Genomic DNA, 54,177 nt, shown 5'->3' on the forward strand with positions numbered 1-54,177 from the left:
GGGGCCGTCCGGGCGGGGGGCTGTGCGCCCCGGCCGCCCCGGCGACATCACCAGTTAGCCAGGCCCCCGCCGCCCTGGCAACGCCCCCCTCCTACCAGCCGGCTTCGGAACGGAGCGACAGGTCCCCGCCGGGCGGAGGGGCGGATCCCGCTGGTGGGAGACGGTGGGCGGGGGTGCGGGCGGGTCTACTAGGCGGGGCCGGATGTGACGTGGGTCCTGTGGGCCGCCTCACCGCCGAGCGGCCCCTATGTCACCGTGCGTGCCGGTTCATACCCGGTCCGGTGCGTGTCCCGGGCCACTTCCGGCCACCGAATCGAAGGAAACGGGCGCGTCGAACGCCGCTTTCCGAGTCGCCCGCCGCAGCGCCCTGAGCAGCGTGCCCCCGAGGGCGAAGGTCAGCACGACCGTCAGCACCGCCCGCCCCAGGTCCCAGCCCAGCGAGGTGGCCAGGCAGTACGCCGCGAACCGCGCGAGGTTCTCCGGCACCGGGTCCCCCGGGTGGAAGGAGACCCCCTGGCCCATGCCCTGGAGCAGGACCCAGCCCTGGAGGTTCATCACCGTGCCGTACGCGAACGAGCCCACGAACCCGTACGCCGCGAGCATCGCCAGCTCGGCCCGCCCCCGGACCCCCACCGCCCCGGGCAGCAGCCCGGCGCCCAGCGAGAACCAGCCCAGGGCCAGCATCTGGAACGGCATCCACGGCCCCACCCCACCCGTGAGCAGGGCGGACGCGAACATCGTGACGGCGCCCAGGACGAACCCGAAACCGGGGCCGAGGACGCGGCCGCTGAGCACCATCAGGAAGAACATGGGCTCCAGGCCCGCCGTGCCCGCGCCCAGCGGCCGCAGGGCCGCCCCGACGGCGGCCAGCACGCCGAGCATCGCCACCGCCTTGGCGTCCATCCCGTTGTCGGCGATCGTCGCGACGACCACCGCCACCAGGAGCGGCAGCAGCGCGGCGAAGAGCCAGGGGGCGTCCTGGGAGTGGGCCAGGCCGGACTGGGCGTCCGCGAGCAGGGGCCACCCGAAGGCGGCGATCCCGATGAGGGTGACGAGGACCAGGGCCGCGGCGGCGCGGGGGCCGATGCGGACGGGGCGGGGGCTCACGGTGCGGCCTCCGTGTCCTTCAGCGCGTCCGCTGCCTTCAGGGCCTCCGTGGTCTTCGGCGCCTCCGCCGCCTCCAGGGCGGCGGCCACCTGGGAGACCGTGAGCCAGCGGCCCGGGGCCAGGACCTTGGCCACCTGCGGGGCGAAGGCGGGGGAGGACACCACGACCTCGGCGGTCGGCCCGTCGGCGACGATCTCACCGCCCGCCAGGATGACCACGCGGTGGGCCAGCTCCGCGGCGAGCTCCACGTCGTGCGTCGCGAGGACGATGGCGTGGCCGTCGGCCGCGAGGGCGCGCAGCGTCTCGACGAGGCGGGCCTTCGCGGCGTAGTCCAGGCCGCGGGTGGGCTCGTCCAGGAGGAGCAGGGCCGGCCGGCCGGTGAGGACCAGGGCGAGGGCGAGGGTGAGGCGCTGGCCCTCGGACAGGTCCCGCGGATGGGTGCCGTCCGGTACGTCCGGCAGCAGGGCGCTGACCAGGGCCCGGCAGGTCCCGGGCGCGGCCCCGGCGTCGGCGTCGGCCGCGGCGCACTCGGCGGCGACGGTGTCGGCGTAGAGGAGGTCGCGGGGCTCCTGCGGGACGAGGCCGACCCGGCGGACCATCTCGGCGGGCGGGGTGCGGTGCGGGGCGCGGCCGCCGACCGTCACCTGGCCGGTGGTGGGGGCGAGGGTGCCGGTGAGGGCGGCGAGCAGGGTGGATTTTCCGGCGCCGTTGCGGCCCATCAGGGCGATGGTCTCGCCGGGGGCGACGGTGAGGGTGATGTCGTGGAGGACCTCTGCGCGGGCGCGGCGGATACCGAGGGCGGTGGCGGTGGCTGCGGTGGCCGCGGGGGCGGGAGATGCGGGTGTGGCGTCGCCCGGCCCGCGCCGGGAGCGGCCGGCCAGCCGGGCCAGGAGGCCGGGGCGGCGGGCAGGGGCCGGTGCCGGTGTAGGCGCGGTGGGGGTGGGGGCGGGGGTCGCTGCGCGGAGCTGCTCCCCGCCCCGCCCTTCCGCCGTTCCCCGGGGCTCCGCCCCTGACCCCGTTTCGGGGGCTCCGCCCCCGGACCCCCGCGCCTCGAACGCCGGCGGGGCTGGGACGGCGTGCCCCGACAGCCGGTCCCGCAGCGGAGCGGACGCGCGGCGGGCGTCGCGGATCGAGAGGGGGAGCGGGGTCCAGCCCGCCAGGCGGCCCAGGGAGACCACCGGGGGGTGGACCGGGGAGACGGCCATGACCTCCGACGGGGTGCCCAGGACCGGGGCCGCGCCCGGGGAAGGGAGGAGGAGGACGCGGTCGGCGTACTGGACGACCCGTTCCAGCCGGTGCTCCGCCATCAGCACCGTCGTGCCGAGGTCGTGGACCAGCCGTTGCAGCACGGCCAGCACCTCCTCCGCCGCCGCCGGGTCCAGCGCGGAGGTCGGCTCGTCCAGGACCAGCACCCGCGGGTGCGTCGTCAGGACCGAGCCGATCGCCACCCGCTGCTGCTGGCCCCCGGACAGGGTCGCGATCGGGCGGTCGCGGAGTTCGTTCAGGCCCAGCAGGTCCAGGGTCTCCTCCACCCGGCGCCGCATCACCGCGGGCGGCAGGCCCAGCGACTCCATGCCGTACGCCAGCTCGTCCTCCACCACGTCCGTCACGAAGTGGGCCCGCGGATCCTGCCCGACCGTGCCCACCACGTCCGCGAGCTCGCGCGGCCGGTGCGTACGGGTGTCGCGTCCGGCCACCGTCACCCGTCCCCGCAGCGTGCCGCCCGTGAAGTGCGGGACCAGCCCGGAGACGGCGCCCAGCAGGGTCGACTTGCCGACCCCGGACGGGCCGACGAGCAGGGTCAGCTCGCCCTCCGGGAGGGTGAAGTCCGCATCGCGGAGGGAGGGCCGCGCGGCGCCGTCGTACGTCACCGAGACCTGGTCGAAGCGGATCAACGGGACGGCTCCTCGGAGGAAGGGGAAGGGACGGGGGCCACGAGGGCCGGGAGCAGGCCGATCAGGACCGCCGCCGCGGGCCACAGCGGCAGCCCCGGCGCGACCAGCGGCACCACGCCCGGCCGCAGCCCCTCGGGGTCCACCGACCCCGCACGGACGAGGAGGGCCGCCACCGCCGCTCCCGACCCGGCGACCAGCCAGGCGCGCACCCCCCACCGGTCGGGCCGGTAGCGGGTGCGGACGCTGCGCCGCCCGCCCAGCCGCAGCCCCGCCAGGGCCAGGGCCAGGCCGATGCCGAGCAGGGGCAGCCCGTAGCCGGCGCCCTCCGCCGCGAGGAGGGCGTACGTGCCCGCGCACATGCCGAGCAGGCCGCCCAGCGTGAGGGCGTTGGTGGTGTGCCGCACCGCGGGCGGGACCTGGGCCGTACGCCCGTACCCGCGCGCGTCCATCGACGCGGCGACGGCCACCGAGCGCTCCAGCGCGCCCTCCAGCACCGGCAGCCCGATCTGGAGGACGGCCCGCACCCCGCCCGTGGGACGGCCGCGCAGCCGGCGGGCGGTGCGCAGCCGGGCCACGTCCGCGACCATGTTCGGCGCGAACGTCATGGCCACGACGACGGCCACCCCCGCCTCGTACAGCGCGGCCGGCAGCGACTTCAGCAACCGCGCCGGACTGGCCAGGGCGTTGGCCGCGCCGACGCAGATCAGCAGGGTCGCCAGCTTCGCCCCGTCGTAGAAGGCGAAGACCAGCTGCTCGGCGGTGACCCGCCCGCCGAACCGGATGCCCTGCGCCCACGCCGGGAGCGGCACCTCCGGCAGGGTGAACAGGACGTGCGCTCCCGGGATGGGGGAGCCCAGCAGCACGGAGAACAGCAGCCGCAGCCCGATGACGAACAGGCCGAGCCGCACGAAGGCACCGTAGGAGCGCGCCCACGGCGCCTCGGTGCGGCGGGCGGCGACCACGTACCCGGCGACGCCGACGATCAGCCCGAGCAGCAGCGGGTTGGTGGTCCGGGAGGCGGCGGTCGCGAGGCCGAGGGCCCACAGCCACCAGGCCCCCGCGTGCAGGGCGTTGCCACGCCGTGCCGCGGGAGCCCGCCAGGGCCGTTCCTTCTTGTACGTCGGCCCGTGCGGCCCCCGACCGGCCCCTGCGGAGCCGGGCCCGGGCGGGGTCGTGCCGTCGGCCGCGGGGCGGTGGGTGGTGCGCCCGGCCTGCGGCCGAGCGGTGTTCCCACCCGCACCACCCGTGCGGACCGTAGGACCGGTGCGGGTGGCCCCGGTGGGCGGCTGAGCGCCGTCGGCGGCGGCCGCGCCGTCGCGGCCGTGCCGGGCGCCCTCCGATGGGCTGGTCATCGCCTGCGGCGGCGGGACTGCCAGACGGCCGCCGCGCCCAGGGCGGCGACCGCAGCCACGCCCGCGAGCAGGCCGGCCGAGGGGCCGGAGCCCCCGCCCGAGGAGGGCGCCGCGGCGGGGGCGGAAGCGGAGGTCTTCGGTTCGGCGGCGTCCGCGATCGGCTCGCCGCAGCCCGACCTCGGGTAGCCGGAGATCGCGCACAGCAGCGCCGCGCCGTTGTAGCGCAGCGGCTTCGCCACCGACGCCAGCGCCTCGGCGGCCGTGGCCTCCGGGGCCACCAGGGCGCAGGCCGTGCGCGGGGCCTCCTGCGGCGGGGCTTCGCCTGCGGGGGCGTCCCCGGGCACCCCGAAGTCGATGACCAGCGCCACCCGCTTCTTCCCCTCCGCCGCCGCGGTGCCACCGCAGACGGCCTCGAAGCCGGCGGCGGTGCGCGGCTGGGCCGCCTCGGCGCCGGCGTCCTTGCTCACCGAGAAGCGGAAGCCGAGCGTGGCGCCGTCCGCGGGTACGGCCGTCGACGGGCCCTGGGCGGCGTAGCCCCACTTCCCGCCCGTGCCCTCCCAGAACGACCAGTAGCGGTAGCTCGCCGCCAGCGCCGGGGAGGCCGCGAACAGGGTGAGGACCAGGCCCAGGACGGCCAGCAGGCCGACGGGGCCCCGCGCCCGGCGCGCGCTCACAGCTGGTTCTTCTTGCGACGGCCGCTCAGCAGGATGCCGATGCCCATGCCGGCGGCGGCGCCCGCGCCGATGATCCACCACAGGTTCTGGTTGCCGGAGGAGGGCTTGTCGCCCTTGTTCTCCACCGTCTGCGCCTCGGCGTCCGGCTGCTGCGGGGCCGGGCCCGTGGCGTTCAGCGCAGCGACCAGGTCGACGCCGCCGAAGGCCTTCGGGTCGGTACCGGTCGCGTGGGCGGTCAGGACCAGGGTGGCCAGGGCGGCCGGGTTCCGGTTGGACCAGGAGGCGGAGTTGTTCTTCAGCCACTCCAGCGCGCCCGAAGCCGCCTGCCGGTGCCCGGTCGCGGCCAGGGCGATCACGGCGTCGGCGGTGTTGCCGGTGTCCGGGGTCGGCTGGTCGGCGCCCGGGGTGACGGCCGTCAGGTGGCCGTCCTTCTTCAGCGCCTCGGCCAGGTAGCCGGCGGCGGCCTGGGCGGCGGCGGCCGGGTCGGCGGCGCCCGCCGGGCAGGCCAGCGGGGCGGTGGCGGTGTCCGTGGTGGCGGGCTCGACGAGCGTGCCCTTGCCCAGGCCGGCCAGGACGGCGGCGGCCGTGGCGTCGGCGTTGGCGGCGAGCTTGCCGTCGGCCGGCTGGTAGCCGAAGGCGCCGCGGTCGGCGGCCGGCTCGGCGGAGCAGCCCAGCTGGAAGGAGAGCAGGCCGTCGTAGGCGGACTTGCCGGCCTTCGACTTCACCTCGGCCGGCTTCTCGCCCGCCACCGCGAGGGCGCTGATCACGATCGAGGTCGAGCTGCCCTCGCTGGGGGAACCGGGGACGTAGGCCCAGCCGCCGTCCTCGTTCTGGACGGACTTCAGCCAGTCCACGGCCTTCTTGACCTGGGCGTCCTTGCCGCCGAGGGCCTTCAGCGCCTGTACGGCCGCCGCGGTGGCGTTCGTGTCGAACACGGTCGTCGCGTCACAGGCCTTGGCCGCGTCCGCGCGGAACGAGGCGAAGCCGCCGTTCGCGCACTGCTGCCCGGCCAGCCATTCCACGGCCTGCGCGGCAGGCTTGAGGCCGACCGTCTGCTGGGCGAGCAGCGCGAAGGACTGGCGCCACACCCCGTCGTAGGACGGGTCGGCCTTGCCGAAGAGGCCCGAGGGGATCACCGGCGGCGCGGAGGGGGAGGACGGCGGCGTGTCGGCGAGGGCTGCGGGGGCGGCGCCCAGGCAGAGCACGGCGGAGGCGGCGAGCGCGGCGGCGCTGCGGCGGACGTTCATGGCGGGGCGGGTGCCTCTCGTGCGGGGAGCGGGAGACGGGCACGCGCGGGCACCGGGCTCCGGCTCCGTTTACCTCGACGGTGCCGGCCGCCGGGGGCTCCGGCGGCACGAGCCGCGCACCTCCGCTACGGGGCATTCCGGCTCGCCGCCCCGCGTGCTGCGGGCCGGGTCACGGTTGCGGGTCAGCGCCGGATTCGCACCGGCTTCCCCCCGTACGGAAGTGTGGACGACGGCCTCACTCTACCGGCCCGTACCCGCCGGGCCCCGGGGTGCCGGGCCCCCGCGCCCCGGGCCGGCGCCGCTCACACCGCCCGGTACGCCACCGGCTCCGTGCCCGGGACCGCCTCCGCCCGGCCCTGTTTCACCAGCCGCCGGAGGTGCGCTTCCGCTTCCGAGACGGCGATGGTGCGGGAGCCGTACGGGATCTGCTCCCAGGGCCGGTTCCACTCCATCCGCTCCGCCAGCGCCCACGGGGTCAGCGGCTCCGCCAGCAGCAGCCGCCGCAGCCCGCTCAGCCGCTCCTCGTGGTGCGCGAGGAGTTCCCGTACGCGGGCGGGGGCGTCGGTGAAGGCGTGCTGGTGGGCCGGGAGCACCTCGGCGGGCTCCAGGCGGCCGACGCGTTCGAGGGAGTCGAGGTAGTCGCCGAGGGGGTCGGTGGCCCGGGTGTCCTCCGGGGCTTCGTACAGGCCGATGTGCGGGGAGATCCCGGGCAGCAGGTGGTCGCCGGAGAACAGCCGGCCGTTGCCGGGCAGGTGCGCGGGGTGGGCCTCCTCCAGGTGCAGGCAGACGTGGCCGGGGGTGTGCCCGGGCGTCCAGATCCCCCGCAGCCGGCGGCCGGGCAGCGGCAGCAGCTCGCCGGGGACGATCTCCCGGTCGGGGACGGCGGCCCGCAGCCCGGGCAGGGTCCGCAGCCGGCCGCTCTCCCGGGCCGCCCGCAGCGGCGCGAGGTGCTCCTCGGGGGCTCCGGCGGCCGCCAGCTTCTCGCCCATGTAGTCGAACCACACGCCCGGCTCGGCGGAGCGGGTGCGCAGGACGACCTCCGTGTCGGCGGCGTGCATGGCGATCCACGCCCCGGACGCCTCCCTCACCTTCCCGGACAGGCCGTGGTGGTCGGGGTGGTGGTGGGTGATGACCACGCCGTGGACGTCGGCGACGGTGAGGCCGAGCGCGCCGAGCCCGGAGGCGAGGGCGTCCCAGGCGTCGGGGTCGTCCCAGCCGGTGTCCACGAGGACGGGCCCGGCGTCCGTGTCGAGGACGTGGACGAGGGTGTGGCCGAGCGGGTTGTCGGGGATGGGGACCTTGAGGCCCCAGACGCCCCCGCCGTGGTCGGTGACCTGTGACATGACCTCTGACATGGGTGCTCCCCTGGCCGGCTCGATCCGCTCTGACGAGAACGCGTTCCAGTAGTAGCCCAAGTCGACCTTCCACCAACAGTCCTGACCCTGCATCGGATCTTCCGGAGCCCTCGTCCGGACCGTGGACTCCTGGAACTAGAACTGGTATCAGTTCTGCGACACCGGTGAGAGCGTGCGCAGCCCCTGGAGGCATCGGACATGACCGAGCTCGTGGAACACGGACACCTGTTCATCGGCGGGGAATGGACCGATCCGCTGGGCACCGACACCATCCGCGTCGTCTCCCCCCACACCGAGCAGGTCATCGGCAGCGTCCCGCACGCCTGCGAGGCCGACGTGGACCGGGCCGTCGCCGCCGCCCGCCGGGCCTTCGACGAGGGCCCCTGGCCCCGGCTCTCCCTGGACGAGCGCATCGCCGTCGTCTCCCGCATCAAGGACGCCATCACCGTCCGGCACGAGGAGATAGCCCGCTCCATCAGCTCGCAGAACGGCTCCCCGTACTCCTGGAGCGTTCTCGCCCAGGCCCTCGGCGCGATGATGGTCTACGACGCCGCCATCACCGTCGCCCGCGACTACCCGTACGAGGAGCGCCGCCAGGGGGCCCTCGGGCCGATCCTCGTGCGCCGCGAACCGGTCGGGGTCGTCGCCGCCGTCATCCCGTGGAACGTCCCGCAGTTCGTGGCCGCCGCGAAACTCGCCCCGGCGCTGCTCACCGGCTCCTCGGTCATCCTCAAGCCCTCGCCCGAGGCGCCGCTGGACTCCTTCATCCTGGCCGACATCGCCCGGGAGGCCGGGCTGCCGGAGGGCGTGCTGTCGGTCCTGCCCGCCGACCGCGAGGTCAGCGAGTACCTGGTCGGACACCCCGGCATCGACAAGGTCGCCTTCACCGGGTCCGTCGCGGCCGGCCGGCGGGTCATGGAGGTCGCCGCCCGCAACCTGACCCGGGTCACCCTCGAACTCGGCGGCAAGTCCGCCGCCGTGATCCTCCCGGACGCCGACGTGGCGGCCGCCGTCGCCGGGATCGTCCCCGCCGCCTGGATGAACAACGGCCAGGCCTGCGTCGCCCAGACGCGGATCCTCGCCCCGCGCAGCCGCTACGGGGAGATCGCCGAGGCCCTCGCGGCCGCCGCCGGCGCCCTGGTCGTCGGCGACCCCCTCGACCCGGCGACCCAGGTCGGCCCGCTCGTCGCCCGGCGCCAGCAGCAGCGCTCCCTCGACTACATCCGCATCGGCCAGGAGGAGGGCGCCAAGGTCCTCGCCGGCGGCGGCCGCCCGGCCGGCCTGGACCGCGGCTGGTACGTCGAACCCACCCTCTTCGGCGACGTCGACAACGCGATGCGCATCGCCCGCGAGGAGATCTTCGGCCCGGTCGTCTGCCTGATCCCGTACGGGAACGAGGCGGAGGCCTCCCGTATCGCGAACGACTCGGAGTTCGGCCTCAGCGGCAGCGTCTGGACCGCCGACGTGGACCACGGCGTCGACTTCGCCCGCGGCGTGCGCACCGGCACCTTCAACGTCAACACCTTCAGCCTGGACATGCTCGGCCCCTTCGGCGGCTACAAGAACAGCGGCGTGGGACGGGAGTTCGGGCCCGAGGGGCTGAGCGAGTACCTGGAGCACAAGATGATCCACCTGCCGGCGGGCTCGTGATGGGCGACCGCTGGCAGGTGGAGGTGGACCGGGGCGTCTGCATCGGCTCGGGCATGTGCGTGAACCACGCCCCGGACGCCTTCGCCCTCGACTCGGCCCGCCAGTCCCACCCCCGCACCCCGCAGACGGACGCCAACGAACCCACCCTCACGGCGGCCGAGGGCTGCCCGGTGGAGGCCATCCTGATCACCCTCGCGGCGACGGGGGAGGCGGTGTTCCCGCCCGAGGACTGACGCCGACAGCCGGGCCGGAGCCGACGGCTGCGGCCCGACACGCACTCCACCCGACATGCCCGGACGAAATATCCCATGTCGCTAACTTGTCGCATCATCCCCTTCCACTCCTCCGGAAGAAGACCGATGCGCCAGCCCGCCCCCGCCCCCTCCACCGCGCGCGGACGCGCCGCGTGGTGGCCCCTGGTCCTGACCGTGCTCCTGCTGGCCTGGGCGCTCCCGCCCGCCCCCGTCCAGGCCGCCCCCCGGCCGGAGCCCCGGCCCCGGGCGGCCCACGACCGCCGGGACCCGGCACACCACAAGCGCCGCCACCACCACCCCCGGCTGTCCCAGCAGGCCAAGGCGGGCCGCTACGGGGGCGGCGAAGCCAAGGTCGGCACGCTCCGCACCTGGCCGACCATCGACTTCTCGGGCCAGACCGTGCTGCGGGAGTTCCGGCTGCGCGCCCTCACCCCGCACGTCGAGCTCTGGGTCCCCACCGGTGACCTGAGGGTGGACACCGGCGACTGCTCCACCTCCAACGCCGACGACCTCGTGATCACCGACCCGCAGCTCCGCTACCTGGGCGAACAGTTCGAGCACGTGATCCGCCCCCGCGAGGCCGAGGTGTTCGGCGTCCCCAGGCCCCGCGACGGCAGCAACGCCAAGCCGGAACTGCTCGACCCGAGCATCCCGGCGGACGCCTGGCGCGGCAAGGGCGACCGCGTCGTCGTCCTCGTCGACAACATCGCGGCCGGAGGCGAATTCATCGGCAGCGACGTCGACGCGGTCGACCGCAACATCCTGGTCATCGAGGCCGCGGGCTGGAAGACCATGCTGGGCGCCACACCGGCCCACCTGGGCCCGGACCCGTGCCGCGTCTGGGAGGGCTTCCCGATGCCGCACTACATCGAGGGCCTGCTCGCCCACGAGTACAACCACGTGCTCTGGTACAGCGGGGCGAAGGACGCCGACGGCGCCGCCTGGACCATCGAAGGCACCGCCGAATGGGCCAGATGGCTGGTCGGCTACGACGACCGCTCCCAGGACGCCCTCAAGAACCTCAAGATCGGCTGCTTCCAGGGCCGCCAGCGGGCCATGTTCCCGCCCGGCTACACCGACGCCTACGGAGACCGCAACGGAGGCCCCGAGAACTCGCTCACGATCTGGGGCGACCCCGGCCAGAGCGTGCTGTGCGACTACGGCGCCTCCGAAGTCATGATCCACACCCTCGCCGAACGCCACGGGCACGGCTTCGTCAGGGACCTCCTCTACGAAGGCGGCGGCTCGGGATTCGACCGCCTCTCCAAGACCCTCGCCCGGCACGGGAGCCACACCAGCCCCTTCGCCCTCCTGCGCGACTGGTCCACCACCGCGGCCCTCGACGGCATCCTCGACGACGGAGCCGAACTCACCGGCGCCGACCCCCGCCGCTTCCGGGCACGGCCCCTCCACTCCACCGTCAACCTCGACACCCCCTTCGCCTACGCCCGGCCCGGCGCCCCCTCCAACGGCGCGGACTTCGTCCGCCTGCGCGACGCCTCCGGCAGCCCCCTGACCACCGCCGCGCTCCGCTCGCTGACCTTCGACTCGCCCGTCGACTACCCGGCGAGCCCGGTCGAATGGACCGTCGACCCGAACGGCCACGCCCCCGGAGACCCCGCCCTCTCCTCGGGCCCCGTGAACGACGCGGCCAACCTGGACCGCAGCATCGTCCACCAGATCACGGTCGACCCGACCGACCCCACCCTCTCCTTCGACGCCCGCTGGCAGATCGAACAGGGCTATGACCTCGGCGTGGTCCAGGTCTCCACGGACGGCGGCGCCACCTTCACCTCACGCCGCAGCGCCGGCATGGTCACCACCCTGAACAGCGACGCCGAAGCCGGGATCGCAGCCCTCCTGCCCGGCTTCAACGGAGACTCGGGCGGCTGGACCCACCAGAGCATCGACCTCTCCGACCTCGCCGGCCGGACCGTACTCGTCGCCTTCCGCTACAGGACGGACGGCTCCTTCACCGAGCCCGGCCTGTGGATCGACAACGTCCGATCCGGCTCCACCCTGGTCTCCGACGGCACGGCCCTCACCGGCTGGCAGACGATCAGCAGCCACCAGATCCACAAGATCCCCGGCATCAGCCTGCGCCTCGTCGCCTACACCGACGACCACCGGCACGCCTGGACCGCCGAGGTCCCCCTCGACGCCACCCACCACGCGGCCCTCGACGAACGCCGTCTGCGCCACCTCCTCGGCAGCCGCGCCGCGACGGTCTTCGCCATCGTCGACCACTACGAACCCACCGAAACGCTCAAGATCGCCGCGCCGTACCGCCTCACCGTCAACGGCGTCCTCCAGCCGGGCGGCAGCTGACCCGCGCCCCGGCTTTCGCCCCGGCGGCGACCGGAGGATCGTAGGAGGTGTGACCGGTAGGCATCGCCACTGGGAGGTGCGTCATGCGCAAGGTCATGGACTGCAGGGAGTACCCGAGCGAGATCGGGTGCACCCTGACCATCATCGGTGAGGAAGACGAGGTCATGGGCGCGGCCGTCCAGCACGCGGTCGCCGTGCACGGCGAGGAGGACACGCAGGAGTTCCGCGACGCACTGCGCGGCATGCTCAAGACCGAGGCGACCTCAGGGGTGTGATCCCCGGAGCTCCTCCAACGCCTCCCGGGCGGAGAAGGACTCGAAGAGCCGCAGCGACGGCCCCCGCTCGGACGCGAGGACGCCGTAGTACTCCGGAATGAGCGAAAGGTCCCCCCAGGGCTCCTCCACATGGGCCCGGACCAGCAATCTCCCTGATCCCGTGGACCGGATCCACGGGATCAGGAGGAAGCCGTCCAGCCGGGGGTCGAGCCCGCCCGCGCCGCTCAGCGGGACGGTGCCGGGCCCCTCGACCAGCTCCAGACCGCCGGGCAGGCCGTCGCCGGGGCACTGCACCAGCCGGCGGCACACGCTCTCGCGGACCCCCCACCCCTCCGCCACCACGGCCATCTCCGCCCGCGTGTCCTCCCCCACGGGCACCCGGTGCCGCAGGAGCGCGTCCACCAGGTACTCGAGGCCGGCCTCCTGCTCCCCGACCGCCCAGCACACCCGCACCTCGTCGCCGTCGGCATCCGGCAGCAGAGCGGCGAGACGGTCCCACACCAGCGCTTCATCGATCACCGGCACAACCTAACGCCCCCACCGGCACCGGCACCCACCGGGAAAACAAGCTGCGAACGGGCCCCCTCCCTGCGAGGCTGCGCCGGTGAACCGCGAACAGATATCCAAGCTGGCCCACACCCACCACCCCATCAAGTCCCCCCTGAACGACGACTCGGTGACCCGCGTCCTGGCACAGGCCCTCCCGCGCGGCGACGAACGCGTCCTGGACTTCGGCTGCGGCAGCGCGGAATGGCTCCTGCGCGCCCTGACCGCACACCCGGACGTCCGTGCCGAGGGCGTGGACATCTCGGAGTCCGACCTCACGGAGGCCCGCGAAAAGGCCATCCGCCTGGGCGTGGGGGACCGCCTCGACCTCCATCTCCAGAAGGCCGAGGACTTCGCCTCCCCGCACTCCTTCGACCTGATCCTCTGCGTCGGCTCCACCCACGCCTTCGGCGGCTTCCTCCCGACCCTGGAGGCGGCCCGCGCCCACCTCGCCCCCGGCGGCCGCGTCCTGATCGGCGACGGCTTCTGGGACGGCACCCCGACCCCCGAAGCGGTCGACGTACTGGGCGACTTCACCGACCTCCCCACGATGGTGGACCAGGTGGTCGCCAACGGCTGGACCCCCGTCCAGGGCCACACCAGCACCCGCCAGGAACTGGACGACTACGAATGGTCCAACTGGGGCACCCTGGCCGACTGGGCCCTGGACCACCCGACCCACCCGGACAGCCCCCAGATCCTCGACTGGGCCACGACCCGCCGCACGGAATGGCTCCACACCTACCGCACCTCCTGGGGCTTCACCACCCTCACCCTCCGCCGCACCTCGGCCTGACCCGGCCTTGCCCTGGCGGCGTGGCCGCCAGGGCCGTCACCCGATCCACTCGACCGCTTCGACGTTCCCGACGGCGGTGGTGAAACTCCCGTCCCGACGCGTCGCGAATGTAGGCGAGTTCCACCCACCGCTCGTACCCGGCGAAGTCCGAGACGTCCTCGTTGACCACGGCCATCAGCACGCCCTCGACGCCCGACGGGATGTCCCGCACGCGATGCCGCAGCAGCCGGTGCGGTACGTACGCGTAGCCCTCACTCACCGGACACCCCCTCGAACCCGTCGAGAAACCGCTCCCACCCTTCGAGCGCCCGCTCAAGAAGCTCGGCGCTGGGCCCGGTGGGCATGGCCGCCCTGTCCAAGGGGGCGCCGGGCACTCCACCGGCCTGTGCCTCGACGGGAATCTGCCGCATGGGGATCACTCCTCAGCCGGGGGATTATGTCTCTAGAGATGTTCCACTGTCCTCGACGCCGAGGCAATGCATCTCTAGAGAAGTCCCTCGATCGGTGTGCGAACCGGCCGCTACACCCCTGAGTGCGACGCCCTACCCCTGGGCCTAGGGTGTCTAGAGAGGAGAGGGAGTGATCAGTTCGATGACCAGCCAGGGCAGCACACGCCAGCCGAAGTACCAGCGGATCGCCGACGCGTTGAAGGCGGCCATCCGGTCAGGCGAGTACGGCCCCGGTGACCGGCTGCCCGGTGAGAACGACCTCATGGCCGTCTACGACGTCGCCCGCATGACCGCCCGCCAGGCCCTCGGAGTCCTCCAGAACGAAGGCCTCGTCGAGGCGCGCAAGGGTGCGGGTGTCTTCGTCCGCGACTTCAAGCCGCTGCGGCGGCGCGGTATCGAGCGTCTGGCGCAGGATCACTGGGGTTCCGGCCGTTCCGTCTGGTCGGCCGACACCGACGACCGCGAACTCGTCGTCGACCGGATCGACGTGCGCGAGCAGCAGGCGGACGACCGCACCGCCGAAGCTCTCGGCATCGCCGCCGACGAACGGGTCTGGGCGCGCAGCCGCCGTTTCGTGCTCGACGGCAAGCCGGTGCTCATCGCGACGTCGTACCTCCCCTCGGCCCTCGTCGCCGACTCCGCCATCACCCAGGCCGACCCCGGCCCGGGAGGCATCTACGCGCGGCTGACGGACCTCGGGTACGCCCCCGTCCACTTCCGCGAGGAGATCCGCTGCCGCATGCCCTCGGCCGACGAGGCCGAGCGGCTGTCGCTCTCCCTGGGCACGCCGGTCATCCAGATCGTCCGCACCGCCTTCGCCGAGGGCGGCCGCCCCGTCGAGGTCAACGACATGACCCTGGACTCGGCGTCCTACGTCCTGGAGTACGACTTCGACGCCCGCTGACCACCCTGGTCGTCCATTCCCGCAGGCAGCGGGCCCAGACGGCCGTCGGACGCCGGAACTTGAGGAGCGCGTAGCGATCTCTGGCGCCCACCGACCCCGGGGACGATCTTGTCGTCCTTTGCTGCGGTCAGCGGCCCCAGGCGATCGTCGGACGCTGAAACGGGAGGAGCGCGTAGCGATCTGTCGCGGAGCGCGGCCCCGATGCACCGCCTCGTCGGCCCGGATGCCCGGCGAGGCGGCCCCCGGCCCACCCGGCTCATCGCTGACGCCGCCGGATGTCTCAGGTACGACCGTGCCGTCCTTCTGGGGGTTTCCCGGCAGTCCTTGTCTTTTCGGGGCGGGTCGGGCTGTCAAGGGTCGCCGGAGGCGATCGCGGAGCGACGCGACGGAGGAGCGCCCTTGACTGACCGGCCCGAGCCGGAAGGACAGTGGGACTGACGGGAAAGCCCCAGCCCTTCTCCGAGACCGGTCAGCGGGATACCGGTCCGGCCCCCGACAACCCGTTCAGGCCTTTTCCGGGGTCGTCAGGTCGATCAGGCGGCATACCGTTTCGATGTCTATCTTCACCTGTGCGATCGACGCCCGTCCCGACAGCCAGGTGATCAGGGCCGAGTGCCAGGTGTGTTCGATGACGCGGACCGCCGACAGCTGTTCCGCCGTCGGCGGGGCGGTCAGGCCCATCGCGTCGAGGATGATGGCCGTCGTCAGCCGGGAGACCGTGTCGACCTCCGGGCTGACGCTGCGGTCCGCGAACGTCAGGGCGCGGACCATGGCGTCCGCCAGGTGCGGCTCCCGCTGCAGGGCCCGGAACGCGCGCATCAGGGTCTCCGCGACCCGCTCCGCCGGCTCGTCGCCCGCCGGGGGCCGCTTCCGCAGGGTCGTGTGCAGGTGCTGGAGCTGGTCCTGCATGGTGGCGACGAGCAGGTGCACCTTGGACGGGAAGTACCGGTACAGCGTGCCGAGCGCGACCTGGGAGGACTCCGCGACCTCCCGCATCTGCACGGCGTCGAAGCCGCCCCGGCTGGCCAGCTGTGCGCTCGCGTGCAGGATCCGGCGCCGCCGCGCCTCCTGGCGCTCCGTCAGCGGAGGTGACGCCGAGCCGGCCGTGGTCGCCGGGGCAGGGGCCGATGCCGGTGCCCTGACGGCCTTCGCTTCCGCTCTCATGTGTCCCGTTCCTGGCGTTCCGTGTCGTTGCGGGGGCTGATTCCGGGAGGGGTCCGGAAGCAAGCATGTCAGGCGTCCGAGCCGTGGCGCGAATCACCTGCTCCGCCTCTTACGGTGTGGTTTCCGGCCGGTAGATTCAATGCTCTTCGACGGATCAAGTCTGAAACTTGTTCTACATTATCCGAGCGGTTACGCTCCGGCGACAATGCAGGGAGAAGGGGGCCGAGAGTGACCGCAGAGGCCATGGTGACGAGCCCTTTCGAGGCTCTCGCGGGTTCCGCCACCGACGGCGAACGGCCGTTGCGCATCGCACTGCTCACCTATAAGGGGAACCCGTTCTGCGGCGGCCAGGGCGTCTACGTCCGCCACCTCTCCCGCGAACTCGTCAAGCTCGGCCACTCCGTCGAGGTCATCGGCGCGCAGCCCTACCCGGTGCTCGACACCGGCGCCACGCTCACCGAACTCCCGAGCCTCGACCTCTACCGCAGCCCCGACCCCTTCCGCACCCCCAAGCGCGACGAGTACCGGGACTGGATCGACGCCCTCGAGGTCGCCACGATGTGGACCGGCGGCTTCCCCGAGCCGCTGACCTTCTCCCTCCGCGCACGCCGCCATCTCCAGGCCCGCGCGGGCGAGTTCGACGTCATCCACGACAACCAGACCCTCGGCTACGGCCTGCTCGGCGACCTCGGCGCCCCGCTGGTGACGACCATCCACCACCCCATCACCGTCGACCGCAAGCTCGACCTCGCCGCCGCGAAGGACCGCAAGAAGCGGGCGTCCGTGCGCCGCTGGTACGCGTTCACGCGCATGCAGGGCCGTGTCGCGCGCCGCCTGCCCTCCGTCCTCACCGTCTCCGGCTCCTCCCGCCAGGAGATCGCCGAGCACCTCGGCGTCCGCGACGACCGCATCCACGTCGTCCACATCGGCGCCGACACCGACCTCTGGTCGCCCGACCCCTCCGTGGCCGAGGTCCCCGGGCGGATCGTGACCACCTCCAGCGCCGACGTCCCGCTCAAGGGACTCGTCCACCTCGTCGAGGCCCTCGCCAAGCTGCGCACCGAGCAGCCGGACGCGCACCTCGTCGTCGTCGGCAAGCGCGCCGAGAGCGGCCCCGTCGCCCGCGCGATCGAGAAGTACGACCTCCAGGGCGCGGTCCGCTTCGTCAAGGGCATCACCGACGCCGAGCTCGTCGACCTCGTGCGCAGCGCCCAGGTCGCCTGCGTGCCCTCCCTCTACGAGGGCTTCTCGCTCCCAGCGGCCGAGGCCATGGCCACCGGCACCCCGCTCGTCGCCACCACCGGCGGGGCCATCCCCGAGGTGGCCGGCCCGGACGGGGAGACCTGTCTGGCGGTGCCGCCCGGCGACGCGGGGGCGCTGGCCGCCGCCCTGGGCCGGATGCTGGGCGACGCCGGTCTGCGCGCCCGTCTCGGCGCGGCCGGGCGGGAACGGGTGCTGGCCCGGTTCACCTGGGCCAGGGCCGCCGAGGGCACAGCGGCGCACTACAGAGCCGCCGTCGAGCGCGCGGCCACCGCCCGCACCAGCGGTACCCGGTAGCGCCGCCCCCCGCCCTGCCCGCCCCGCATTCCGCGCCCCGGAGCCCGTGCCCCGACCCGGCGCCCCCCAAGACCGCCCAACGAAGCCCGCACCCGAGCAGTGACCACACCCATGCGCAGCAACACCCTTCACCCCCGTGACCGCGAAGGCAGGACCCCGTGCTGACCGTCGATTTCTCCCGGTTCCCGCTCGCCGCCGGCGACCGTGTGCTCGATCTGGGCTGCGGCGCAGGCCGGCACGCCTTCGAGTGCTACCGGCGCGGCGCCCAGGTCGTCGCCGTCGACCGCAACGGCGAGGAGATCCGCGAGGTCGCCAAGTGGTTCGCCGCCATGAAGGAGGCCGGTGAGGCCCCCGCCGGCGCCACCGCCACCGCCATGGAGGGCGACGCCCTGGCGCTGCCCTTCCCCGACGAGTCCTTCGACGTCGTCATCATCTCCGAGGTGATGGAGCACATCCCCGACGACAAGGGCGTCCTCGCCGAGATGGTGCGCGTGCTCAAGCCGGGCGGCCGCATCGCGGTCACCGTCCCGCGCTACGGCCCGGAGAAGATCTGCTGGGCTCTGTCCGACGCCTACCACGAGGTCGAGGGCGGGCACATCCGCATCTACAAGGCGGACGAGCTGCTCGGCAAGATGGAGGCCGCCGGCCTCAAGCCGTACGGCACCCACCACGCGCACGGCCTGCACTCCCCGTACTGGTGGCTCAAGTGCGCCTTCGGCGTGGACAACGACAAGGCGCTGCCGGTCAAGGCGTACCACAAGCTGCTGGTCTGGGACATCATGAAGAAGCCCCTGGCCACCCGCCTCGCCGAGCAGGCCCTCAACCCGCTCATCGGCAAGAGCTTCGTGGCCTACGCGACCAAGCCGCACCTCCCCGTCGAAGCCGCCGGCGCAGCCGGCTCCGCCCAGTGAGCTCGCCGGGCCGCACGGTACCCGAACACCTCGTCCTGGACGGCGTGCTGACCGCCGAACAGGCGGCCCGCACGGTGGAGGGCATACTCGCCGTGCAGCGGACGGACGGGGCCATACCGTGGTTCCGGGGCCACCACCTCGACCCGTGGGACCACACCGAGGCCGCGATGGCCCTGGACACGGCGGGCGAGCACGAGGCGGCGGAGCGGGCCTACCTCTGGCTGGCCCGCCACCAGAACCCGGACGGATCCTGGTACGCGGCCTACGCGGACCGGCCCGACGGGGTGGACACCGCCGAACCGCAGGACACGGGCCGGGAGTCCAACTTCGTCGCGTACATCGCCGTCGGCGTCTGGCACCACTACCTGGCCACCGGCGACGACACCTTCCTCGACCGGATGTGGCCGTCCGTCGTGGCGGCCGTCGAGTTCGTCCTCGGACTCCAGCAGCCCGGCGGCGAGATCGGCTGGAAGCGGGAGGCGGACGGCACGGCCGTCACCGACGCCCTGCTGACCGGCTCCTCCTCCATCCACCAGGCGCTGCGCTGCGCCCTGGCCATCGCCGACCACCGCGGTGACCCGCAGCCGGACTGGGAGCTCGCCACGGGCGCGCTGGGGCACGCGATACGCCGGCACCCCGAGCGGTTCCTGGACAAGTCCCGGTACTCGATGGACTGGTACTACCCGGTGCTGGGCGGCGCCCTGACGGGGGCGGAGGCCAAGGCGCGCGTCGAGGAGCGCTGGGAGGAGTTCGTCGTCCCGGACCTCGGGGTGCGGTGCGTGCTGCCGAACCCGTGGGTGACGGGCGGGGAGTCCTGCGAGCTGGCGCTCACCCTGTGGGCGATGGGGGAGTCGGACCGGGCGCTGGACGTCCTGCGCTCGATCGGCCACCTGCGCGCCGAGAACGGCATGTACTGGACGGGATACGTCTTCGAGGACCGGACGGTGTGGCCGGTGGAGCAGACGACCTGGACGGCGGGCTCGCTGCTGCTGGCGGTGGCCGCGCTCGGCGGCGAAGAGGCCACCACGGCCGTCTTCGGCGGCGAACGGCTCCCGGCGGGGCTGGACCCCGGCTGCTGCGCGTAACCGGCTGCTGCGTAACCGGCGGCGGGTCGGGCGGCGGGGCGACGGGCCCGCCGCCGGCCCGCCCGGTTCAGACGCGGTGCAGGAGCCGGGCCAGGGCGTGGCCCGCCACCAGGTAGACCACGGCGGCCACGCCGTAGTCGACGATCACCTGGGCCCAGTGGCGGCCGAGGTGGAAGAGGCCGAGCGACCAGCCGGCCAGCCAGGTCGCCGCGTCGTGGAACCACTGGACCACGTCGTTGGAGCGGTTCGCGTCCAGCAGGTCCAGCACGATCCACACGATGATGATCAGCGCCACGACGTCGGCGGCCAGCGCCACGAGCCGCCCGGCCGACCAGCCGGCCCGGCGCCGTCCTGCGATGCGGTCTCCGTACATGCCGGGCGTCTTGCCGCTCCCGCACGGTTGAAACCCGTACGGCCCGAAGCCCTGCGCCCCCCTGTCCGAACGGGTGCCCCGAGTGGCGGGGCGGCTGCGGCCGGGTGAGGCTGCGGGGGACACCTCAGTCCCCGGAGGCAACCGTGCGCGTACCCACCACCGTCCGATTCCGTCGCGCCGTGACGGCCGTGGTCCTGTCGACCGCGCTGCTGGCCGGCGCCACCGCGTGCGGTTCCGGCGGCGACCGGGGCCGGCGGGAGGAGGTCTCGTCGGCCGCGACGGCGGCGGAGCTGGCCGCCCTCGCCGTGGCGGAGCCGGAGGCGGCCGAGGCCGACGAACAGGCCGCGGCGACGCCCGAGCCGAGCACGTCGGCGGAACGGGAGAAGTTCGCCAAGACGCGCTTCGTCGCCAACGCCGGGCTCGCGGCGGGGGCCACCTACCAGTGGATCATCAAGCCGTACCGCGCGGGCAAGTTCAAGAAGGGTGCCAAGGGCCGGACGTTCGCGCTGATCAAGGCGGGCCTCGCGGGCGCGTTCGCGTACAACCGGCTGAAGGCGGCGGCCGACAACGCCAAGGGCGACCCGCTGCTGTCGAAGGCGATGGGCCCGCTGACGGCGGGCATCGACTCCCTCAAGAACCTGGGCTCCAAGCTGCGCAAGGGCGACGCGGGTGACGCCGACATCAGCTCCTTCGAGAACGTGATCAGCGGGGTCAAGGAGGCCGGCAAGAGCGCGGGCGCCCCGGTGACCGACAAGGTGCCGAGCGTCTCCCAGCTCGGAGGCTGACCGCCGGATCACCGGATCACCGGATCACCGGATCACCGGTTGACCGGATCGAAGAATCGCCGGATTGCTGCCGGAAGCCGCCCACTGGCACCCGCGTGGGCGGCTTCAGCCGTTTCGGGCTGTTTGAATGAGACGTGTGATCGAGTTCTTCCTCTTCGCCCTCGCCGCCGCCGGAACCGGCTGGCTGCTGCGCCGCAAGCACCGTCAGAGGGTGGCGGCCGGGCCGCCGGCGGGCATCCCGGGCATGGCCCGGCGTCCGGCCGGCGAGGGCCGCTGGCGCCCGGGCCGGGTCCACGCCGACGGGGGCGCGGCACGCTGGCGGCCCGGCCGGGGCGCCGCCGTACCGCTGGCCGGTGTCCGGCATGGATCGGTCCGGGGGCCTTCCGTACGGGAGGGGCTCTCCATCAACCCCGGCTCCCGGATCGTCACCTGCGCGGCGGCGGACGGCGGCCCGGACCTGGAGGTCGCGGTGATGGCCCCGGACCTGGAGGAACTGCTGGCCGCGCTGCCGCCCGCGCCGGCACCCGCACCCGACGACCCGGCCCGCCCCGGCACCGACTAGCCGTTCAGCTCCGCCAGGACCCGGAGGGTGTGCGGGTCCGGGGCAGTGACGAGGAGGTCGGTGACGGGGCCCTCGCGCCACAGTTCCAGCCGTTCCGCGATCCGTTCGCGCGGGCCGACCAGCGAGATCTCGTCGGCGAAGGCGTCGGGGACGGCGAGCACCGCCTCCTGCCTGCGCCCGGCCAGGAACAGCTCCTGGATCCGCCGGGCCTCGTCCCCGTACCCCATGCGGGCCATCAGGTCGGCGTGGAAGTTGCGGGCCGCGTGGCCCATGCCGCCGATGTAGAAGCCCAGCATCGCCTTGACCGGCAGGAGTCCCTCGGCGACGTCGTCGCAGACGTGGGCCCGGGCCATCGGCGCGATCATGAACCCCTCGGGGAGGTCGGCGAGGGAGGCCCGGTAGGCGTCCGTGCGCGTCGGCGACCAGTACAGGGGCAGCCAGCCGTCGGCGATCCGGGTGGTCTGGGCGATGTTCTTCGGCCCCTCCGCGCCCAGCAGCAGCGGCAGGTCCGCGCGCAGCGGGTGGGTGATGGGCTTGAGGGGCTTGCCGAGCCCGGTGCCGTCCGCCCCGCGGTACGGGTGGGAGTGGAAGCGGCCGTCCAGGGCGACGGGGGCCTCGCGGCGCAGCACCTGGCGGACGACGTCGACGTACTCGCGGGTGGCGGTGAGCGGGCTCGCGGGGAAGGGGCGCCCGTACCAGCCCTCCACCACCTGCGGTCCGGACAGGCCCAGCCCCAGCATCATCCGGCCGCCGGAGAGGTGGTCCAGGGTGAGGGCGTGCATGGCGGTGGCGGTGGGCGTGCGGGCCGCCATCTGGGCGATGGCGGTGCCCAGGCGGATGCGGGAGGTGTGCGCGGCGATCCAGGTGAGCGGGGTGAAGGCGTCGGAACCCCAGGCCTCGGCGGTCCACACCGAGTCGTAGCCCAGCCGTTCGGCCTCGGTGGCGAGGTCGAGGTGGGACGGGCCGGGGCCGCGGCCCCAGTAGCCGAGTGCGAGTCCCAGGCGCATGGGCGGTCCCCTCCGCGATACCCGATCTGACGATGCGTCAGACGATCCGTCCGGGCGACTGTAGGGCACGCGGGCCCCGCCGGGAAGTGCGACGGCCCCCCGCCGGTGGGGCGGGGGGCCGTACGTGCGCGCACGTGCGCGGGGTCAGCCGCGCTGGATGCCCGAGGTGTCGTTGAGGACGCCGCGGCGGCCGTCCTGGGTCTGGGCGATCAGCGTGGACGGGCCGCGCTGGTCGACGGCCAGGTACCAGGTGCCCGGGGCGAGTTCGGCGATCGGGGTGGGGGAGCCGTCCTCGGCGAAGAGGGGCCGGGCGACGGGCACCGCGAACCAGAACGGGGTGAACTCCGCGGCCGGGAACCCCGCGCCGGCGGAGTCCTGCGGGGTGCCCCCGTACGGCGGGGCCGGCTGCGGGGTGGCCCCGTAGCCCTGCGGCTGCTGGCCGCCCGGGTAGCCGTAGCCGGTGCCGGGCTGGCCCCCGTACGGCTGGGCGGTGACGGGCTTGGGCTCCGGCAGGAGCGGTCCGGCGAGCGCGGGGACCTTCGGGCCGGCGATGGCCGTCCCGGCGAGGGCGAGCACCGCGAGGAAGGCGAGGATGCAGCCGGCGCCCAGATCGGCCTGGGCGGGGGTGGTGATCAGCGACCACAGGCCGTTCCAGGCGGCGGCCACGGCCAGCACCGTGCCCCAGGCCGTCAGGGTCAGCCCGCCGACCTTGCGGCCCTCGGGCTGGAACCGGGCCGCGATCAGCAGGCCCGCCGCGATGAACCCGGTCAGGAAGACGGCCGGGAGGACCAGCCGGTAGGTGTCGGTGTCCCACGCACTCGGGAGGTTGGCGCCGGTGACGGAGTAGAAGTCGAGGAACGAGGCGATGAACAGCAGCGCCGCTGCTCCGATCACCACGCCGTCGCCTCGTGTGAGGGAGCGGATGTTCACGTCTCAGGTGTCCTTCTCGGTCTGGCAGGGCGGATCGGGCGCCCCCATGGTACGGAGGTTTCCCAGACCGCGAGGACCGGGGCGGCGGGCCGCCCCGGGAGGACTACCCGCCGAGGAAGCCGGTGATGCCGTCCGCGATGCCCTGGGCCGCCTTCTGCCGCCACTCCGGACTCATCAGCTGCGCCGCGTCCTTGTCGTCACGCATGTTGCCGCATTCGAGGAACACCTTGGGCCGGGTCGAGAGATTGAGCCCGCCCAGATCGTCGCGGACGACCAGACCGGTACCGCTGCCGAGGTAGTTGGCGGGGGAGGAGCCGGTGGCGCGGGCGAAGTTGGAGGCGATGCGCTCGCCGAGGTCGCGGGAGGGGCCGACGATCTTCGCGGTGTCGGCCGCACCGCCCTTGACCCGGGCGGGGAGGATGACGTGGAAGCCCCGGTTGCCCGCGGAGGCGCCGTCGGCGTGGACGGAGACGACGGCGTCGGCCGCCGCCTGGTTGCCGATCCGGGCCCGCTCGTCGATGCAGGGGCCCCAGGGGCGCTCCCCGTCGTGCGTGAGCACCACCTTGGCGCCCTTGGCCTCCAGCAGGGCGCGCGCCCGGTGGGAGACGTCGAGGGAGAACTCGGCTTCCATGTAACCGGAGTTGGTGGTGGTGCCGGTGGTGTCGCACTCCTTGCGGTTGGTGCCGATGTCCACCTGCTGGTCGATCTCCCGGCCGTGCTTGAAGTTGCCGGTGTTGTGCCCCGGGTCGATGACGACGGTCCGGCCGGCCAGCGGGCCCTTGGCGGGGGCCGCCGCCGGAGAGGCGGGCGGGGTGCTCGGGGAGGCGCTGGCCTTGGCGTCCGCGGCGGCCGCCGGGGCGGAGGCGGCGAGCTTCGCCCCCGCCGGCTGCGGGGCGCCGGAGCCGAGGCCGCCGCCCAGCACCTGGGTCAGCACCCAGCCCGCCAGGCAGGCCGGGGCGAGCGCGGCGAGCGCCACCACGAGGGCGGGCCGGCGCGCGAACCAGGGCCGGTCCGGGCTGATGGAGGAGGCGGACTCGGGCGGCGGGGGGCTGTCGTCGTAGCGCACGTCGCGATGCTAGAACGCCCGGCCGGTGCGCGTACGCATCCTGCGCCATCCGAGGGCGTGGTCCGATTGTCGGTCCGGCCGGCCCCGCCCTGGGGGAGGGGGAGGCGGGGTCCTAGGGGGTGTCCGCAAAGTAGCGTCGTCCGCCCGCGGGGCAGGCGGGACTTTGCGGACACCCCCTAGATCCCCTCGCCGGTGCGGCGCAGGACGCGGAGGGAGGACGTCGCCGAGAGCTCCTCGAAGGCGCCGGAGGCCAGGGCGCGCCGGTAGATGCGGTACGGGGCCTGGCCTCCGTCGGCCGGGTCCGGGAACACGTCGTGGATGACCAGGGTGCCGCCGACCGCCAGGTGCGGGGCCCAGCCCTCGTAGTCGTTCGTGGCGTGCTCGTCGGTGTGGCCGCCGTCGATGAACACGAAGCCGAGCTTGCCGCCCCAGGCCGCCGCGACCTGGGGGGAGCGGCCGACGACGGCGATGACGTGCTCCTCCAGGCCGGCCCGGTGGAGGGTGCGGCGGAAGGTGGGGAGGGTGTCCATCAGCCCGACCTCCGGGTCCACCACCGTCGGGTCGTGGTACTCCCAGCCGGGCTGCTGCTCCTCGCTGCCGCGGTGGTGGTCGACGGTGATCGCGGCGACCCCCGCCTCGCGGGCGGCGTCGGCCAGCAGGATCGTGGAGCGGCCGCAGTACGTGCCGACCTCCAGCAGCGGCAGCCCGAGCGCGGCCGCGGCGGAGGCCGCCTCGTGGAGCGCGAGGCCCTCGCCGACGGGCATGAACCCCTTGGCGGCCTCGAAGGCGGCGAGGGTCTCCGGCTTGGGGGTGGCGGCCATGGTTCCTCCGGCGGTGGTGGTGTACGGCGGCCCATGCTGCCCTACCGCCGGGTAGCCGACCAGGCCGGGGGGCCTTACGCAGGGAGCTCCGTTCGGCCGGGGGTGTGCGTCGTCAGGCCAGCTCGTAGTCGAAGGTGTAGGCGACGGACGGCTCGCCGTGACGGGCGACGAAGCCGCCGGTGCCCCGCAGCCCGGTCAGCTCGCCGGTCCCCGAACCCGTCACGACCTCGAACGCGCAGCGTACGGAGCCGTCCTCGGCGAACGAGCCGCGCTCCTCGACCGCGAAGCCGCCCTCGCGCCCGTCGAGGCGGCCGGCCAGCAGCTCCATGCCGGTGAAGGTGCCCGTCTTCTCCGTGACGTAGGCGATGGTGTACTCGCAGGTGGTGCCGGCGGCCTCGATGCCGCCGGAGAAGGAGTTGACGACCGAGGCGTGGGCGAGCCTCGGGAGGACCCCGTCCGGGCCGAGGGTGCGCTCCTGCCAGTCGGCGAAGGTGAACAGGCCGGTCGTCCGCTGCGTGGGCATGGGGGTCCTCTCGTACGGGCCGCCGTACGGGCTCCTCCCGTCCGGCGTGTGACCAGCCTCGGCGGGGTACCTGACACCTCCTGTCAGGTACGCCGCCGAGAATGGCCGCATGCGCGCCGACCGGCTCCTCTCCCTGCTCCTGCTGCTCCAGAACCGCGGCGGGATGACCGCCCCCGAACTCGCCGCCGAGCTGGAGGTGTCCGTCCGGACGGTGTACCGGGACGTCGAGGCGCTCGGCGCCGCCGGTGTGCCCGTCCGGGCCGACCGGGGGCCCGCCGGCGGCTACCGCCTCGTGGACGGCTACCGCACCCGGCTGACCGGCCTCACCGACGCCGAGGCCGGCTCCCTCTTCCTGGCCGGGGCGCCCGGGGCCGCCCGGGACCTGGGCCTGGGCGCGGTGGTGGCCACCGCCCGGCTGAAGCTGGAGGCCGCCCTGCCCGCCGCGCTGGCGGACCGGGCCCGGCTGGTGCAGGACCGCTTCCACCTGGACGCCCCCGCCTGGTTCCGGGAAGCCGACCCCGTCCCGCACCTGGCGGCGGTGGCGCGGGCGGTGTGGGAGCGGCGCACGCTGCGGGTGGAGTACCAGCGCTGGTCGGGCGAGCTGCGGCGGCGGGAGCTGGATCCGCTGGGGATCGTCCTCAAGGGCGGCATCTGGTACCTCGTCGCCGGGGCGGGCGGGAGCCCGCGCACCTACCGGGTGTCCCGGCTGCTGGCGGTGGCGGAGACGGGCGGGACCTTCGAGCGTCCGGCCGGCTTCGACCTGGCCGCCCACTGGGAGGAGTCCTCCCGCCGTCTGGAGGCCGCCCTGCACCGGGAGACGGCCCGGCTGCGGATCTCCCCGCGCGCCCGCCGGCTGCTGCCCATGCAGTTCGGGGCCGCGGGGGCGCGGGCCCTGGAGGGGGCCGGTGAGCCGGACCGGGCGGGCTGGGTGGAGGTGGAACTGGCGGTGGAGTCCCGGGCCGTGGCGGTCGGGGACCTGCTCCGGCTGGGCCCCGAGACGGAGGTGCTCGGGCCGCCGGAGCTGCGGGCGGCGGTGGCGGAGGCGGTGGCGGCACTCGCCGCCCGGTACGCGGAGCGGGCGGAGGGTGGGGCGGGCGGTCCGGCTCCGCCCCGGCGGTCGCGGGTGTCCGATGGCGCACCTGCCCCGCCGGAGAAGAACACCGACTTCTGACCTTCCGTCAGATTGGAACGTGTTCTAGTGTGCCGCGCATGGGCATCGGAATCACGCAGGAGCAACGGGAGTTGGCCGGCGCCGTGCGCGGCTGGGTGGCGCGGGCGGTGCCGCCCGAGGTGGTGCGCAAGCTGCTCGACGCGCCGCCCCAGGCCGGGGCGCGGCCCGGCTACTGGGACGGCATGCACGCGCAGGGGCTGGCCACCCCCCACCTGGAGGGCGGGACCCTGCTGGATCTGGCCGTCGTGGTGGAGGAGACCGCCCGGGCGGCGCTGCCCGGGGCGTTCCTGCCGAGTGCGCTGGCCTCCGTACTCCTGGACCGGGCGGGGGCGCCGCCGCTCGACGGGCGGGTCGGGGCGGTCGCCCTCGGGCCCGGCGGGGTCACCGCCGTCGCCGTCGAGGGGGGCGGGTGGCGGCTGGACGGGGTCGCACCGCCCGTGCTGGGCGCCGGTGAGGCCGAACTGGTGCTGCTCGCCGCCGAGGTCGCCGGGGGCGCCGAGGGTGCCGGTGCCGGGGGTGCCGAGGGTGGCGGTGCCGCCGAGGGGGCCGGAGGGGTGCGGTGGTTCGCCGTGGACGCCGCCGCGCTGGAGGTCCGGCCGCACGAGAGCGCCGACCCGACCCGGCCCACCGCCGAGGTCCGGGCGCGGGGCCTGACCGTCCCGGCCGCGCGGCTCCTGGACCTGGACGAGGCCCTGGTGCGGGACACGGCCTGCGTGCTGTTCGCCGCCGACGCCTGCGGCACCGCCGCCTGGGCGGTCCACACCGCCGCCGAGTACGCGAAGACCCGCGAACAGTTCGGCCGGCCCATCGGACGGTTCCAGGGCGTCAAGCACCTGTGCGCCGACATGCTGGTCCGCCTCGAACAGGCCCGCGCCCTCGCCTGGGACGCCGCGGGCAGCGCGGACGAGGCGCCCGGCGTGCGCTCACTGGTCGCCGCCCTCGCCGCCGGGACCGCCCTCGACGCCTCGTACTCCTGCGCCAAGGACTGCATCCAGATCCTCGGCGGCATCGGCTTCACCTGGGAGCACGACGCGCACATCCACCTGCGCCGCGCCCTCGTCGCCCGCCAGCTCCTGGGCCCCGGCGACGCCCACCGCCTGCGCGCCGTCCGCCTCGCCGCCGCCGGAGCCCGGCGCGAGCTGCGCCTGGAACTCCCCGCGGAGGCCGAGGCCCACCGCGCGGAGGCCCGCGCCGCCATCGGGGCCGCGCGCGGCCTCGACCCGGCCGCCGCCCGCCGGGTCCTCGCGCCCACCGGGTACGCGGCCCCCTACCTCCCGCCGCCGTACGGGCGCGGCGCCGGGCCCGCCGAACAGATCGTGATCCAGCAGGAGTTGAAGGAGGCCGGGGTCCAGGTCGCCGACCTCGGGATCGCCACCTGGATCGTCCCCTCGCTGATCGCCTTCGGCAGCGAGGAGCAGCGCGAGGCGTACGTCCTGCCCACCCTGCGCGGGGACACCACCTGGTGCCAGCTCTTCTCCGAACCGGGCGCCGGCTCCGACCTGGCCTCCCTGCGCACCCGGGCGGAACGGACCGGTGACGGCTCCTGGAGGATCAACGGACAGAAGGTGTGGACGAGTTCCGCGCACACCGCCGACTTCGGGATCCTCCTCGCCCGGACGGACCCGCAGGCGCCCAAGCACCAGGGGCTCGGCTACTTCGTCGTCGACATGAGGAACACCCCGGGCATCGAGGTCCGTCCGCTCAAGGAGATCACCGGCGAAGCCCTCTTCAACGAGGTCTGGTTCGAGGACGCCCCGCTGCCGCCCGACGCCCTGGTCGGCGCCGCCGACGGCGGCTGGAAGGCGGCCCGCAACACCCTCGGCAACGAACGCGTCCACATGGCCGACCAGATGACCTTCCACACCGGCCTGGAGGCCCTGATCGCCGCCTCCAGCGGACTCGACGCCTCCTACGGGGTCCGGATCGGCGCGCTCGCCGCCGAGGCGCACGCCCTCGCCTGCATCGGGCTGCGCACCACGCTCCAGCAGGTCTCCGGGCTGGAGCCGGGCGCGGGCGCCTCCGTACGCAAGCTCGTGCAGACCCCCCACCAGCAGCGGACCGCCGAGCTCGCGCTCGAACTGCTGGGCCCTGCCGGAGCGGTGCGGGAGGGGGCGGGGGAGCGGGCGGTGCACGGAATGCTGATGTCTCGCTGCCTGACCATCGCCGGGGGCACCACGCAGGTCCAGCTCAACGTCGTCGCCGAGCGGATCCTCGGCCTCCCCAGGGACTAGGAGTCAGCGCAGATGAAGTCGTACATCGTGGGCGTCGGCATGACGAAGTTCGAGAAGCCGGAGTCCCGGGACTGGCAGTACTGGGACATGGTCAGGGAGGCGGGCGGCGCGGCGCTCGCCGACGCGGGCGTCGACTACGGGCTGGTCGAGCAGGTGCCGGTGGGCTACTGCTTCCAGCCCTCCACCGCCGGCCAGCGGGCGGCGTACGAACTGGGCCTGAGCGGGGTCCCGGTCTACAACGTCAACAACAACTGCGCGACCGGCTCGACGGCGCTGATGATGGCCCGCCAGTTCGTGCGGGGCGGGATCAGCGACTGCGTCCTCGCGGTCGGGTTCGAGAAGATGAAGCGGGGTGCGCTGGGCGGGGCCGACGGGGGCGACTTCAAGACCTCTCCGGTCGCACGGCACTACGGGATCATGGCCGCCGCGCACGGCTTCGAGATGTCCCCGCCCACCGCGCAGATCTTCGGCAACGCCGCCCGCGAGCACATGGAGCGGTACGGGACCACGCCCGCGCAGCTCGCGGCGGTCGGCGCGAAGAACCACCGGCACTCCGCGAACAACCCGAACGCGCAGTTCCAGGACGTCTACACGGTGGAGGAGGTCCTCGCCGCCAAGACCATCCACGACCCGCTGACCAAGCTCCAGTGCTCGCCCACGTCCGACGGCGCGGCCGCCGCGCTCGTGGTCTCGGAGCGGTTCGTCGTGGCGCACGGGCTGCACGACAAGGCCGTCGAGATCGTCGCGCAGGCCATGACCACGGACACGCAGGAGAGCTTCGGCGGCTCCTGCATCGACGTGGTCGGCAAGCCGATGACGGCGGCCGCCGCCCGCCGGGTGTACGAGGAGTCGGGGCTCGGCATCGAGGACGTCGACGTGGTGGAGCTGCACGACTGCTTCTCGGTGAACGAGCTGCTGACGTACGAGGCGCTCGGCATGTGCGCGGACGGGGCCTCCGGCCGGCTCGTCGAGAGCGGCGCCACCACCTACGGCGGCCGGTGGGTGGTCAACCCCTCGGGCGGCCTGATCTCCAAGGGCCACCCGCTGGGGGCGACGGGGCTCGCGCAGGCGGCGGAACTGGTGTGGCAGCTGCGCGGTGAGGCGGGGGCCCGGCAGGTCCCCGCCGCCCGGACGGGCCTGGCCCACAACATCGGGCTGGGCGGGGCGGCGGTGGTGACGCTCCTGCGCCGCTGACGGGCCCGCGGGCTCGCGGCGCGGCGCGGCGGCCGGTCGGTCGGTCGGGGGTGTCAGGCGCGGACCAGGGCCGGCATCAGGCGCAGCGCGTTCTCCCGGTTGATGCCCCGGCGCTGCCGCACGGTCAGCGCCGGGTCGGCGGCCAGGGCGGGGACCGCCAGGTCCGTGATCACCCCGGCCGGGCAGGCCGGCCAGTCGCTGCCGAACAGGATCCGGTCGGGGTCCACGGTGGCCAGCAGGGTGCCGGCCGGGGACAGCGGGCCGGCGGTGTCGTAGTAGAAGCGGTGCAGGTGGTCCCGTACGGCGGCGGGCTCGACGGGCGGGTCGAAGGCGTACGCGAAGGCCTCCATGCGGGTGGCGATCTGCGGGAGGAAGCCGCCGCCGTGCGGCAGGAGCACCGACAGGTTCGGGAAGCGGTCGAGGGTCCGGGTGCGGATCATGTTCGCGGCGGCACGGGTGGTGTCGAGCAGGAAGTCGCAGAGGAAGTTGGGCACCCCGGGCACGGAAGCCGGCCCCCCGGGAGCGCCACCGGGCCCACCCGGCCCGCCGGCCCCGCCCGGCCCGCCGCCCCCGCCCGGCCCGCCCGCCACGCCGGGCCCGCCGGGTCCGCCGCCCGGTCCGCCCGGCCGGCCGGCCCCCACCGTGGGGTGCCCCCCGCTCGGGCCGTCCGGGAGGACGTGCGGGTGGGTGTCCACGACGGCCGCGCGTTCGTCCAGTTCGGCGAAGATCCGGTCGTACGCGGGGTCCCCCAGGTACACCCCGCGGTAGTTCGCCGTCACGTTCACCCCCACCGCCCCCAGCTCGTCCAGCCCGCGCCGCAGCGTCCAGGAGGAGACCTCCTCCTCGTCGAGGAACAGCGGCGCGTGGAACGCGAAGCGCCCCGGGTGCGCCTCCACCACCCCGGCCGCCGCCTCCATCGTGACGGCGACCGCCTCCCGCAGCTGCGCGGAGCTCTCGTACCGCGCGGGCAGCATCGGCTTCAGCACCGCCACCGCGATCCCCGCCCGGTCCATCAGCGCCAGCGCGTCCTCCGCGTTCCAGCCCGCCCACGGGGGCAGCGACCGGGGGCCCACCAGCCCCCGGTCCCCGGCCCACCGGCGCCAGGCCGGGGCGCAGAAGTGGTGGTGGACGTCGATCACGGCGCGGCTGCCGTCGTCCTCCGGGCCGCCCGCCCCGTCCGCCCCACCCGTCGCGTCCGGGCGTGCCGCCCCGCCGACGGCCAGGCCGCCCGCACCGTATTCCGGCATGTGCGCATTTCCCTCTCGTCGGCCGAGCGTCGCAAACTCCGGCACACCCTAGGGCGGCTTCCGGAAACCGCGGCCCGGACATTCCGCGGGGGGAGGTTTCGGCTCCGAACGGGTCAATCGGGTTTCGCCGTCGAGGCGGCCCGGGAAAGGAGCCGACTGTCAATTCCGGGTTACCCGAAAGGTCTGGGCGCGTGACGACTGAACCGACTACCGCCGCGGATGACGGTCTCGCGCTGCACGAAGCGGTGGCGGCCGCGACGAAGAGCACGCCCGCCTACAGGCAGTGTCCCTATCCGGTCTACCGGACCCTGCGCGAACAGGCCCCCATCGCCCGGCTCACCCCCGGCCACGGCGTGGACACGTACCTGATCACCCGCTACGCCGACGCCCACGCGCTCCTCTCCGACCCCCGCATCGGCAAGGACATGCACGAGGGCATCGACCTCTACCACGCCCTCTTCGGGGACCTGTGCGAGGCGCTCGACGACAACCTCCTGTTCGCCGACCCGCCCCGCCACACCCGGCTGCGCCACATCGCCAAGACCGCCTTCACCCCGCGCCACATCCACGCCCTGCGCCCGCACATCGAGGAACTCGCCCACGGGCTCCTCGACCGGTGCCCCACGGACCGGCCGGTCGACCTGATGCAGGCCTTCGCGCTGCCGCTGCCCGTCATGGTCATCTGCGAGCTGCTCGGCATCGTCGGGCAGGAGCGGACCGAGGTCCTCAAGTGGTTCGCCGTCGTGACGCGCTCCCGGTTCAGCAAGGACCTGAAGGGAGACCTGGAGGAGGCCGAGATCTGGCTGCGGGACTACTTCGCCCGCCACATCCACCGGACCCGCCTCCAGCCCTCCGACGACTTCCTGAGCATGCTGGTGGAGACGCCGCACGAGGAAGAGCCCCTGACCGACGACGAACTCGTCTCGATGATCTGGGTCCTGCTCTTCGCCGGGCACAAGACGACCACGCTCCAGATCGGCAATTGCGTCTACAGCCTCCTCACCCACCCCGACCAGTTCCGGGCGGTCCGGGAGGACCGGAAACTCCTGCCGCAGGCGATCGAGGAAATGCAGCGCTTCGAGGGCTCGGTGGAGACGTCCACCTTCCGGTACGCGCTGGAGGACGTGGAAATCGGCGGGACCGTCATTCCGAAGGGGGCGGTCGTGCAGATCGCCCTTTCCTCCGCGAACCGCGACCCGGAGAAATTCCCCGACCCGGACACCCTCGACTTCACCCGGGAGGGGCTGCAGAGCAGCCACCTCGGCTTCGGTTACGGCGCCCACTACTGCCTGGGCGCCCCGCTGGCCCGGCTGGAGCTGGAGATCTGCCTGACGGCGCTGCTCGACCGGTTCCCGGACATGGTCCTGGCCATGCCGACGCCGGCCGAGGGGGACTGGCTCAAGGGGCCCTTCCCGGCCTTCCGCGGGCTGGAGAGGCTGCCCGTCGCCCTGGACCCCTCGCGTACGGTCGACGACTGGACCGCGGGGAACTGACCGGGGCCCCGAGCCCCGAGGGGAGCCCTCCGCCGCTGACCGGCGGAGGGCTCCCGTACGCGTACGGTCCCACCCGCGCCCGGCGGCCCGCCGGCACCCCGGGTGCCGCGCGCCGGGGGCCCCGTCGCCTCAGGGTCCCGCGAGCGCCGGGTCCACCACGGTCTCGCCCGTCGACGCCCGGCGCAGGCACTCCGCCAGCTCCTCGACCGGCCCGTCCCGCAGCACCAGCCCCGCCGCGCCCGCCTCCAGGACGGCCTCCCGAAGCCCGGGGTGCGCCGACCCCGTCGCCACCAGGACCCGGCACTCCGGGTCCTCTGCCAGCAGGGCCGCCACCGAGGCAGGGTCCTCGACCAGCGCCACCGCCGGCCGCTCCGCCGCCGAGGCCACCACCTCGATGTCCGGCTGGAGCCGGAGGCGGACCGCGAGCGGCGGGTTCGGCGGGAGCAGCAGGACGCGCAGGGAGCGGGCGGGCCGGTGGGCCACGGGCATCTCATCCACCCGCCGCAGGCTACCGGCCGGCCCCGTCCTGGACCGGCAACACACCCCGCGCCACAGTCATCTGACGTGAAGTCAGCAGTCTTCTTCCCAACGGCAGGGGCGTGCGTTATACATTCCCTCAGCCGCTTCCTAGAACGCGTTCTAGAACCGGCCCCGCATGCGACCTCGGTGCGGCCGACGGTGCGGACGGCCGCGCCGAGGTCTTCCAGAGAGCAGAAGGAGCAGCATCCGAATGCCGATCGATGCCGCCAGGGCCCTCGCCGCCGACCCCCGCCAGGGGGAGATCGGCTGGGACCACAAGGACATCCAGCTCTACCACCTCGGCCTCGGCGCCGGCTCCTCCCGGCACGGGAAGAGCCTGGCGACCGACCCGGACGAACTGCGCTACACCCTGGAGTCCAGGCTCCACGTGCTCCCCAGCTTCGCGACCGTCGCCGGCGCCGGCATGGCCATGCTCGGCGGGCTCGCCGCCCCGGGCATCGAGGTCAACCTGGCGAACGTCCTGCACGGCGGGCACTCCATCGAGCTGCACCGGCCGATCCCCGTCAAGGGACGGGCCACCTCCACCTCCAGGGTCGCCGCCGTCTACGACAAGGGGAAGGCGGCCGTCATCGTGCTGCGCTCCGAGGTCGCCGACGCCGACGGGCCGCTGTGGACCAGCGACGCGCAGATCTTCGTCCGGGGAGAGGGCGGCTTCGGCGGCGACCGAGGCCCCTCCGTCCGCGGCGAGCTGCCCGAACGCGCCCCCGACCGCACCGAGGAGCGGCCGATCCGGGAGGAACAGGCCCTGCTCTACCGGCTCTCCGGAGACTGGAACCCGCTCCACGCCGACCCCGAGTTCGCCAAGCTGGCCGGCTTCGACAAGCCGATCCTGCACGGCCTGTGCTCGTACGGGATGACCCTCAAGGCCGTCGTCGACACGCTCCTCGGCGGGGACGTCTCCCGCGTCCGCGCCTACCGCACGCGCTTCGCCGGGATCGTCTTCCCCGGGGAGACCCTGCGCATCCGGATGTGGCAGGAGCCGGGCCGCGTCCTGGTCTCGGTGACCGCCGCCGAACGCGACGACGCCCCGGTCCTCGCCGACACCGTCGTCGAGCACGCGTAACGCGCCAGCCCACGCCCGGGCACACCCCCCCGGGCACACTCCTAAGGAGCCGCACCGTGCGCGCAGCACTGCTGAGCGAGATAGGCCAGGACAAGCTGGAGGTCGTCGACGACGTGGAAGCCGTGGGCCTGGGCCCCGGCAAGGTGCGGATCCGCATCAAGGCCACCGGCCTGTGCCACTCCGACCTCTCCGCGATGAGCGGCGTCCTGCCACAGCCCGCGCCCTTCATCCCCGGCCACGAGGGCTCCGGGGTGATCACCGGGGTCGGCGAAGGGGTCACCGGCCACAAGGAGGGCGACCGGGTCCTCGTCTGCTGGCTCCCGCCGTGCGGGCACTGCGCCGCCTGCAAGCGCGGCCAGGGGCACCTGTGTCTGGAGAGCCTGGCCAACGCCGGCATCCCCAACTTCCGGCGGGCCGGCGGGGAGGTCTTCGGCTTCGCCGCGACGGGCACCTTCGCCGAGGAGATCGTCGTCGCCGCCAACTGCGCCGTCCCGATCCCCGACGACGTGCCCTTCGACATCGCCGCGCTCATCGGCTGCGGCGTGACCACCGGACTCGGCGCGGCCGTCAACACCGCCGAGGTGGAGGCGGGTTCGTCGGTCGCCGTCATCGGCTGCGGGGGCGTCGGCATCTCCGTCATCCAGGGCGCCAGGGTGCAGGGCGCGGCGCAGATCATCGCCGTCGACCCGGTGGAGTCCCGGCGCGAGGCGGCGCTGCGGTTCGGGGCGACGGAGGCGGTCGCGCCCGAGGCCTTCGACGACGCCAAGGCCCGGATCACCTCGGGGGAGGGCTTCGACTACGTTTTCGAGGTCGTCGGCAAGTCCGCCACCGCCCGCACCGCGTACCGGATGACCCGGCGCGGCGGCTCCGTCGTGATCGTCGGGGCGGGCGCCCTCGACGACAACTTCCAGATCGACATGTTCTCGCTGTTCTTCGACGAGAAGAAGATCCTCCCCTCGATGTACGGCGGCGGGGACGTGCTCCGCTCCTACGCGCGCACCATCGCGCTGTGGCGGGCAGGCCGGATCGACCTGGCGGGCCTGATCACCCACCGGGTGCGGCTCACCGAGATCAACGACGCGCTCGACCAGATGCGCACGGGCACGGCCCTGCGCACCTGCATCGAGATCTGACGCCCCGATCCGTTCTGAGAGGAATCCGGCACATGTCACTGCCACTGGAAGGGCTCAGCGCCATCGTCACCGGCGCCGGCCGGGGGCTCGGCCGGGCCGAGGCGCTCGAACTGGCCCGGCTCGGCGCGAGCGTGGTCGTCAACGACTTCGGCCAGAGCGGCCGCGACGGCTCCGGGGAGGCCTCGGCCGCCCCGGCCGAGGAGGTCGCCGCCGAGATCCGCGCGGCGGGCGGGCGGGCGGTGGCGCACCTGGGGGACGTGGCCGACTTCGAGCAGGCGCGGGAACTGGTCGAGCTGGCGGTCTCCGCCTTCGGGAAGCTGGACGTCCTGGTCAACAACGCGGGGATCCTGCGCGACCGGATGGTCTTCTCGATGTCGGAGGACGAGTGGGACTCGGTGATCCGGGTCCACCTCAAGGGCCACTTCAACACCACCCACTTCGCCTCCGCGCACTGGCGCGAACGCTCCAAGGCGGCGGGCGGCCCGGTCTACGGCCGGATCGTCAACACCTCCTCCGAGGCCTTCCTCGGGGGTTCGGCGGGCCAGCCCAACTACGCGGCGGCCAAGGGCGGCATCGTGGGGCTGACCACCTCGACCGCGCTGGCCCTGGCCAAGTACGGGGTGACCGCCAACGCCATCTGCCCGCGCGCCCGCACCCGGATGACCGAGGACGTCTTCGCCGGCTTCCAGGTCCCGGAGGAGGGCCGGCTCGACCCGCTCGCCCCCGAGCACGTGGCCCCGCTGGTCGGCTACCTCGCCTCGCCGGCCTCGGCGAAGGCCAACGGCCAGCTGTTCGTGGTGCACGGCGGGATCGTCGTGGTGATGGAACGGCCCCGGGTGGCGGCGAAGTTCGACACCTCGAAGGAGGTCTTCTCCTTCGAGGAGCTCGACTCCCTCCTCAGCCCGCACTACGACTCCCGCCCCGCGAACGAGACGTTCGCGGCGCCCGAGGTCCTGGGCCTCAAGCACGGCTAGCCGGAGCCCGCGGACCCCGCTCTCCCGACGGGGAGCGGGGCCGGGGAGCCGGCGGGGGAGCGGGGCCGGGGAGCCTGGCCGGGGGGCTCAGCCCTGCTCGGCGAAGCCCGCCAGCAGCCCGCGCGGGTCGAAGGTCACCCGGATCCGGGCGATCCTCCCGTCCGCCACGTGCATCCAGTTCGCGGTCGGCGCGGGCGGCGCGATGCCCGTGCACAGCTCGAACCAGGTGATCACCTCGTCGCCCTCCGCCACCCGCACCTTCACGTCGATCTTCTCCAGCACCTTCCCCAGCCCCTGCAGCCCGGCCAGCGCCGCCTCCCGCCCCCGGACCGTTCCCAGCGTGCCGACGAAGTCGACGTCCTCGGCCAGCAGTCCGCGCATCGTGTCGAAATCACCCGCCTCCCAGGCGGTGAAGTAGGTCTCGGCCAGCTCGCGTGCGGTCTTCGTCGTCGTCATGCCTCCATCCTGGCGAGCCCCTGTCCATCCGTCCAACAGATGGATCTCATGCCAGCTATCATCATCAGATATGGAGATGCACCAGCTGCGCTACTTCGCCGCCGTCGTGGACGAGGGCACGTTCACCGGCGCCGCCCAGCGCCTGCACGTCAGCCAGTCCGGCGTCAGCACCCAGGTCGCGAAGCTGGAGCACGAGCTCGGCCAGCGGCTCTTCGACCGCTCGGGGCGCCAGGTGCGCCTCACCCCCGCCGGCGAGGCCGTCCTCCCGCTCGCGAAGAGCGCCCTCGCCACCCTGGACGCCATCCGGCACACCGCCGCCGAGTTCGCCGACGCCGTCCGCGGCCGGGTCCGGCTCGGCATGGTCATGGGCTGCGCCATCCCGCCCTTCCTGGACACCCTCGCCGACCTCGGCCGCACCCACCCCGGCATCGAACTCGGCCTGCACGAGGACCACTCCGACGCCCTCCAGGCCCGCGTCCTCTCCGGCACCCTCGACCTCGCCCTCATCGGCTACGCGGGCGAGACCGCACCCGGCCTGGAGGCGGACGTCGTGATCGACGAACCGATCGCCGCCGTCGTCCCGGCCGGGCACCCCCTCGACCGGACGGAACTGCCCCTCACCGCCCTGCGCGGCCAGAAGGTCCTCTGCCTCCCGCCGGGCACGGGCATCCGCGCCGCCTACGAGGACTCCTGCCGCCGGGCCGGCCTCGACCCGCGCGTGGACCTCGAAGCCAGCTCCCCGGCCGCACTGCTCCGCCTCGCCGAACGCGGGGCGGGCGTCGCCGTCCTCAGCGCCTCCTCCGCAGGGGTCCCCGGCCTGCGCGCCGTCCCGCTCACCGACGCGGCCACGCGCGCCCGCCTCGGTCTCGTCACCCGCCCCGACCAGCACGCGCCGGCCGTCCGCCTCCTGCGCACCAGGCTGCTGGCCGCACTGCGGGCCGCCTGAACCCCTGAACCCCCGAACCCCTACCGGTCCAGGAAGGCGAGCGCCCCGAGCAGGTCCTCGGCACCGCGGAAGTGGACGCCCGTCATCCCGAGTGCGACGGCCGCCTCCACGTTCTCCCGCTGGTCGTCCACGAACAGGCAGCGCTCCGGGGCGGCGCCCGCCCGGCCGACGGCGATCGAGTAGATCTCCGGGTCGGGCTTGGCGACCCCTTCCAGGGCGCTGTTGACCACGTGGTCCGCGAGGTCCTCCAGCCCCATCGCCGCCAGGTCCTCGCCCAGGTCCAGCGCGGCGTTGCTCACCAGGACCAGCGACAGCCCGGCCGCACGCACCCCGCGCAGGGCGCGGACCACCTCCTCGTCCGCCCGGAACGGGGAACGGGCCATCGCCCCGGCCAGCTCCCGCGCCCGCGGCCCGGGCAGCGGGACGCCCTCCGCGAGCCGCTCGGCGACGGACTCCGCCCACTGCTCCTTGGTCGTCTTCCCGAGGAGCAGCGGACCGAGCTGTTCCGGGTGGAACGCCACCTTCGCCGTCGTGCCCTCCGGGAGACCGGCCGCGCGTTCCAGCTCCTCCACGGGGGTGGAGTCGTAGAAGCGGATGACGTTGTCGACGTCGCACAGGACCGCGTCGAAGGGCCTGGCCGTACCGGAAGCGGTGGAGGTCGTCATGTCCCCTTCCCTATCACGCCGGTTCGCCCGGCGATCAGCCCAGTGGGGCCTCCCGCAGCGGCACCGGCCGGACGGCGGCCTTCGGCGGCGGGTCCACGCGCACGGGCGGCGGCGGGGCGACCGGCTGGCTCAGCCCGACGATGCCGCACGGGACCTCGGCGGTGGCGTACGGGAGCCGCAGCCGGCCCTCCGGGGTCCACAGGCCGGTGCCGAGCCAGCCCGCCGGGGCGGCGAGCCGGAACACGTACCGGTCGGCCGGACGCCACAGGGCGAGCCCGTCCCCGCCCACGCGCAGGGCGACCCCGCAGGTCTCCGGCATCAGGACCTGGCCCGGCTGCACCGCGAACGGGTGGGCGTCCTCCAGCCGCAGGCACTCCGGGAAGCGGACCGGGCGGGCACTGCCCAGCACCCCCCAGCCGAGCCGGGGCTCGCCCGGCGCGTCGGAGCGGATCAGCAGCAGCCCGCTGTCCGGGGCGGCCATCAGCAGCCGGTCGTCACTGTCCTCGGCGATCTGCAGAAGCGGGGTGACCACCCCGCCCCGGGCCAGGTCCACGGCGACGGCCTTGACGCGGCCGTCCTGCTCGCGGTCCAGGGACAGCAGCCGGCCCGCCCGGTCCAGCCAGACCCCGCCGGAGCAGCGGCCCGGCAGCACGGCCGCCCGCCGCGGACCCTCGGAGCCGTGCCCGGCCACCTGCCAGACGGTCGTCCCGCCGTCCCCCACCGCCAGCGCGTAGGCCGCGCTCCCGTCCGGGGACGGAGGCAGCAGGCGGACCCGCAGCCCCTCCTCGGCGTCGACCCCGCCGAGCCGGAGCTCGCCGGTGCGCGGTCCCGCGCCGGAGCCCGAGGAGCGGGGGCCCGTGTATGTACCCGAGGGGTAGAGCAGGGCGAACGCGTGCCGGTCGGCCACGCGCCGGTGGATCAGCACCCGCCCGTCGGCCAGCGGCAGCACCTCGCTGTCGGCCTCCTCCGGCTGCGCGAGCGGCAGCGGCACCGCGTACGGCTCCGGGCCCCCCAGCGTCCACCGCTCGGGATAGCGGGCCTCCCCCTCCCCGGCCAGCCGCGCGGCGTACGTCCCGTCGGCGGCGATCGTGAGGGGGGCGGTCGTGGTCATCTCGGTGGCACAGACAGTCATCCGGCCGTCACCTCCGGGGAGGAAACTAGGTTTCGCGCTTCCGGCCCGACCACACGACCGCGCACGCTTCACACGTACGGGTGGCGCCCCCGTGGTTCTCCGGTGACGGGGGGACCGGCTGTGCCGTCCGGGGGAACAGGCTGGCCGGTCGCCACGGACGGTAGCCTTGGCCCGTGCCCTCTCTCTCTGAAGTCATCGCCGCGCTGGACGCTCTGTGGCCCCCCTCGCGGGCCGAGCAGTGGGACGCCGTCGGCACCGTCTGCGGCGACCCCGACGCCGAGGTCACCCGGGTGCTGTTCGCCGTGGACCCCGTACAGGAGATCGTCGAGGAGGCGGTGAAGCTCGGCGCCGACCTGATCGTCACCCACCACCCCCTCTACCTGCGCGGCACCACCACCGTCGAGGCGGGCACCTTCAAGGGCCGCGTCGTGCACACGCTGATCAAGAACGACATCGCGCTGCACGTCGCCCACACCAACGCCGACACCGCCGACCCCGGGGTTTCCGACGCCCTCGCCGGCGCCCTCGACCTGCGCGTCACCGGCCCCCTCGTGCCCGACCCGGTCGACCCGTCCGGCCGCCGCGGCCTCGGCCGGATCTGCGAGCTGGACCGCCCCGAGACCCTGCGCGAGTTCACCGCCCGCGCCGCCGCCCGGCTCCCGCGCACCGCCCAGGGCATCCGCGTCGCCGGCGACCCCGACGCGGTCATCCGTACCGTCGCCGTCAGCGGCGGCTCCGGCGACAGCCTCTTCGCGCAGGTCCGCGCCGCCGGCGTGGACGCCTTCCTCACCGCCGACCTGCGCCACCACCCGGTGTCCGAGGCCCGCGAGCAGAACCCGCTCGCCCTCGTCGACGCCGCCCACTGGGCCACCGAGTGGCCCTGGTGCGAGCAGGCCGCGGCCCAGCTCGACGCCGTCTCCGAGCGCCACGGCTGGGGTCTGCGGACCCACGTCTCGCGCACGGTCACCGACCCGTGGACGGCGCACGCGCCGTCCGGAACCACCCCTTCTAGTGTCTCTGGAGCCCCCAACTGAACGCCGAGCCCGCCGACCAGATCCGACTCCTCGACGTCCAGGCCCTGGATGTCCGGCTGTCGCAGCTCGCCCACAAGCGCAAGTCGCTGCCGGAGCACGCCGAGGTCGACTCCCTGACCAAGGACCTCGCCCAGCAGCGCGACCTGCTCGTCGCCGCCCAGACCCAGGCCAGCGACGCCGCCCGCGAGCAGACCAAGGCGGAGCAGGACGTCGACCAGGTACGCCAGCGCGCGGCCCGCGACCAGCAGCGCCTGGAGTCGGGTGCCGGCATCTCGGCCAAGGACCTGGCCAACCTCCAGAGCGAGGTCGCCTCGCTCGCCAAGCGGCAGGCCGACCTGGAGGACGTCGTCCTGGAGGTCATGGAGCGCCTGGAGGGCGCGCAGGAGCGCGTCACCGCGATCACCGAGCGGGTCTCCGCGCTGGAGGCCAAGCTGGCCGACGCCACGGCGCGCCGCGACGCCGCCACCGGTGAGCTGGACGCCGAGGCCGCGAGGACCACCAAGGACCGCGAGGTCATCGTCGGCTCCATGCCGGCCGACCTGATGGCCCTGTACGAGAAGATCCGCGTCAAGCAGGGCGGGGTGGGCGCCGCGCGCCTCTACCAGCGCCGCTGCGAGGGCTGCCGCCTGGAGCTCGACATGGCCGAGGTCAACGAGATCAAGGCCGCCGCCCGCGACCAGGTCGTACGCCACGAGAACTGCGGCCGCATCCTGGTCCGTACGGCGGACTCGGGCATCTGATGCCGCGGTTCGTCGTGGAGGCCGACGGCGGCTCCCGGGGCAACCCGGGTCCCGCCGGCTACGGCGCGGTCGTCCTGGACCCGGTCACGGGGGAGACCCTGGCCGAACGCGCCGAGTACATCGGCGTCGCGACGAACAACGTCGCCGAGTACCGGGGGCTGATCGCGGGACTGAAGGCCGCCCGCGAACTGGCCCCCGACGCGGAGGTCCGGGTCCGGATGGACTCGAAGCTCGTCGTGGAGCAGATGTCGGGGCGCTGGAAGATCAAGCACCCCGGCATGAGGCCGCTGGCGGCCGAGGCGGCGACGGTCCTGCCGCGCGCGCAGGTCACGTACGAGTGGATCCCGCGCGAGCGCAACAAGCACGCGGACCGACTGGCCAACGAGGCGATGGACGCGGGCCGCCGGGGCCGGCAGTGGGAACCCTCCGCCTCCACGGCCGCCCTGCCCCCGCAGGGCCCCCCGGGCGACGCGGCGAAGGGCGCGGCGGCGGTCCGCGCGGCGATGGCCTCCGGCGGTGGTACGGACTCCTCGTCGCCCGCCGCCTCCGCCGCCGACCTGCGCGCGGCGCGCGGCGCGGCGGCGCCCGAGGCGGACACCCTCTTCGGCGACGACGAGGCCCTGGCCCAGGCCCTGGGCTCAGCCCAGGCCCCGGCTCCGCTGGGCACGGCCGTGCACGGCGTGGGTCCGGCCGGTGCGGGCGCGGCTTCGGCCCAGGGATCCGGGTCGGCCCGTGTGGGTGCGCCCGCCGTCGGGCAGGCCCCTGACACCGCCGGCGGCACCGGCACCGGGTGGGGCGGCCCCGACATGGGGGCGCCCGCCACCTTCGTGCTGCTGCGGCACGGAGAGACCGCGCTCACCCCGCAGAAGCGGTTCTCCGGCAGCGGCGGCACCGACCCCGAGCTGTCCCCGGCCGGGCGGCGGCAGGCCCTCGCCGTCGCCGAGGCGCTGGCCGCCCGGGGCACCGTGCAGGCCGTCGTCAGCTCGCCGCTGCGCCGCTGCCGGGAGACCGCCCAGGCCGTCGCCGACCGGCTCGGGCTGCCCGTCACCCTCGAAGAGGGGCTGCGCGAGACCGACTTCGGCGCCTGGGAGGGCCTGACCTTCGCCGAGGTGCGCGAGCGCTTCCCCGACGACCTCCAGGCCTGGCTGGACTCCCCGAAGGCCGCCCCCACGGGCGGCGGCGAGAGCTTCGCCGCCGTCACCCGCCGGGTCTCGGCCACCCGGGACCGGCTGCTGTCCGCGTACGCGGGCCGCACGGTGCTGCTGGTCACGCACGTGACCCCGGTCAAGACGCTGGTCCGCCTCGCGCTGGGCGCGCCGCCGGAGTCCCTGTTCAAGATGGAGCTCTCCGCGGCCTCCCTCTCGGCGGTGGCCTACTACGCCGACGGCAACGCCTCGCTCCGGCTGCTCAACGACACCTCGCACCTGAGGACCTGATGAGGACCTGAGGACCTGGTCAGGGGGCCGCCCTGAGGCGGCCGAGGGCTTCCACGGACCGCTCCAGGGCGCGCGCCATGGTGCGCGCCTGGGCCTCGGCGGTCCGGATCCCGCCGCTCGCGTCCCGGGCGATCTGCCCGGGGAGCCGGCGTTCCTCGTCCACGGTGTCGAAGCGGTCCTGGTTCCGCTCGATGTGCCGGGCCAGGTTGAGCAGGGCGTCTTCCAGGTGCCGGGCGAGGTCGAGCAGGCTCCCGGTCACGGAGGCGACGTCGGCGTGACCCGTGTACGCGTCGTGGGGGTCGGAAGTCGCTTCGGCGAGCTCGCGTATGTGCGCGGCGGCGGCGGCCGCGGCCGCGGGGCGATCGGTCATGGAGGCGAGCGTGCCCCATGGAACGGCCCACCGTGGGGCGTTCGCGCGACCCCGCAGGAAAAGGGGCACGGCAGACGAGCCGGCCTGTACGCCGGGTTCTGTCGCCCGGAGACCTCGCGGTCGCCGGGGAGACGGCCATCCATCTAGGACCGGCGTTGCCGCCGGCCTCGTGCGGTCTACCCGCGAACTCGGGCGGGCAGCCCTCAAGCGTTCGCGCAGACCCGTCCGGGGACGGATCCTCTTGACCTTGCTCCAGGTGGGGTTTACCTAGCCGCCTGAGTCACCTCAGGCGCTGGTGGTCTCTTACACCACCGTTTCACCCTTACCGGAGGCCGAAGCCCCCGGCGGTCTGTTTTCTGTGGCACTGTCCCGCGGGTCACCCCGGGTGGGCGTTACCCACCACCCTGCCCTGTGGAGCCCGGACGTTCCTCGGCGGGATCCTGGGACCCCGACGCGGCCGCCCGGCCGACTCGTCTGTCGTGCCGACCATGCTACCGGCTGCCGGCACCGGCTCGTCGGCGGCTTGACCTTGACGCGGCGGCAGGGTTTCTACTGAGGGGCATGCGGATCGGAGAGATCGCCGCACTGGTCGGGGTCACCACCCGGGCGGTCCGGCACTACCACCATGTCGGGCTGCTCCCGGAGCCGGAGCGGCGCCCCAACGGATACCGGGCCTACACCGTGCGCGACGCCGTGCTCCTGGCGCGGGTGCGCCGGCTCACCGAGCTCGGGCTGGGCCTGGACGAGGTCCGGGACGTCCTCGCGGACGACGCCGGCCGCGACCTCGCCGAGGTGCTGGAGGAACTCGACGCCGACCTCGCCCGGCAGCAGGCCGAGCTGGCCGAGCGGCGCAGGCGCCTCGCGGTGCTGCTGGCCGCCGGGCCGGGCGAGGGGGAGCCGGTCTCGCCCGCGCTCGCCGCGCTGCTGGCGAAGGCGCCCCCGACGGACTCCCCGGCCGCCGCGAAGGACCGCGAGCACCTGACCCTGCTCGACGCCACCGGCGCCGCCGGTGAGGAGCTGTACGCCGTGCTCGGGCCGCTGGCCGCCGACCCGGCCGTGCTCGCGCTCTACGAGCGGCTCGACGAACTGGCCGACGCCCCCGCCGACGACCCCCGCATCGGCCCGCTCGCCGAGGCGATGGTCGCCGCCGTGCCGGCCGCGGCCTTCGCCGCGATCCCGTCCGGCGGGCCCGCCGTCCCCGGCTTCGGGGAGGCGCTGCTCGCCGAGTACGCGCCCGCCCAGGCCGAGGTCGTCCGCCGGGTGATGGACGCCTTCGTGACGCGGAGGGGGCCCGCGTGAACGCCGTCCGCGCCGCCCGGATCGCGGCCGCCGCCGTGGTCCCGGGCGAGCTGGTCCTCGTCGTCTGCGTGGCCGCCGGACTGCGCCCGCCCGGATGGGCCACCGCCGGGGCGGAGGCGCTGGTGCTCGGGGTGCTGCTGCTGGAGGCCCGGGCGCTGTACGTGCTGCGGCGGCGCACCGGGTCCTGGCGGGGGGCCGTACGGGCCGCGGTGCCGGAGCCGGTGCGCCGGTTGCTGCTGCACGAGCTGCGGGCCTGCGCCTCGCTCGGGCGGTGGGTGGCCCGCCGCCCGCACGGGGTACGGCCGGGGGACCTCGCCGCCGCCTACACCGGACCGCAGACGGTCATGATGTACGGGCTGCTGTTCGTGTCGCTGGTCGAGACCGTCGGGCTCGCCGTGCTGATCCCCTGGCCCGCCGTGCACCGGGTGGTCCTCGTGCTCGACGTCTACGGGGTGCTGCTGGTGCTGGCCCTGCACGCCGCCTGCGTGACCCGCCCGCACGTCGTACGGCCCGACGGCACGCTGCGGATCCGCTACGGCGCCCTGTTCGACCTCACCGTCCCGCCGGACGCGGTGGCCTCGGCCCGGGTGGACCGGCGCTACCCCGAGGGCCGGCTGGTCACCCTGTCGCAGGCCGGGTCCGGCGACGGGGTGCTCGACCTGATCGTGGGCAGCCAGACGACGGTCACCCTGGAGCTGCACCGCCCGCTGGACTTCCGCCGCCCCCTCGGCGCCCGCGCACGGGCCCGTACGGTCCGCTTCCACGCCGACGACCCCCACGCCCTGGTCACCGCCCTGCGCCGGGCGACCGCCCAGGACGGCCCTACGCCGGTGTGAAGAGGACCTTGGCCGTGCCCGGGTCGGCCCGGGTCAGGCGGACCCGGATCCGCTCGCCGAGCGGCAGCTCCGCCGACGGGGACTCGACCCGGCCGACCACCGCCGGGTCCTCCAGGTGCACCGTCCCGGCCCGCGGGTCCCGCTCCTCGACGTCGATGACCATCGCCTCGAAGACGTCCCCGACGCGGTCCTCGAGCAGGGCCGCCTCCACCAGGTCCACGCACTCCCGCTCCACGGAGTTGGCCAGCCGGGTCCCCTCCCGCATCTCGTGCGGCAGCGCCGCGAGGGCCCGGACCGCCCACCCGGGCGGCTCCGCCCCCGCCACCGCCGCCACGCACAGCTCCCCGGCGTACCGGTCGACGAGCCGCCGCAGCGGGGCGGTGCAGTGCGCGTACGGCGCCGCGACCGCCGCGTGCACGGCGTGCTCGGGCCGCTCGCCACCGGTGAACACCGTGTACCCGGCGCCGCGCAGCAGAGCCGTGCACTCCTGGAGGAACGCGGCGTGCGCGGGGATCCGCGGGTCCAGGGAGCGCACCAGCGCGGCGTACGGGACGTGGTGCGGCCACTCGATCCGCAGGGCCTGCGCCGCCCGCCGCAGCCGGCCCACCGCGCCGTCGGGGGCGGCCGGGAGGGTGCGCAGGATCCCGGTTCCGGCGGCCAGCATCAGGTCGGCGGCGGCCATGCCGGTCATCAGGGAGATCTGGGCGTTCCAGCCGTCGGCCGGGAGCGGCGCCCGGTAGACCAGCCCGTAGGAGCCGTCCTGGGCGACGACCTCCTGTTCGGGCACGTTCAGGGAGATCCCGCCGCGCGCCGTCTCCAGCGCCTCGCGCAGCGTCCCGATGTCCTTCAGCAGGGCCAGGGCGGGTTCGGCCGTGCCGGTGTCGATGGCCTTCTGGACGCCGTCGTAGTCGAGCCGGGCCCGGCTGCGGACCAGGGCGCGGCGGACCTCGGTGGTCTCCACGCGCCCGTCCCCGTCCAGGTCGAGCCGCCACAGCAGGGCCGGGCGGGTCCGGTCCGGCAGCAGGCTCGCCGCGCCCTCGGAGAGCACCGGCGGGTGCAGGGGGACCCGTCCGTCCGGGAAGTAGAGGGTGGTGACCCGGCGGTGGGCCTCGGCGTCGAGGGCGCCGCCGGGGGTGACGAAGGCGGCGACGTCGGCGATGGCGTAGTGGACGCGGTAGCCGCCGCCGGACCGTTTCTCCAGGTGCATGGCCTGGTCGAGGTCCGTGGAGCCGGGCGGGTCGATGGTGAAGAGGGGGATGCCGGTGGCGTCCTCGGCGGGCAGCCGGGGAGCGGCGGCGGCCCGTTCCGCCTCGGCGAGCACCTCCGCCGGGAAGGCGTCGGGCACGCCCAGTCGCGTCCGCAGGCCGCGCAGCGCGGCGCCCAGGGCGGTCCCGTCCGCACCGGTCATGTGCATGTGACGGCGTGGCATGGACCGAGCGTATGTCCTGCCCGGGAGATCTTCTCGGCGGCCGGGTGCGGCGCCCGCCGCACGGGTTCCGGCGCGCCCGGGCGTCCGGAATCCGGTGCCGTGTTCCGGTGAGCGGAACACGGCGCGGAAACGGCCGCGCACGACGGCGTGAAACCTCCTGGAACGCGGGGCCCGGCCGGGGCGCAATGTGGGGGGCGGACCGCCCGAACCCACCGGAACCGATCGGAACTCACCCACGGGGCGGCACATGCTGTTGCGGATCCACTTCACCGGCGCCGACCTGGCGCGCACGAGCGTGGCCAGCCGGCCCGACCCGCTGTGGGAGACGGTGCTGAGCCTGCGCATGCTCCAGCACCGCACCGGCCATCCGGCGGTCGAGGCCTGGGGCCGCGCGGTCCTCGCCCGGCGCCCCGACAGCCTGCGCACGCTCCTGCCCCTGGTGCGCCCGCTCGGCTACTTCCCCGACTTCCTCACCCCCTCCGACGGGTCCGCGGACGTCGAGCAGGGCCTCGACGCGCTGACCGCCACCCCCGTCCGGCACCTCGGCGGCGACCTGGCGGTCCTCGGCGCCGGCGGGCCCCTCCCGTCCTGGACGCGGGACCTGGCCGCCGGCCGCCCCGACGCGCTGCGGGGGCTCACCGGCGCGCTGCGCGCCTACCACGCGGCGGCGGTGGCGCCGCTGGAGGAGACGATGCGGACGACGGTCCGGGCGGAGTACGCGGCGCAGGCGAGGACGGCCGCCGAAGCGGGGATCGAGGGGGTGCTGTCGGCTCTGGGGCCGGGCATGCGGTGGAGGCCGCCGGTGCTCGAAGTGCGGTACCCCGTCGACCAGGAACTGCACCTGGGCGGGCGGGGCCTGCTCCTCGTCCCCACCCTGTTCCGGGCCCGCACCCCGGTCTCGCTCCTGGACCCGGAACTCCCGCCGGTGCTCACCTATCCCGCACGGCGGACCGTGGCCCCGGACGATCCCGGCGGGAGGAAACTCGTCCCGTTGATCGGGCGCACCCGTACGGAGATCCTGCACCACACCGCGGAGGGCTCCCGCAGCACCTCCGAACTCGCCCGGCTGGTCGGGATGTCCCAGGCGTCGGTCAGCCACCACACCTCCGTGCTGCGCGCGGCGGGCCTGATCAGCTCGACCCGCCACCGCAACTCGGTGCTGCACGCGGTGACCGCCCTGGGCTCGTTGCTGCTGCGCGGGTGAGGCCGCACGGGTGAGGCCGCGTCCAGGTCTTTCGAACCTGCTCGAAAGACCTGGACGGGGCCCCGGCCCGGGCCGCACAGTCGGTCCTGCACCGCAGCACGGAGGGCGACGAGGCACCGCCCCCACGGACCCCCCACCGGCGGCCACGGCCCGCCCCCGGCCCCAGCGGCCCGGGGCCCGGCCGTGGCCGTTCGCCCGTGACCGGCCGAGGCGGGCCGTCTACCCTGGCCCGGGGGCCGCACCCCCGCGTCGTGCCATCGATAGGAGAACCACCGTGCTCGTGCTGCTGCCGCCCTCCGAGGGAAAGGCCGCCGGCGGCTCCGGCGCACCGCTCGACCCCGCCTCGCTGTCGCTGCCCGGGCTGGCCGGGGCGCGGGCGGCCGTGCTGGAGGAACTGGTCGAGCTGTGTGCGGGCGACGAGCTGAAGGCGCGCGAGGTCCTGGGGCTCAGCGAGGGGCTGCGCGGCGAGGTCGCGAAGAACGCCGGGCTGCGGTCGGCGCCGGCGCTGCCGGCGGGTGAGATCTACACCGGCGTCCTCTACGACGCCCTCGGCCTGGCGGACCTCCCCGCCGGCGCCCGGGCGCTCGCCGAGCGGACGCTGCTGGTGTTCTCCGGCCTGTGGGGCGCGGTACGGGTGACCGACCGGATCCCGTCGTACCGCTGCTCGATGGGCGTGAAGCTGCCGGGGCTGGGGGCGCTGGGCGCGTACTGGCGCACGCCGATGGCCGAGGTGATGCCGGAGGCGGCCGGGGACGGGCTGGTGCTGGACCTGCGCTCGTCGGCGTACGCGTCGGCGTGGAAGCCGAAGGGGGAGACGGCCGGGCGCACGGCCACGGTGCGGGTGCTGCACGCGCAGGTCGTGGACGGGGTGGAGAAGCGGTCGGTGGTGAGCCACTTCAACAAGGCGACGAAGGGCCGGCTGGTGCGGGACCTGCTGGTCGCCGGCATCGAGCCGGGGGGCCCCGCGGAGCTGGTGGACGCGCTGCGGGACCTCGGCTACGTGGTCGAGGCGGAGGCCCCCGCCAAGACCGGCAAGGCGTGGTCCCTGGACGTGGTCGTCAGCCAGATCCACTGACCGCCGGCCCGCCCGGGGACGGCCGGCCCGCCCCGGGACGCCGCCGCGCGGCAGGGCCTAGCGGCCCAGGGGCCAGGCGACCGGGGACGGGGTCTGCTCCGCCGCGCCGGCGTACTGGGCGCACGCGTCCGTGAGGATCTCCAGCAGCGTCAGGGGGTCGGGCAGCGCGTGCCGCACGTCCCGTACCCATGTCACCGCGAACTCACCCGGCAGCGCCGCGGGCGGGAGCAGGACGTAGCTGCCACGGCAGTGCCACCGCAGGCCGGGGTGCTCGTCCATCGTCTCGGGGTGGCAGTCCAGCTCGCAGGGCCACCACTCGTCCTCGTCCTCGGGCGTCCCGCGCGTGGCCGTGAAGAAGAGCATCCGCGCCTGGTCGCCCGTACCGCCCGATTCGGCGACCGGGCCGACCTCGACGCCGGCGGCGATCAGCCGCTCCAGGGCGCTGCGGCCGGCCTCCAGGGGGACGTCCAGGACGTCGTGGACCATGCCGGTCGCGGTGATGAAATTGGCCTGCGGCTCGTTGCGGGCCCAGCGCTCGATCTGCGCGCGGTCGGTGGTCGACTGGGTCTGCCAGGCGAACGAGACCGGGTGCCGGGCCGGGGTGGGACAGCCGATGCGGTCGCACGAACAGCGGTAGCCGACGGGATGCGCGGCGGGGGCGACCGGGAGGCCGGCGGCGGCGACGGCCACCAGGAGCGCTTCGCGTTCCCTGCCGGGGTCCTCGGGAGCGGGTTTCGAGCGGCGGCGCAGCCACTGGGAAATCCTGCTCTGCTCGCCGCGTTTGACGCGGCCGGACTCAGACCCCATCTATCCCCTACCTCACCGTTGCCCCGGCAGACCGATCCATGGTCCCACCCTCCCGTGGGCCGGCTGACCGCACCCCCGAGGGCACCCCCGCTCCCACTTCACCTGATAACCGCATAATCCGGCCATATGTTCTCGGCCTTGCCGAGGTCACCGGGCGTCCGGCTATCGGACGGTGACTTTTGCCACGCCGCCCAGCACGGAGTCCACCAGCGCGTCCGTGTAGGCGTGCGTCAGCGGAGCCGTCCGCAGCAGCCACCGGTACGTCAGCGGGCCCAGCAGCATCTCCACCACCAGTCGGACGTCGGCGTCCGCCGCGAGCTGCCCTGCCTTCTGCGCCGACCGCAACCGGGCCTCGTACAGGGCGAGCTGGGGTTCCAGCAGCTGCTCGGTGAAGCGCGCCCCCAGCTCGGGGTCGGTCGCCCCGGCCGCCGTCAGGGCCCGCGCGGGGGCGTCGTACCGGGGGTCGGCGAACTCGTCGGCGGTGGCCCGCAGCACGGACTTCAGATCGGCCGCCAGGTCACCCGTATCGGGGAATCCGGACCAGCCGGAATCCGCGCCGGCCTCCCCGGCCAGCGCCAGCGAGGCGTCCAGCAGGACGGCCGCCTTGGAGGGCCACCAGCGGTAGATGGTCTGCTTGCCGACCCCCGCGCGGGCCGCGATGGCCTCGATGGTCAGCTTGTTGTAGCCGACCTCGCCGACGAGGGCGAGGGCGGAGTCGAGGATGGCGCGCCGGGAGCGCTCGCTGCGGCGGCCGGAGTCCGGGAGCTTGCTCATCGGCCCAACGTACCAATCCCGGCGAGACGTCTCGTCTCCCGGCCGTTGTGGTAAACCACCCGATCGGTCCACTGCGCGGCCGCACCCCGAGGGGAGACGATTCTCTCCGTACACACCCGTACCGTGAGTCCGCAGTCGTGAGGAGCCTTCTTTGCGCAGAGACGCCACACCCCGGCGCTACCTGATGTGCGCACCCGCACACTTCAAGGTCACGTACTCCATCAACCCGTGGATGGACCCCACGAAACCGGTGGACCTGCCCCTCGCCCTCGCCCAGTGGGAGGACCTGAGGGACCGCTACCTCTCCCTCGGGCACACCGTCGAGACCCTCGAACCGGAGCCGGGCCTGCCCGACATGGTCTTCGCCGCCAACGGCGCCCTCGTCGTCGACGGCCGGGTCCTCGGCGCCCGCTTCGCCTACCCGGAACGCACCGCCGAGGCGGAGATCCACCTCGACTGGTTCCGGGCCAACGGCTTCACCGACATCCACGAGCCCTCGCACGTCAACGAGGGCGAGGGCGACTTCGCCGTCACCGCCAGCTGGATCCTCGCGGGCCGGGGCTTCCGCTCCAGCCCGCTCTCGCACGACGAGGCGCAGGAGTTCTTCGGCCGGCCCGTCATCGGCCTCGACCTGGTGGACCCGCGCTACTACCACCTGGACACGGCGCTGTGCGTGCTCGACGGCGACGAGATCATGTACCACCCGCCGGCCTTCTCGCCGGGCAGCCAGGCCGTGCTGCGCCGGCTCTTCCCGGACGCCCTGCTCGTGGACGCCCCGGACGCGGCCGCCTTCGGCCTGAACTCGGTCTCCGACGGCCGGCACGTGCTGCTCCCGCAGGCCGCGACGGGACTGCTGGCACCCTTGCGCGAGCGCGGGTTCGAGCCGGTCCCGATGGACCTGGGCGAGCTGCTCAAGGGCGGGGGCAGCGTGAAGTGCTGCACCCAGGAGCTGCGCCCGGCCCAGGGGCCGCCGGCCTAGGCGGACACCCCCTGGGGTCCCGGATCTACAGGTCCCGGACCTACAGGTCCCGGTCCGGGGCGGCGGGGGGCCACTGCTCGCCCCACTCGGCGTCCCGGGCCGCCTTGTAGAGGTCGCCCTGGCGCTTGCTGACGGTGGCCCGGCCCAGCCCGGCCTCCTCGGGACCGCACAGCTCCAGCAGCACGAGCCCCTTCCGGATCTGCGGCTTCCGCGTGATCCGGGAGGGGACGGGCGCCGTGGGGAAACGGGTCGCGGCCACGTAGGCGAACTTCTCGTCCTCGTACGGGAGGGAGCCGCCCTTCACCTTCCGGTGCAGGGAGGAGCGGCTGACCCGCGCCGAGAAGTGGCACCAGTCCTCGCCCACGCGGATCGGGCAGGTCCCGTCGTGCGGGCAGGGCGCGGCCACCGTCAGTCCGGCGGCGATCAGCTGGTGACGGGCCTCGCGGACGCGCAGGTAGCCCTCGGGCGTGCCCGGCTCGATGAGGACGACGGCCTGCCCGGCGCGGGCGGCCTCCGCGACGACCGCCCGGCGGGACTCCTCCGTCAGCTCGCCGAGCACGTACGAGACCGTCACCAGGTCCGCCTCGGGCAGGGCCAGGCCGGCCCCGATGACGGCCCGCCGCCAGTCCGCCGCGCGCAGGGTGGCGGAGGCCGAGCGGGCGGCCAGCTCCTTGCCGAGGGCCAGGGCGGGCTCGGCCCAGTCCAGCACGGTGGTCGTCCGGGGTCCGTCCCAGGTGGCGTCCACCGCCCAGGTCGCGGACCCGGTCCCGCCGCCCACGTCCACGTGCGAGCCCGGCGCCCAGCCGGGCGCGGCCTCCGCCAGCCCGTCCAGCGCCGAGCGCACGGCCTCGAAGGTGGCCGGCATCCGGTACGCCGCGTACGCCGCGACGTCGGAGCGGTCGCGCAGCACGGGGGCGTCGGTGGGGGTGGTGCCCCGGTAGTTGGCGATGAGCCGCTCGACGGCGGCCGCGGCCTGCTTCGGCGGGAGCCCGTCGAGCAGCCCGCCCAGCGCGCTGCGGAGGGTTTCGGCGGTGGTGGGGGCGGTGGCGTTCACCAGCGAAGTTTACGGCGCCGCCGGGTCGGCCGGTGCGGCCATGGGCTCCCGCTCCCGCCAGGGGCGGCACAGGGCGAGGAAGCAGCCCGCCGCCAGCAGGGAGCAGCTCAGCTGGACCAGGGCCATCGGCACGGCCGTGTGCTCGCCCGCGATCCCGACCAGCGGGGAGGCCACCGCGCCGACGAGGAAGGAGGAGGTGCCGAGCAGCGCGGACGCCGATCCGGCGGCGTGCGGGGTGCGCATCAGGGCCTGGGCGTTGGTGTTGGGCAGGACCAGGCCCATCGCCGACATCAGCACGAACAGGGCGGCGGCGACGGGCAGCAGCCCGACCTCCCCGAACACCCCGGTGGACATCAGCAGCAGGGCCACCGAGGCGGTGGTGAGGACGGCGATGCCGACGGCGAGGACCTTGTCCAGGCTGACCCGGCCGACCAGCAGCTTGCCGTTGACCTGGCCGACGACGATCAGCCCGACGGAGTTGAGGCCGAACAGCAGGCTGAAGGCCTGCGGGGAGGCGCCGTAGATCTCCTGGACGACGAAGGGCGAGGCGGAGATGTACGAGAAGAGCACCGCGAAGGCGAAGCCGCCCGCCAGGGTGTAGCCGGCGAAGACCCGGTCGGCGAGCAGCCCCCGCATGGTGCGCAGCGCGGCGCCCACGCCGCCGGTCTGGCGCCGCTCGGGCGGCAGGGTCTCGCCGAGGCCGCGCCAGACCACCAGGGTCAGCGCGAGGCCGACGGCGGTGAGGACGACGAACACCCCGCGCCAGTCGGCGAAGCGGAGCACCTGGCCGCCGATCAGCGGGGCGATGATCGGGGCGGTGCCGGATATGAGCATCAGGGTGGAGAAGAAGCGGGCCATCTCGACGCCGTCGTACAGGTCGCGGACGACGGCCCGGGCGATGACGATGGCGGCGGAGCCGGCGAGGCCCTGGAGCAGCCGGAAGCCGATGAGCAGCTCGGCCGAGGGGGCGAGGGCGCACGTCGCGGTGGCGAGGACGTAGACGGCCATGCCGGTGAGCAGGGGCCTGCGCCGCCCCCACTTGTCGCTCATGGGGCCGATGACCAGCTGTCCGAGGGCCATGCCGGCGAGGCAGGCGGTGAGGGTGAGCTGGATGGTCGCGGCCGGGCTGCCCAGGGCGGCGGTGACCTCCGGCAGGGCCGGGAGGTACATGTCCATGGACAGCGGGGGCAGGGCGGTGAGGCCGCCGAGGATGAAGGTGACCAGCAGCCCGGTGCGGCGCGCGGCGGTCAGGGGGACGGCGGTGGGGGGCGAGGGGGAG

General features: G+C 74.5%; 53 protein-coding genes, 1 other RNA gene and 1 pseudogene (1 of these 55 only partly in view). 27 read left to right on the forward strand and 28 right to left on the reverse strand.

Annotated elements, in window-relative coordinates; all coding sequences use genetic code 11:
* Positions 1 to 267: 267 nt before the first annotated feature.
* The 6 genes from ACZ5NJ_RS31615 to ACZ5NJ_RS31640 all read right to left on the reverse strand — a co-directional run bounded on the left by ACZ5NJ_RS31615 (position 268) and on the right by ACZ5NJ_RS31640 (position 7,618).
* Complete coding sequence (locus ACZ5NJ_RS31615; protein ID WP_468769331.1) at positions 268 to 1,107, reverse strand: ECF transporter S component; 840 nt, start codon at positions 1,105 to 1,107, stop codon at positions 268 to 270.
* Entirely contained in the window at positions 1,104 to 3,002 is a 1,899-nt protein-coding gene (locus ACZ5NJ_RS31620) for an ABC transporter ATP-binding protein (protein ID WP_468769333.1), read from the reverse strand. Before ACZ5NJ_RS31620 ends, ACZ5NJ_RS31615 begins: the two co-directional genes overlap by 4 nt.
* Positions 2,999 to 4,354: an energy-coupling factor transporter transmembrane component T gene (locus ACZ5NJ_RS31625; RefSeq protein WP_468769335.1), complete on the reverse strand. Its 1,356-nt coding sequence runs from the start codon at positions 4,352 to 4,354 to the stop codon at positions 2,999 to 3,001. The genes ACZ5NJ_RS31620 and ACZ5NJ_RS31625 overlap by 4 nt, the downstream gene beginning before the upstream one ends.
* Entirely contained in the window at positions 4,351 to 5,028 is a 678-nt protein-coding gene (locus ACZ5NJ_RS31630; RefSeq protein WP_468769337.1) for an SCO2322 family protein, read from the reverse strand. The genes ACZ5NJ_RS31625 and ACZ5NJ_RS31630 overlap by 4 nt, the downstream gene beginning before the upstream one ends.
* Complete coding sequence (locus ACZ5NJ_RS31635; RefSeq protein WP_468769338.1) at positions 5,025 to 6,275, reverse strand: prenyltransferase/squalene oxidase repeat-containing protein; 1,251 nt, start codon at positions 6,273 to 6,275, stop codon at positions 5,025 to 5,027. Before ACZ5NJ_RS31635 ends, ACZ5NJ_RS31630 begins: the two co-directional genes overlap by 4 nt.
* 302 nt (positions 6,276 to 6,577) lie before the next feature.
* Positions 6,578 to 7,618 (reverse strand): MBL fold metallo-hydrolase, encoded by a 1,041-nt coding sequence (locus ACZ5NJ_RS31640; protein WP_468769550.1) that lies wholly within the window; start codon positions 7,616 to 7,618, stop codon positions 6,578 to 6,580.
* Between the two features lie 210 nt (positions 7,619 to 7,828).
* Between ACZ5NJ_RS31640 and ACZ5NJ_RS31645 the strand changes: the two genes are divergently transcribed.
* From ACZ5NJ_RS31645 to ACZ5NJ_RS31660, 4 genes are all read left to right on the forward strand, one after another.
* Positions 7,829 to 9,280 (forward strand): aldehyde dehydrogenase, encoded by a 1,452-nt coding sequence (locus tag ACZ5NJ_RS31645; protein ID WP_468769340.1) that lies wholly within the window; start codon positions 7,829 to 7,831, stop codon positions 9,278 to 9,280.
* Positions 9,280 to 9,513: a ferredoxin gene (locus ACZ5NJ_RS31650; protein ID WP_468769341.1), complete on the forward strand. Its 234-nt coding sequence runs from the start codon at positions 9,280 to 9,282 to the stop codon at positions 9,511 to 9,513. Before ACZ5NJ_RS31645 ends, ACZ5NJ_RS31650 begins: the two co-directional genes overlap by 1 nt.
* A gap of 126 nt (positions 9,514 to 9,639) precedes the next feature.
* Positions 9,640 to 11,862, forward strand: coding sequence for a choice-of-anchor J domain-containing protein (locus ACZ5NJ_RS31655; protein ID WP_468769343.1), 2,223 nt, complete (start codon positions 9,640 to 9,642; stop codon positions 11,860 to 11,862).
* 83 nt (positions 11,863 to 11,945) lie between these two features.
* The gene (locus ACZ5NJ_RS31660) at positions 11,946 to 12,137 is read left to right on the forward strand and encodes a DUF1059 domain-containing protein (protein WP_358898349.1); all 192 of its coding nucleotides are present in this window, start codon (positions 11,946 to 11,948) and stop codon (positions 12,135 to 12,137) included.
* Here the strand turns inward: ACZ5NJ_RS31660 and ACZ5NJ_RS31665 are convergent.
* Positions 12,126 to 12,656, reverse strand: coding sequence for a hypothetical protein (locus ACZ5NJ_RS31665; protein ID WP_468769345.1), 531 nt, complete (start codon positions 12,654 to 12,656; stop codon positions 12,126 to 12,128). The genes ACZ5NJ_RS31660 and ACZ5NJ_RS31665 overlap by 12 nt on opposite strands.
* Before the next feature lie 85 nt (positions 12,657 to 12,741).
* On the opposite strand from ACZ5NJ_RS31665, the gene ACZ5NJ_RS31670 reads away from it, so the two are divergent.
* Complete coding sequence (locus ACZ5NJ_RS31670) at positions 12,742 to 13,479, forward strand: SAM-dependent methyltransferase (protein WP_468769395.1); 738 nt, start codon at positions 12,742 to 12,744, stop codon at positions 13,477 to 13,479.
* Positions 13,480 to 13,515: 36 nt separating this feature from the next.
* Here the strand turns inward: ACZ5NJ_RS31670 and ACZ5NJ_RS31675 are convergent.
* Together ACZ5NJ_RS31675 and ACZ5NJ_RS31680 are read right to left on the reverse strand one after the other, a co-directional pair.
* Positions 13,516 to 13,738 (reverse strand): annotated as a pseudogene (locus ACZ5NJ_RS31675) (hypothetical protein).
* On the reverse strand, positions 13,731 to 13,889 hold the full coding sequence (locus tag ACZ5NJ_RS31680; protein ID WP_468769396.1) for a hypothetical protein: 159 nt from the start codon (positions 13,887 to 13,889) through the stop codon (positions 13,731 to 13,733). The pseudogene ACZ5NJ_RS31675 and the gene ACZ5NJ_RS31680 overlap by 8 nt, the downstream one beginning before the upstream one ends.
* Before the next feature lie 181 nt (positions 13,890 to 14,070).
* Between ACZ5NJ_RS31680 and ACZ5NJ_RS31685 the strand changes: the two genes are divergently transcribed.
* Positions 14,071 to 14,832 carry a GntR family transcriptional regulator gene (locus ACZ5NJ_RS31685; protein ID WP_468769552.1) on the forward strand — a complete coding sequence of 254 codons (762 nt, stop codon included), beginning with the start codon at positions 14,071 to 14,073 and terminating at the stop codon, positions 14,830 to 14,832.
* A gap of 504 nt (positions 14,833 to 15,336) precedes the next feature.
* On the opposite strand, the gene ACZ5NJ_RS31690 is transcribed toward ACZ5NJ_RS31685, so the two are convergent.
* The gene (locus ACZ5NJ_RS31690) at positions 15,337 to 15,996 is read right to left on the reverse strand and encodes a TetR family transcriptional regulator (RefSeq protein WP_468769397.1); all 660 of its coding nucleotides are present in this window, start codon (positions 15,994 to 15,996) and stop codon (positions 15,337 to 15,339) included.
* A 228-nt stretch (positions 15,997 to 16,224) separates the two neighbouring features.
* Here ACZ5NJ_RS31690 and ACZ5NJ_RS31695 point away from each other — a divergent pair, with 228 nt between their 5' ends.
* From ACZ5NJ_RS31695 to ACZ5NJ_RS31705, 3 genes are all read left to right on the forward strand, one after another.
* The gene (locus ACZ5NJ_RS31695; RefSeq protein ID WP_468769399.1) at positions 16,225 to 17,553 is read left to right on the forward strand and encodes a glycosyltransferase family 4 protein; all 1,329 of its coding nucleotides are present in this window, start codon (positions 16,225 to 16,227) and stop codon (positions 17,551 to 17,553) included.
* A gap of 158 nt (positions 17,554 to 17,711) precedes the next feature.
* Entirely contained in the window at positions 17,712 to 18,464 is a 753-nt protein-coding gene (locus ACZ5NJ_RS31700; protein WP_395512238.1) for a class I SAM-dependent methyltransferase, read from the forward strand.
* Entirely contained in the window at positions 18,461 to 19,549 is a 1,089-nt protein-coding gene (locus ACZ5NJ_RS31705; protein ID WP_468769401.1) for a prenyltransferase/squalene oxidase repeat-containing protein, read from the forward strand. Before ACZ5NJ_RS31700 ends, ACZ5NJ_RS31705 begins: the two co-directional genes overlap by 4 nt.
* Positions 19,550 to 19,616: 67 nt before the next feature.
* Here ACZ5NJ_RS31705 and ACZ5NJ_RS31710 read toward each other — a convergent pair whose 3' ends face one another.
* On the reverse strand, positions 19,617 to 19,922 hold the full coding sequence (locus tag ACZ5NJ_RS31710) for a hypothetical protein (RefSeq protein ID WP_468769402.1): 306 nt from the start codon (positions 19,920 to 19,922) through the stop codon (positions 19,617 to 19,619).
* Between the two features lie 143 nt (positions 19,923 to 20,065).
* Between ACZ5NJ_RS31710 and ACZ5NJ_RS31715 the strand changes: the two genes are divergently transcribed.
* Entirely contained in the window at positions 20,066 to 20,707 is a 642-nt protein-coding gene (locus tag ACZ5NJ_RS31715; RefSeq protein ID WP_468769404.1) for a hypothetical protein, read from the forward strand.
* A gap of 136 nt (positions 20,708 to 20,843) precedes the next feature.
* Positions 20,844 to 21,269, forward strand: coding sequence for a hypothetical protein (locus ACZ5NJ_RS31720; RefSeq protein WP_468769406.1), 426 nt, complete (start codon positions 20,844 to 20,846; stop codon positions 21,267 to 21,269).
* Here ACZ5NJ_RS31720 and ACZ5NJ_RS31725 read toward each other — a convergent pair.
* The 5 genes from ACZ5NJ_RS31725 to ACZ5NJ_RS31745 form a co-directional block, all read right to left on the reverse strand.
* Positions 21,266 to 22,276, reverse strand: coding sequence for an LLM class F420-dependent oxidoreductase (locus ACZ5NJ_RS31725; protein WP_468769407.1), 1,011 nt, complete (start codon positions 22,274 to 22,276; stop codon positions 21,266 to 21,268). The two genes, ACZ5NJ_RS31720 and ACZ5NJ_RS31725, sit on opposite strands and share 4 nt — an antisense overlap.
* A 144-nt stretch (positions 22,277 to 22,420) precedes the next feature.
* Positions 22,421 to 23,206, reverse strand: a complete 786-nt coding sequence (locus tag ACZ5NJ_RS31730) for a hypothetical protein (protein WP_468769409.1) — start codon at positions 23,204 to 23,206, stop codon at positions 22,421 to 22,423.
* A gap of 103 nt (positions 23,207 to 23,309) precedes the next feature.
* Positions 23,310 to 24,272 (reverse strand): N-acetylmuramoyl-L-alanine amidase, encoded by a 963-nt coding sequence (locus ACZ5NJ_RS31735; RefSeq protein ID WP_468769411.1) that lies wholly within the window; start codon positions 24,270 to 24,272, stop codon positions 23,310 to 23,312.
* Between the two features lie 176 nt (positions 24,273 to 24,448).
* The gene (locus ACZ5NJ_RS31740) at positions 24,449 to 25,093 is read right to left on the reverse strand and encodes a class I SAM-dependent methyltransferase (protein WP_468769413.1); all 645 of its coding nucleotides are present in this window, start codon (positions 25,091 to 25,093) and stop codon (positions 24,449 to 24,451) included.
* Positions 25,094 to 25,205: 112 nt separating this feature from the next.
* Positions 25,206 to 25,616, reverse strand: a complete 411-nt coding sequence (locus tag ACZ5NJ_RS31745) for a DUF3224 domain-containing protein (RefSeq protein WP_468769415.1) — start codon at positions 25,614 to 25,616, stop codon at positions 25,206 to 25,208.
* Between the two features lie 109 nt (positions 25,617 to 25,725).
* Here ACZ5NJ_RS31745 and ACZ5NJ_RS31750 point away from each other — a divergent pair, with 109 nt between their 5' ends.
* Genes ACZ5NJ_RS31750 through ACZ5NJ_RS31760 form a run of 3 tightly spaced genes read left to right on the forward strand, consistent with a single transcriptional unit; the run spans position 25,726 to position 30,212 of the window.
* Positions 25,726 to 26,787, forward strand: a complete 1,062-nt coding sequence (locus ACZ5NJ_RS31750) for a helix-turn-helix transcriptional regulator (RefSeq protein ID WP_468769416.1) — start codon at positions 25,726 to 25,728, stop codon at positions 26,785 to 26,787.
* Between the two features lie 38 nt (positions 26,788 to 26,825).
* The gene (locus tag ACZ5NJ_RS31755; protein ID WP_468769418.1) at positions 26,826 to 29,018 is read left to right on the forward strand and encodes an acyl-CoA dehydrogenase; all 2,193 of its coding nucleotides are present in this window, start codon (positions 26,826 to 26,828) and stop codon (positions 29,016 to 29,018) included.
* Between the two features lie 12 nt (positions 29,019 to 29,030).
* Complete coding sequence (locus ACZ5NJ_RS31760; RefSeq protein WP_468769420.1) at positions 29,031 to 30,212, forward strand: lipid-transfer protein; 1,182 nt, start codon at positions 29,031 to 29,033, stop codon at positions 30,210 to 30,212.
* A gap of 53 nt (positions 30,213 to 30,265) precedes the next feature.
* Here ACZ5NJ_RS31760 and ACZ5NJ_RS31765 read toward each other — a convergent pair whose 3' ends face one another.
* The gene (locus tag ACZ5NJ_RS31765; RefSeq protein WP_468769422.1) at positions 30,266 to 31,459 is read right to left on the reverse strand and encodes an amidohydrolase family protein; all 1,194 of its coding nucleotides are present in this window, start codon (positions 31,457 to 31,459) and stop codon (positions 30,266 to 30,268) included.
* A gap of 191 nt (positions 31,460 to 31,650) precedes the next feature.
* Between ACZ5NJ_RS31765 and ACZ5NJ_RS31770 the strand changes: the two genes are divergently transcribed.
* Positions 31,651 to 32,952: a cytochrome P450 family protein gene (locus tag ACZ5NJ_RS31770; protein ID WP_468769423.1), complete on the forward strand. Its 1,302-nt coding sequence runs from the start codon at positions 31,651 to 31,653 to the stop codon at positions 32,950 to 32,952.
* Between the two features lie 129 nt (positions 32,953 to 33,081).
* Here ACZ5NJ_RS31770 and ACZ5NJ_RS31775 read toward each other — a convergent pair whose 3' ends face one another.
* Positions 33,082 to 33,441: a response regulator gene (locus ACZ5NJ_RS31775; protein ID WP_468769554.1), complete on the reverse strand. Its 360-nt coding sequence runs from the start codon at positions 33,439 to 33,441 to the stop codon at positions 33,082 to 33,084.
* Between the two features lie 241 nt (positions 33,442 to 33,682).
* Between ACZ5NJ_RS31775 and ACZ5NJ_RS31780 the strand changes: the two genes are divergently transcribed.
* Genes ACZ5NJ_RS31780 through ACZ5NJ_RS31790 form a run of 3 tightly spaced genes read left to right on the forward strand, consistent with a single transcriptional unit; the run spans position 33,683 to position 36,662 of the window.
* Complete coding sequence (locus ACZ5NJ_RS31780; RefSeq protein WP_468769425.1) at positions 33,683 to 34,555, forward strand: MaoC/PaaZ C-terminal domain-containing protein; 873 nt, start codon at positions 33,683 to 33,685, stop codon at positions 34,553 to 34,555.
* 56 nt (positions 34,556 to 34,611) lie between these two features.
* A complete protein-coding gene (locus ACZ5NJ_RS31785; protein ID WP_468769427.1) occupies positions 34,612 to 35,688 on the forward strand; it encodes a Zn-dependent alcohol dehydrogenase in 1,077 nt (358 codons plus the stop codon).
* A 32-nt stretch (positions 35,689 to 35,720) separates the two neighbouring features.
* A complete protein-coding gene (locus ACZ5NJ_RS31790) occupies positions 35,721 to 36,662 on the forward strand; it encodes a 3-oxoacyl-ACP reductase (protein ID WP_468769429.1) in 942 nt (313 codons plus the stop codon).
* 87 nt (positions 36,663 to 36,749) lie between these two features.
* On the opposite strand, the gene ACZ5NJ_RS31795 is transcribed toward ACZ5NJ_RS31790, so the two are convergent.
* Positions 36,750 to 37,118 carry a nuclear transport factor 2 family protein gene (locus tag ACZ5NJ_RS31795; protein ID WP_468769431.1) on the reverse strand — a complete coding sequence of 123 codons (369 nt, stop codon included), beginning with the start codon at positions 37,116 to 37,118 and terminating at the stop codon, positions 36,750 to 36,752.
* 70 nt (positions 37,119 to 37,188) lie between these two features.
* Here ACZ5NJ_RS31795 and ACZ5NJ_RS31800 point away from each other — a divergent pair, with 70 nt between their 5' ends.
* Positions 37,189 to 38,064: a LysR family transcriptional regulator gene (locus ACZ5NJ_RS31800; protein WP_468769433.1), complete on the forward strand. Its 876-nt coding sequence runs from the start codon at positions 37,189 to 37,191 to the stop codon at positions 38,062 to 38,064.
* Between the two features lie 20 nt (positions 38,065 to 38,084).
* Here the strand turns inward: ACZ5NJ_RS31800 and ACZ5NJ_RS31805 are convergent, their stop codons facing one another.
* Both ACZ5NJ_RS31805 and ACZ5NJ_RS31810 read right to left on the reverse strand, forming a co-directional pair.
* A complete protein-coding gene (locus ACZ5NJ_RS31805) occupies positions 38,085 to 38,729 on the reverse strand; it encodes an HAD-IA family hydrolase (RefSeq protein ID WP_468769435.1) in 645 nt (214 codons plus the stop codon).
* Positions 38,730 to 38,763: 34 nt separating this feature from the next.
* The gene (locus tag ACZ5NJ_RS31810) at positions 38,764 to 39,861 is read right to left on the reverse strand and encodes a hypothetical protein (protein WP_468769436.1); all 1,098 of its coding nucleotides are present in this window, start codon (positions 39,859 to 39,861) and stop codon (positions 38,764 to 38,766) included.
* A 173-nt stretch (positions 39,862 to 40,034) separates the two neighbouring features.
* Between ACZ5NJ_RS31810 and ACZ5NJ_RS31815 the strand changes: the two genes are divergently transcribed.
* Genes ACZ5NJ_RS31815 through ACZ5NJ_RS31825 form a run of 3 tightly spaced genes read left to right on the forward strand, consistent with a single transcriptional unit; the run spans position 40,035 to position 43,071 of the window.
* The gene (locus ACZ5NJ_RS31815; RefSeq protein ID WP_468769437.1) at positions 40,035 to 40,895 is read left to right on the forward strand and encodes a Nif3-like dinuclear metal center hexameric protein; all 861 of its coding nucleotides are present in this window, start codon (positions 40,035 to 40,037) and stop codon (positions 40,893 to 40,895) included.
* Positions 40,892 to 41,635 carry a zinc ribbon domain-containing protein gene (locus ACZ5NJ_RS31820; protein ID WP_468769556.1) on the forward strand — a complete coding sequence of 248 codons (744 nt, stop codon included), beginning with the start codon at positions 40,892 to 40,894 and terminating at the stop codon, positions 41,633 to 41,635. The genes ACZ5NJ_RS31815 and ACZ5NJ_RS31820 overlap by 4 nt, the downstream gene beginning before the upstream one ends.
* Positions 41,635 to 43,071, forward strand: a complete 1,437-nt coding sequence (locus tag ACZ5NJ_RS31825; protein ID WP_468769439.1) for a bifunctional RNase H/acid phosphatase — start codon at positions 41,635 to 41,637, stop codon at positions 43,069 to 43,071. The genes ACZ5NJ_RS31820 and ACZ5NJ_RS31825 overlap by 1 nt, the downstream gene beginning before the upstream one ends.
* A gap of 19 nt (positions 43,072 to 43,090) precedes the next feature.
* On the opposite strand, the gene ACZ5NJ_RS31830 is transcribed toward ACZ5NJ_RS31825, so the two are convergent.
* Positions 43,091 to 43,441, reverse strand: a complete 351-nt coding sequence (locus ACZ5NJ_RS31830; protein WP_468769440.1) for a hypothetical protein — start codon at positions 43,439 to 43,441, stop codon at positions 43,091 to 43,093.
* A gap of 71 nt (positions 43,442 to 43,512) precedes the next feature.
* Positions 43,513 to 43,914: RNase P RNA component class A (gene rnpB, locus ACZ5NJ_RS31835), an RNA gene on the reverse strand.
* Between the two features lie 88 nt (positions 43,915 to 44,002).
* Between rnpB and ACZ5NJ_RS31840 the strand changes: the two genes are divergently transcribed.
* Together ACZ5NJ_RS31840 and ACZ5NJ_RS31845 are read left to right on the forward strand one after the other, a co-directional pair.
* Entirely contained in the window at positions 44,003 to 44,740 is a 738-nt protein-coding gene (locus ACZ5NJ_RS31840) for a MerR family transcriptional regulator (protein WP_468769442.1), read from the forward strand.
* Entirely contained in the window at positions 44,737 to 45,576 is an 840-nt protein-coding gene (locus tag ACZ5NJ_RS31845) for a hypothetical protein (protein ID WP_468769443.1), read from the forward strand. Before ACZ5NJ_RS31840 ends, ACZ5NJ_RS31845 begins: the two co-directional genes overlap by 4 nt.
* Here the strand turns inward: ACZ5NJ_RS31845 and ACZ5NJ_RS31850 are convergent.
* Complete coding sequence (locus tag ACZ5NJ_RS31850) at positions 45,563 to 47,005, reverse strand: RNB domain-containing ribonuclease (protein ID WP_468769445.1); 1,443 nt, start codon at positions 47,003 to 47,005, stop codon at positions 45,563 to 45,565. The two genes, ACZ5NJ_RS31845 and ACZ5NJ_RS31850, sit on opposite strands and share 14 nt — an antisense overlap.
* A gap of 247 nt (positions 47,006 to 47,252) precedes the next feature.
* Between ACZ5NJ_RS31850 and ACZ5NJ_RS31855 the strand changes: the two genes are divergently transcribed.
* Together ACZ5NJ_RS31855 and yaaA are read left to right on the forward strand one after the other, a co-directional pair.
* On the forward strand, positions 47,253 to 48,209 hold the full coding sequence (locus ACZ5NJ_RS31855; protein ID WP_468769446.1) for an ArsR/SmtB family transcription factor: 957 nt from the start codon (positions 47,253 to 47,255) through the stop codon (positions 48,207 to 48,209).
* A 274-nt stretch (positions 48,210 to 48,483) separates the two neighbouring features.
* A complete protein-coding gene (gene yaaA, locus ACZ5NJ_RS31860) occupies positions 48,484 to 49,284 on the forward strand; it encodes a peroxide stress protein YaaA (protein ID WP_468769448.1) in 801 nt (266 codons plus the stop codon).
* Positions 49,285 to 49,341: 57 nt separating this feature from the next.
* Here the strand turns inward: yaaA and ACZ5NJ_RS31865 are convergent, their stop codons facing one another.
* A complete protein-coding gene (locus ACZ5NJ_RS31865) occupies positions 49,342 to 50,091 on the reverse strand; it encodes a bifunctional DNA primase/polymerase (RefSeq protein ID WP_468769450.1) in 750 nt (249 codons plus the stop codon).
* 162 nt (positions 50,092 to 50,253) lie between these two features.
* Entirely contained in the window at positions 50,254 to 50,865 is a 612-nt protein-coding gene (locus ACZ5NJ_RS31870; RefSeq protein WP_468769451.1) for a TetR/AcrR family transcriptional regulator, read from the reverse strand.
* Between the two features lie 151 nt (positions 50,866 to 51,016).
* Between ACZ5NJ_RS31870 and ddaH the strand changes: the two genes are divergently transcribed.
* The gene (gene ddaH, locus ACZ5NJ_RS31875; protein WP_468769453.1) at positions 51,017 to 51,844 is read left to right on the forward strand and encodes a dimethylargininase; all 828 of its coding nucleotides are present in this window, start codon (positions 51,017 to 51,019) and stop codon (positions 51,842 to 51,844) included.
* Positions 51,845 to 51,884: 40 nt separating this feature from the next.
* Here ddaH and ACZ5NJ_RS31880 read toward each other — a convergent pair whose 3' ends face one another.
* Positions 51,885 to 52,898, reverse strand: a complete 1,014-nt coding sequence (locus ACZ5NJ_RS31880) for a small ribosomal subunit Rsm22 family protein (protein ID WP_468769454.1) — start codon at positions 52,896 to 52,898, stop codon at positions 51,885 to 51,887.
* Between the two features lie 9 nt (positions 52,899 to 52,907).
* A protein-coding gene (locus ACZ5NJ_RS31885; protein ID WP_468769456.1) for a multidrug effflux MFS transporter crosses the window boundary here: on the reverse strand, positions 52,908 to 54,177 show its 3' portion. 47 nt of this gene lie beyond the right edge of the window; the window shows 1,270 of its 1,317 coding nt (coding positions 48-1,317); the start codon falls outside the window, past its right edge — the gene reads right to left on this strand; its stop codon occupies positions 52,908 to 52,910.

The organism is Streptomyces sp. NPDC032091 (assembly GCF_055580265.1).

What these genes read in the sequence shown, in the direction of transcription:
- ACZ5NJ_RS31625 (WP_468769335.1), bottom strand. Translation starts at nt 4,354, where the DNA reads ATGACCAGCCCATCGGAGGGCGCCCGGCACGGCCGCGACGGCGCGGCC.
- ACZ5NJ_RS31635 (WP_468769338.1), bottom strand. Translation starts at nt 6,275, where the DNA reads ATGAACGTCCGCCGCAGCGCCGCCGCGCTCGCCGCCTCCGCCGTGCTC.
- ACZ5NJ_RS31640 (WP_468769550.1), bottom strand. Translation starts at nt 7,618, where the DNA reads ATGTCACAGGTCACCGACCACGGCGGGGGCGTCTGGGGCCTCAAGGTC.
- ACZ5NJ_RS31645 (WP_468769340.1), top strand. Translation starts at nt 7,829, where the DNA reads ATGACCGAGCTCGTGGAACACGGACACCTGTTCATCGGCGGGGAATGG.
- ACZ5NJ_RS31650 (WP_468769341.1), top strand. Translation starts at nt 9,280, where the DNA reads ATGGGCGACCGCTGGCAGGTGGAGGTGGACCGGGGCGTCTGCATCGGC.
- ACZ5NJ_RS31655 (WP_468769343.1), top strand. Translation starts at nt 9,640, where the DNA reads ATGCGCCAGCCCGCCCCCGCCCCCTCCACCGCGCGCGGACGCGCCGCG.
- ACZ5NJ_RS31660 (WP_358898349.1), top strand. Translation starts at nt 11,946, where the DNA reads ATGCGCAAGGTCATGGACTGCAGGGAGTACCCGAGCGAGATCGGGTGC.
- ACZ5NJ_RS31680 (WP_468769396.1), bottom strand. Translation starts at nt 13,889, where the DNA reads ATGCGGCAGATTCCCGTCGAGGCACAGGCCGGTGGAGTGCCCGGCGCC.
- ACZ5NJ_RS31685 (WP_468769552.1), top strand. Translation starts at nt 14,071, where the DNA reads ATGACCAGCCAGGGCAGCACACGCCAGCCGAAGTACCAGCGGATCGCC.
- ACZ5NJ_RS31690 (WP_468769397.1), bottom strand. Translation starts at nt 15,996, where the DNA reads ATGAGAGCGGAAGCGAAGGCCGTCAGGGCACCGGCATCGGCCCCTGCC.
- ACZ5NJ_RS31710 (WP_468769402.1), bottom strand. Translation starts at nt 19,922, where the DNA reads ATGTACGGAGACCGCATCGCAGGACGGCGCCGGGCCGGCTGGTCGGCC.
- ACZ5NJ_RS31725 (WP_468769407.1), bottom strand. Translation starts at nt 22,276, where the DNA reads ATGCGCCTGGGACTCGCACTCGGCTACTGGGGCCGCGGCCCCGGCCCG.
- ACZ5NJ_RS31740 (WP_468769413.1), bottom strand. Translation starts at nt 25,093, where the DNA reads ATGGCCGCCACCCCCAAGCCGGAGACCCTCGCCGCCTTCGAGGCCGCC.
- ACZ5NJ_RS31745 (WP_468769415.1), bottom strand. Translation starts at nt 25,616, where the DNA reads ATGCCCACGCAGCGGACGACCGGCCTGTTCACCTTCGCCGACTGGCAG.
- ACZ5NJ_RS31750 (WP_468769416.1), top strand. Translation starts at nt 25,726, where the DNA reads ATGCGCGCCGACCGGCTCCTCTCCCTGCTCCTGCTGCTCCAGAACCGC.
- ACZ5NJ_RS31755 (WP_468769418.1), top strand. Translation starts at nt 26,826, where the DNA reads ATGGGCATCGGAATCACGCAGGAGCAACGGGAGTTGGCCGGCGCCGTG.
- ACZ5NJ_RS31760 (WP_468769420.1), top strand. Translation starts at nt 29,031, where the DNA reads ATGAAGTCGTACATCGTGGGCGTCGGCATGACGAAGTTCGAGAAGCCG.
- ACZ5NJ_RS31765 (WP_468769422.1), bottom strand. Translation starts at nt 31,459, where the DNA reads ATGCCGGAATACGGTGCGGGCGGCCTGGCCGTCGGCGGGGCGGCACGC.
- ACZ5NJ_RS31775 (WP_468769554.1), bottom strand. Translation starts at nt 33,441, where the DNA reads ATGCCCGTGGCCCACCGGCCCGCCCGCTCCCTGCGCGTCCTGCTGCTC.
- ACZ5NJ_RS31780 (WP_468769425.1), top strand. Translation starts at nt 33,683, where the DNA reads ATGCCGATCGATGCCGCCAGGGCCCTCGCCGCCGACCCCCGCCAGGGG.
- ACZ5NJ_RS31790 (WP_468769429.1), top strand. Translation starts at nt 35,721, where the DNA reads ATGTCACTGCCACTGGAAGGGCTCAGCGCCATCGTCACCGGCGCCGGC.
- ACZ5NJ_RS31795 (WP_468769431.1), bottom strand. Translation starts at nt 37,118, where the DNA reads ATGACGACGACGAAGACCGCACGCGAGCTGGCCGAGACCTACTTCACC.
- ACZ5NJ_RS31800 (WP_468769433.1), top strand. Translation starts at nt 37,189, where the DNA reads ATGGAGATGCACCAGCTGCGCTACTTCGCCGCCGTCGTGGACGAGGGC.
- ACZ5NJ_RS31805 (WP_468769435.1), bottom strand. Translation starts at nt 38,729, where the DNA reads ATGACGACCTCCACCGCTTCCGGTACGGCCAGGCCCTTCGACGCGGTC.
- ACZ5NJ_RS31810 (WP_468769436.1), bottom strand. Translation starts at nt 39,861, where the DNA reads ATGACTGTCTGTGCCACCGAGATGACCACGACCGCCCCCCTCACGATC.
- ACZ5NJ_RS31825 (WP_468769439.1), top strand. Translation starts at nt 41,635, where the DNA reads ATGCCGCGGTTCGTCGTGGAGGCCGACGGCGGCTCCCGGGGCAACCCG.
- ACZ5NJ_RS31830 (WP_468769440.1), bottom strand. Translation starts at nt 43,441, where the DNA reads ATGACCGATCGCCCCGCGGCCGCGGCCGCCGCCGCCGCGCACATACGC.
- ACZ5NJ_RS31840 (WP_468769442.1), top strand. Translation starts at nt 44,003, where the DNA reads ATGCGGATCGGAGAGATCGCCGCACTGGTCGGGGTCACCACCCGGGCG.
- ACZ5NJ_RS31850 (WP_468769445.1), bottom strand. Translation starts at nt 47,005, where the DNA reads ATGCCACGCCGTCACATGCACATGACCGGTGCGGACGGGACCGCCCTG.
- ACZ5NJ_RS31855 (WP_468769446.1), top strand. Translation starts at nt 47,253, where the DNA reads ATGCTGTTGCGGATCCACTTCACCGGCGCCGACCTGGCGCGCACGAGC.
- ACZ5NJ_RS31865 (WP_468769450.1), bottom strand. Translation starts at nt 50,091, where the DNA reads ATGGGGTCTGAGTCCGGCCGCGTCAAACGCGGCGAGCAGAGCAGGATT.
- ACZ5NJ_RS31870 (WP_468769451.1), bottom strand. Translation starts at nt 50,865, where the DNA reads ATGAGCAAGCTCCCGGACTCCGGCCGCCGCAGCGAGCGCTCCCGGCGC.